Source organism: Phocaeicola plebeius DSM 17135, from assembly GCF_000187895.1.
Lineage (GTDB): Bacteria > Bacteroidota > Bacteroidia > Bacteroidales > Bacteroidaceae > Phocaeicola > Phocaeicola plebeius.
Window position 1 is genome coordinate 57,672 of record NZ_DS990119.1, and the last position, 57,450, is coordinate 115,121.

53 protein-coding genes and 4 tRNA genes are annotated in these 57,450 nt (G+C 46.0%); 31 read left to right on the forward strand and 26 right to left on the reverse strand.

Features of this window, described 5'->3' with window-relative positions; all coding sequences use genetic code 11:
- Positions 1 to 63 precede the first annotated feature (63 nt).
- Genes BACPLE_RS01435 through lon form a run of 3 tightly spaced genes read right to left on the reverse strand, consistent with a single transcriptional unit; the run spans position 64 to position 4,871 of the window.
- Positions 64 to 1,239, reverse strand: a complete 1,176-nt coding sequence (locus BACPLE_RS01435) for an LptF/LptG family permease (RefSeq protein ID WP_007558217.1) — start codon at positions 1,237 to 1,239, stop codon at positions 64 to 66.
- 21 nt (positions 1,240 to 1,260) lie between these two features.
- On the reverse strand, positions 1,261 to 2,391 hold the full coding sequence (gene tgt, locus BACPLE_RS01440; RefSeq protein WP_007558220.1) for a tRNA guanosine(34) transglycosylase Tgt: 1,131 nt from the start codon (positions 2,389 to 2,391) through the stop codon (positions 1,261 to 1,263).
- Positions 2,388 to 4,871, reverse strand: coding sequence for an endopeptidase La (gene lon, locus BACPLE_RS01445; RefSeq protein WP_007558222.1), 2,484 nt, complete (start codon positions 4,869 to 4,871; stop codon positions 2,388 to 2,390). The genes tgt and lon overlap by 4 nt, the downstream gene beginning before the upstream one ends.
- A gap of 186 nt (positions 4,872 to 5,057) precedes the next feature.
- Between lon and BACPLE_RS01450 the strand changes: the two genes are divergently transcribed.
- Entirely contained in the window at positions 5,058 to 5,774 is a 717-nt protein-coding gene (locus BACPLE_RS01450; protein ID WP_007558226.1) for a tRNA1(Val) (adenine(37)-N6)-methyltransferase, read from the forward strand.
- 10 nt (positions 5,775 to 5,784) lie between these two features.
- Here BACPLE_RS01450 and BACPLE_RS01455 read toward each other — a convergent pair whose 3' ends face one another.
- The gene (locus BACPLE_RS01455; RefSeq protein ID WP_007558227.1) at positions 5,785 to 6,819 is read right to left on the reverse strand and encodes a diacylglycerol/lipid kinase family protein; all 1,035 of its coding nucleotides are present in this window, start codon (positions 6,817 to 6,819) and stop codon (positions 5,785 to 5,787) included.
- A 225-nt stretch (positions 6,820 to 7,044) separates the two neighbouring features.
- Here BACPLE_RS01455 and spt point away from each other — a divergent pair, with 225 nt between their 5' ends.
- Positions 7,045 to 8,232 (forward strand): serine palmitoyltransferase, encoded by a 1,188-nt coding sequence (spt, locus tag BACPLE_RS01460; RefSeq protein ID WP_007558228.1) that lies wholly within the window; start codon positions 7,045 to 7,047, stop codon positions 8,230 to 8,232.
- 274 nt (positions 8,233 to 8,506) lie between these two features.
- Entirely contained in the window at positions 8,507 to 9,040 is a 534-nt protein-coding gene (locus tag BACPLE_RS01465; RefSeq protein ID WP_007558229.1) for a ferredoxin domain-containing protein, read from the forward strand.
- Here the strand turns inward: BACPLE_RS01465 and BACPLE_RS01470 are convergent.
- The gene (locus BACPLE_RS01470; protein ID WP_007558230.1) at positions 9,027 to 9,836 is read right to left on the reverse strand and encodes a Cof-type HAD-IIB family hydrolase; all 810 of its coding nucleotides are present in this window, start codon (positions 9,834 to 9,836) and stop codon (positions 9,027 to 9,029) included. The genes BACPLE_RS01465 and BACPLE_RS01470 overlap by 14 nt on opposite strands.
- A 413-nt stretch (positions 9,837 to 10,249) precedes the next feature.
- On the opposite strand from BACPLE_RS01470, the gene BACPLE_RS01475 reads away from it, so the two are divergent.
- Positions 10,250 to 12,058 (forward strand): fasciclin domain-containing protein, encoded by a 1,809-nt coding sequence (locus tag BACPLE_RS01475; protein ID WP_040312322.1) that lies wholly within the window; start codon positions 10,250 to 10,252, stop codon positions 12,056 to 12,058.
- 220 nt (positions 12,059 to 12,278) lie between these two features.
- On the forward strand, positions 12,279 to 12,950 hold the full coding sequence (locus BACPLE_RS01480) for an MgtC/SapB family protein (protein ID WP_007558233.1): 672 nt from the start codon (positions 12,279 to 12,281) through the stop codon (positions 12,948 to 12,950).
- Between the two features lie 48 nt (positions 12,951 to 12,998).
- On the opposite strand, the gene BACPLE_RS01485 is transcribed toward BACPLE_RS01480, so the two are convergent.
- Positions 12,999 to 13,217 (reverse strand): winged helix-turn-helix domain-containing protein, encoded by a 219-nt coding sequence (locus BACPLE_RS01485; RefSeq protein WP_040312359.1) that lies wholly within the window; start codon positions 13,215 to 13,217, stop codon positions 12,999 to 13,001.
- Between the two features lie 254 nt (positions 13,218 to 13,471).
- Between BACPLE_RS01485 and map the strand changes: the two genes are divergently transcribed.
- The 21 genes from map to BACPLE_RS01585 all read left to right on the forward strand — a co-directional run bounded on the left by map (position 13,472) and on the right by BACPLE_RS01585 (position 31,510).
- Positions 13,472 to 14,326: a type I methionyl aminopeptidase gene (gene map, locus BACPLE_RS01490; protein WP_007558235.1), complete on the forward strand. Its 855-nt coding sequence runs from the start codon at positions 13,472 to 13,474 to the stop codon at positions 14,324 to 14,326.
- Between the two features lie 15 nt (positions 14,327 to 14,341).
- Positions 14,342 to 15,364: a tRNA (adenosine(37)-N6)-threonylcarbamoyltransferase complex transferase subunit TsaD gene (gene tsaD, locus BACPLE_RS01495; protein ID WP_007558236.1), complete on the forward strand. Its 1,023-nt coding sequence runs from the start codon at positions 14,342 to 14,344 to the stop codon at positions 15,362 to 15,364.
- 20 nt (positions 15,365 to 15,384) lie between these two features.
- The gene (locus BACPLE_RS01500; RefSeq protein WP_007558237.1) at positions 15,385 to 15,885 is read left to right on the forward strand and encodes a CinA family protein; all 501 of its coding nucleotides are present in this window, start codon (positions 15,385 to 15,387) and stop codon (positions 15,883 to 15,885) included.
- Positions 15,886 to 15,989: 104 nt separating this feature from the next.
- On the forward strand, positions 15,990 to 16,250 hold the full coding sequence (rpmB, locus tag BACPLE_RS01505; protein WP_007558239.1) for a 50S ribosomal protein L28: 261 nt from the start codon (positions 15,990 to 15,992) through the stop codon (positions 16,248 to 16,250).
- A 19-nt stretch (positions 16,251 to 16,269) separates the two neighbouring features.
- Positions 16,270 to 16,458, forward strand: coding sequence for a 50S ribosomal protein L33 (gene rpmG, locus BACPLE_RS01510; protein WP_005841291.1), 189 nt, complete (start codon positions 16,270 to 16,272; stop codon positions 16,456 to 16,458).
- 9 nt (positions 16,459 to 16,467) lie between these two features.
- Positions 16,468 to 16,623 carry a DUF4295 domain-containing protein gene (locus tag BACPLE_RS18695; RefSeq protein ID WP_007558249.1) on the forward strand — a complete coding sequence of 52 codons (156 nt, stop codon included), beginning with the start codon at positions 16,468 to 16,470 and terminating at the stop codon, positions 16,621 to 16,623.
- Positions 16,624 to 16,747: 124 nt separating this feature from the next.
- Positions 16,748 to 17,713: a signal recognition particle-docking protein FtsY gene (gene ftsY, locus BACPLE_RS01515; protein ID WP_007558250.1), complete on the forward strand. Its 966-nt coding sequence runs from the start codon at positions 16,748 to 16,750 to the stop codon at positions 17,711 to 17,713.
- Positions 17,710 to 19,011, forward strand: coding sequence for a 30S ribosomal protein S12 methylthiotransferase RimO (gene rimO, locus BACPLE_RS01520; protein WP_007558251.1), 1,302 nt, complete (start codon positions 17,710 to 17,712; stop codon positions 19,009 to 19,011). Before ftsY ends, rimO begins: the two co-directional genes overlap by 4 nt.
- Position 19,012: 1 nt before the next feature.
- The gene (locus BACPLE_RS01525) at positions 19,013 to 19,303 is read left to right on the forward strand and encodes an HU family DNA-binding protein (protein ID WP_007558252.1); all 291 of its coding nucleotides are present in this window, start codon (positions 19,013 to 19,015) and stop codon (positions 19,301 to 19,303) included.
- Complete coding sequence (locus BACPLE_RS18520; RefSeq protein WP_007558253.1) at positions 19,296 to 20,441, forward strand: HU family DNA-binding protein; 1,146 nt, start codon at positions 19,296 to 19,298, stop codon at positions 20,439 to 20,441. Before BACPLE_RS01525 ends, BACPLE_RS18520 begins: the two co-directional genes overlap by 8 nt.
- Before the next feature lie 206 nt (positions 20,442 to 20,647).
- Positions 20,648 to 21,643 (forward strand): AAA family ATPase, encoded by a 996-nt coding sequence (locus BACPLE_RS01535; protein ID WP_007558254.1) that lies wholly within the window; start codon positions 20,648 to 20,650, stop codon positions 21,641 to 21,643.
- A 141-nt stretch (positions 21,644 to 21,784) separates the two neighbouring features.
- A complete protein-coding gene (locus tag BACPLE_RS01540; protein WP_007558255.1) occupies positions 21,785 to 22,654 on the forward strand; it encodes a DUF58 domain-containing protein in 870 nt (289 codons plus the stop codon).
- 38 nt (positions 22,655 to 22,692) lie between these two features.
- Positions 22,693 to 23,766 (forward strand): BatD family protein, encoded by a 1,074-nt coding sequence (locus BACPLE_RS01545; RefSeq protein ID WP_007558257.1) that lies wholly within the window; start codon positions 22,693 to 22,695, stop codon positions 23,764 to 23,766.
- 20 nt (positions 23,767 to 23,786) lie between these two features.
- Entirely contained in the window at positions 23,787 to 24,785 is a 999-nt protein-coding gene (locus BACPLE_RS01550; protein ID WP_007558259.1) for a vWA domain-containing protein, read from the forward strand.
- Positions 24,786 to 24,796: 11 nt separating this feature from the next.
- Positions 24,797 to 25,816, forward strand: a complete 1,020-nt coding sequence (locus tag BACPLE_RS01555; RefSeq protein WP_007558271.1) for a vWA domain-containing protein — start codon at positions 24,797 to 24,799, stop codon at positions 25,814 to 25,816.
- An 8-nt stretch (positions 25,817 to 25,824) separates the two neighbouring features.
- The gene (locus BACPLE_RS01560) at positions 25,825 to 26,526 is read left to right on the forward strand and encodes a tetratricopeptide repeat protein (protein WP_040312361.1); all 702 of its coding nucleotides are present in this window, start codon (positions 25,825 to 25,827) and stop codon (positions 26,524 to 26,526) included.
- A gap of 47 nt (positions 26,527 to 26,573) precedes the next feature.
- A complete protein-coding gene (locus BACPLE_RS01565) occupies positions 26,574 to 28,403 on the forward strand; it encodes a BatD family protein (RefSeq protein ID WP_007558279.1) in 1,830 nt (609 codons plus the stop codon).
- A gap of 24 nt (positions 28,404 to 28,427) precedes the next feature.
- Entirely contained in the window at positions 28,428 to 29,180 is a 753-nt protein-coding gene (locus BACPLE_RS01570; RefSeq protein WP_007558281.1) for a tetratricopeptide repeat protein, read from the forward strand.
- A 15-nt stretch (positions 29,181 to 29,195) separates the two neighbouring features.
- On the forward strand, positions 29,196 to 29,906 hold the full coding sequence (locus tag BACPLE_RS01575; protein ID WP_007558283.1) for a phosphatase PAP2 family protein: 711 nt from the start codon (positions 29,196 to 29,198) through the stop codon (positions 29,904 to 29,906).
- A 118-nt stretch (positions 29,907 to 30,024) separates the two neighbouring features.
- Entirely contained in the window at positions 30,025 to 30,282 is a 258-nt protein-coding gene (locus BACPLE_RS01580) for a hypothetical protein (protein ID WP_022052836.1), read from the forward strand.
- A gap of 103 nt (positions 30,283 to 30,385) precedes the next feature.
- Positions 30,386 to 31,510 (forward strand): universal stress protein, encoded by a 1,125-nt coding sequence (locus BACPLE_RS01585; protein ID WP_007558287.1) that lies wholly within the window; start codon positions 30,386 to 30,388, stop codon positions 31,508 to 31,510.
- A gap of 1,207 nt (positions 31,511 to 32,717) precedes the next feature.
- On the opposite strand, the gene BACPLE_RS01595 is transcribed toward BACPLE_RS01585, so the two are convergent.
- The 9 genes from BACPLE_RS01595 to BACPLE_RS01635 all read right to left on the reverse strand — a co-directional run bounded on the left by BACPLE_RS01595 (position 32,718) and on the right by BACPLE_RS01635 (position 41,448).
- Complete coding sequence (locus tag BACPLE_RS01595; protein ID WP_007558289.1) at positions 32,718 to 33,752, reverse strand: hypothetical protein; 1,035 nt, start codon at positions 33,750 to 33,752, stop codon at positions 32,718 to 32,720.
- 66 nt (positions 33,753 to 33,818) lie between these two features.
- Complete coding sequence (locus BACPLE_RS01600) at positions 33,819 to 34,304, reverse strand: hypothetical protein (protein WP_050792047.1); 486 nt, start codon at positions 34,302 to 34,304, stop codon at positions 33,819 to 33,821.
- Positions 34,305 to 34,313: 9 nt separating this feature from the next.
- On the reverse strand, positions 34,314 to 36,116 hold the full coding sequence (locus BACPLE_RS01605) for a major capsid protein (RefSeq protein ID WP_167535711.1): 1,803 nt from the start codon (positions 36,114 to 36,116) through the stop codon (positions 34,314 to 34,316).
- 22 nt (positions 36,117 to 36,138) lie between these two features.
- A complete protein-coding gene (locus tag BACPLE_RS01610; protein WP_007558295.1) occupies positions 36,139 to 37,776 on the reverse strand; it encodes a rolling circle replication-associated protein in 1,638 nt (545 codons plus the stop codon).
- Between the two features lie 902 nt (positions 37,777 to 38,678).
- A tRNA-Arg gene (locus tag BACPLE_RS01615) sits at positions 38,679 to 38,752 on the reverse strand.
- Positions 38,753 to 38,778: 26 nt separating this feature from the next.
- Positions 38,779 to 38,852, reverse strand: a tRNA-Arg gene (locus BACPLE_RS01620).
- 27 nt (positions 38,853 to 38,879) lie between these two features.
- Positions 38,880 to 38,956, reverse strand: a tRNA-Arg gene (locus tag BACPLE_RS01625).
- Between the two features lie 29 nt (positions 38,957 to 38,985).
- Positions 38,986 to 39,059 (reverse strand) — tRNA-Arg (locus tag BACPLE_RS01630).
- Positions 39,060 to 39,141: 82 nt separating this feature from the next.
- Entirely contained in the window at positions 39,142 to 41,448 is a 2,307-nt protein-coding gene (locus BACPLE_RS01635) for a patatin-like phospholipase family protein (RefSeq protein ID WP_007558300.1), read from the reverse strand.
- Positions 41,449 to 41,607: 159 nt separating this feature from the next.
- Here BACPLE_RS01635 and BACPLE_RS01640 point away from each other — a divergent pair, with 159 nt between their 5' ends.
- Both BACPLE_RS01640 and BACPLE_RS01645 read left to right on the forward strand, forming a co-directional pair.
- Positions 41,608 to 42,477, forward strand: a complete 870-nt coding sequence (locus BACPLE_RS01640) for a PepSY-like domain-containing protein (RefSeq protein WP_007558303.1) — start codon at positions 41,608 to 41,610, stop codon at positions 42,475 to 42,477.
- A 178-nt stretch (positions 42,478 to 42,655) separates the two neighbouring features.
- Positions 42,656 to 43,159 (forward strand): thioredoxin family protein, encoded by a 504-nt coding sequence (locus BACPLE_RS01645; RefSeq protein ID WP_007558305.1) that lies wholly within the window; start codon positions 42,656 to 42,658, stop codon positions 43,157 to 43,159.
- Between the two features lie 128 nt (positions 43,160 to 43,287).
- Here BACPLE_RS01645 and dapA read toward each other — a convergent pair whose 3' ends face one another.
- Together dapA and ligA are read right to left on the reverse strand one after the other, a co-directional pair.
- Entirely contained in the window at positions 43,288 to 44,181 is an 894-nt protein-coding gene (gene dapA, locus BACPLE_RS01650) for a 4-hydroxy-tetrahydrodipicolinate synthase (RefSeq protein WP_007558307.1), read from the reverse strand.
- Positions 44,182 to 44,294: 113 nt separating this feature from the next.
- Positions 44,295 to 46,295 (reverse strand): NAD-dependent DNA ligase LigA, encoded by a 2,001-nt coding sequence (gene ligA / locus BACPLE_RS01655; RefSeq protein WP_007558308.1) that lies wholly within the window; start codon positions 46,293 to 46,295, stop codon positions 44,295 to 44,297.
- Positions 46,296 to 46,368: 73 nt separating this feature from the next.
- On the opposite strand from ligA, the gene trmD reads away from it, so the two are divergent.
- Positions 46,369 to 47,049, forward strand: a complete 681-nt coding sequence (gene trmD / locus BACPLE_RS01660) for a tRNA (guanosine(37)-N1)-methyltransferase TrmD (protein ID WP_022053273.1) — start codon at positions 46,369 to 46,371, stop codon at positions 47,047 to 47,049.
- 27 nt (positions 47,050 to 47,076) lie between these two features.
- The gene (locus BACPLE_RS01665; RefSeq protein ID WP_007558311.1) at positions 47,077 to 47,838 is read left to right on the forward strand and encodes a 4Fe-4S binding protein; all 762 of its coding nucleotides are present in this window, start codon (positions 47,077 to 47,079) and stop codon (positions 47,836 to 47,838) included.
- Positions 47,839 to 48,003: 165 nt separating this feature from the next.
- Here BACPLE_RS01665 and BACPLE_RS01670 read toward each other — a convergent pair whose 3' ends face one another.
- From BACPLE_RS01670 to BACPLE_RS01690, 5 genes are all read right to left on the reverse strand, one after another.
- Positions 48,004 to 48,915 (reverse strand): dihydroorotate dehydrogenase, encoded by a 912-nt coding sequence (locus tag BACPLE_RS01670; protein WP_007558315.1) that lies wholly within the window; start codon positions 48,913 to 48,915, stop codon positions 48,004 to 48,006.
- The gene (locus BACPLE_RS01675) at positions 48,903 to 49,679 is read right to left on the reverse strand and encodes a dihydroorotate dehydrogenase electron transfer subunit (RefSeq protein WP_007558316.1); all 777 of its coding nucleotides are present in this window, start codon (positions 49,677 to 49,679) and stop codon (positions 48,903 to 48,905) included. Before BACPLE_RS01675 ends, BACPLE_RS01670 begins: the two co-directional genes overlap by 13 nt.
- A 93-nt stretch (positions 49,680 to 49,772) precedes the next feature.
- On the reverse strand, positions 49,773 to 50,222 hold the full coding sequence (locus BACPLE_RS01680) for a helix-turn-helix domain-containing protein (RefSeq protein WP_007558318.1): 450 nt from the start codon (positions 50,220 to 50,222) through the stop codon (positions 49,773 to 49,775).
- Between the two features lie 710 nt (positions 50,223 to 50,932).
- Complete coding sequence (gene holA, locus BACPLE_RS01685; protein ID WP_007558322.1) at positions 50,933 to 51,949, reverse strand: DNA polymerase III subunit delta; 1,017 nt, start codon at positions 51,947 to 51,949, stop codon at positions 50,933 to 50,935.
- Between the two features lie 10 nt (positions 51,950 to 51,959).
- Positions 51,960 to 52,736 carry an AMP nucleosidase gene (locus BACPLE_RS01690; RefSeq protein WP_007558324.1) on the reverse strand — a complete coding sequence of 259 codons (777 nt, stop codon included), beginning with the start codon at positions 52,734 to 52,736 and terminating at the stop codon, positions 51,960 to 51,962.
- A gap of 207 nt (positions 52,737 to 52,943) precedes the next feature.
- Here BACPLE_RS01690 and BACPLE_RS01700 point away from each other — a divergent pair, with 207 nt between their 5' ends.
- Complete coding sequence (locus tag BACPLE_RS01700) at positions 52,944 to 53,393, forward strand: type I restriction enzyme HsdR N-terminal domain-containing protein (protein ID WP_007558329.1); 450 nt, start codon at positions 52,944 to 52,946, stop codon at positions 53,391 to 53,393.
- A gap of 67 nt (positions 53,394 to 53,460) precedes the next feature.
- Here BACPLE_RS01700 and BACPLE_RS01705 read toward each other — a convergent pair whose 3' ends face one another.
- The 4 genes from BACPLE_RS01705 to BACPLE_RS01720 form a co-directional block, all read right to left on the reverse strand.
- On the reverse strand, positions 53,461 to 54,252 hold the full coding sequence (locus BACPLE_RS01705; protein WP_007558331.1) for a zinc ribbon domain-containing protein: 792 nt from the start codon (positions 54,250 to 54,252) through the stop codon (positions 53,461 to 53,463).
- A 6-nt stretch (positions 54,253 to 54,258) separates the two neighbouring features.
- A complete protein-coding gene (locus BACPLE_RS01710) occupies positions 54,259 to 55,353 on the reverse strand; it encodes a Nif3-like dinuclear metal center hexameric protein (protein ID WP_007558334.1) in 1,095 nt (364 codons plus the stop codon).
- Positions 55,354 to 55,536: 183 nt separating this feature from the next.
- Positions 55,537 to 56,205, reverse strand: coding sequence for a bifunctional 4-hydroxy-2-oxoglutarate aldolase/2-dehydro-3-deoxy-phosphogluconate aldolase (locus BACPLE_RS01715; protein WP_007558337.1), 669 nt, complete (start codon positions 56,203 to 56,205; stop codon positions 55,537 to 55,539).
- 39 nt (positions 56,206 to 56,244) lie between these two features.
- Positions 56,245 to 57,267 carry a sugar kinase gene (locus BACPLE_RS01720; RefSeq protein ID WP_007558339.1) on the reverse strand — a complete coding sequence of 341 codons (1,023 nt, stop codon included), beginning with the start codon at positions 57,265 to 57,267 and terminating at the stop codon, positions 56,245 to 56,247.
- Positions 57,268 to 57,450 lie beyond the last annotated feature (183 nt).

The following is a 57,450-nucleotide window of genomic DNA, read 5'->3' on the forward strand; positions in this document are numbered from 1 at the left end:
ATAATACAGAATCTCCTCACAAACCCATGCATCGTGGTGATTTGTGAGGAGATTTTTTTGTATTTATTTCGGTGCCTTGCGGTAGAGATAAATCGCAATGAACAGATACAGAATGTTTGGAATCCACACGGCCAGGTTCGGATGCGCATTTCCGTTGATGGCGAAGGTGGACGAGATGGTCTGGAACAGGATGTAGGAGAAACTCAGTCCGATACCGATTCCCAAGTGAAGTCCCATACCTCCTTTTCGTTTTTGTGACGAAAGCGAGAGCCCGATGACCGTCAGGATGAAGGCTGCAAACGAGGTGGCAATGCGCCGGTAGTATTCCACTTCGAACACCTTGATGTTGGCGAAGCCTCGTTGCTTCTGCTTGTCGATGTACTCCCGTAGCTGGGGACTGGTCATCGTTTCCTGCTGGCCGCGCGTGATGAGGAAGTCCTGCGGCTCCATGTTGATGATGGAGTCCATACGCCCTCCTCGGGTAATAGTCTCACGCATGCCCTTCATCTCACGAATCATGTAGTCCTTGATAATCCAGCGGTGCACGGTGGTAGTGTCGTACGTAATGCGGCGGGCCGTTAGGTGTGATACTAGCTTGTGGTCTTCAAACTTGTCGAGCGAGAAGCGGTAAGCCGTCTTGTTGTAGTCCTCGTAGCGCTCCATGTAGGCAATGACACCCGTATCTACCTCCAGCTGGATGTTGCGCACGTAGTCTGCCCGCTTCTTGTTCTTGTACACCTGCTCAAACTTCAGTCGGGTGACGCTACCGGTAGGAATCACCTCGGTACTCAGCACGTAGGTGACCAGTGCGATGATGGCGGCCGAAATCATGTAGGGCACCATCAGGCGCTTGAAGCTCATTCCGGTGGAGAACATGGCGATAATCTCGGAGTTCTCTGCCAGCTTCGACGTGAAGAAAATCACGGCAATGAATACGAACAACGGACTGAAGAGGTTCGTGTAATAAGGAATGAAGTTCAGGTAATAGTCGAAGATGATGGCACTGATAGGCGCCTTGTTGTTGATGAAGTCGTCAATGTTTTCATTGATGTCGAACACCACGGCGATGGAGATAATCAGGGCGATGGCAAAAAAGTAGGTGCCCAGGAACTTCACGATGATGTACCTGTCCAGCCGTTTCAACCATTTCTTCTTGAACGGGTTTCCTTTTAAATTTTTCAGTTGTTCCTTTCCGGCTTGCAGGTAGGAACGGAACAACTGGAACACATTGTGTTTCATATTTATCGTCGTAAACTACAATTACAATCGGGTAGATAAACGTTTCACCATGGCCGGTTTCCAGGTAGAGAAGTCGCCGGCGATGATGTGCTTGCGGGCTTCACCTACGAGCCAGAGGTAGAAGGCCAGGTTGTGGATGGAGGCAATCTGCATGGCCAGCAGCTCCTGTGCGTGGAACAGGTGGCGCAGGTAGGCACGGCTGTACATCGTGTCTACGTAAGATGCTCCGTCGGCTTCAATGGGCGAGTAGTCGTTCTCCCATTTCTTGTTGCGCATGTTCATGATACCGTCTTTGGTAAAGAGCATGCCGTTTCGTCCGTTACGGGTCGGCATCACGCAATCGAACATATCCACACCGCGTTCGATGCCTTCCAGGATGTTGACCGGAGTACCTACACCCATCAGGTAGCGGGGTTTGTCTTTAGGCAGAATCTCGTTGACCACCTCAATCATTTCGTACATCTTCTCGGTGGGCTCACCCACGGCCAATCCTCCGATGGCGTTACCGTCGGCATTCTTCGAGGCGATATATTCGGCTGACTGGCGGCGCAAGTCGGGATATACGCATCCCTGCACGATGGGGAAGAGCGACTGGTTGTAGCCGTACTTGGGCTCCGTTTCGTTGAAGCGGGCACAACATCTGTCCAACCAGCGGTGAGTCAGCTCCATGGACTTCTTGGCATAGCTGTAGTCGGAAGTACCGGGGGCGCACTCGTCGAAGGCCATCATGATGTCGGCACCGATGGTACGCTCGATGTCCATCACCCGTTCGGGAGTGAACAGGTGCTTCGAGCCGTCGATGTGCGAGCGGAATTCCACGCCCTCTTCGCGTAACTTGCGGATGCCGGAAAGAGAGAATACCTGGAAGCCGCCGCTATCGGTCAGCATCGGACGGTCGAATCCGTTGAACTTATGGAGTCCACCAGCCCCCTCGATGATGTCCAGTCCGGGGCGCAGGTAGAGGTGGTACGTGTTTCCCAGGATAATCTGAGCCTTGATGTCGTTCTTCAGTTCGTGAAGATGCACGCCTTTCACCGTACCCAGTGTGCCTACCGGCATGAAGATAGGGGTCTCAATCTGCCCGTGGTCTGTTGTAATCAGACCGGCACGGGCATTCGATTTGGGGTCCGTATATTGTAATTCAAATTTCATTGTGCAGGGTTTTCTTTGTTTTTATCTTCTTTGATGGTAAAGTCGATGGCATCGGCCACTTTCTCATCGGTCAGCGCCAGGCGGAGCACCTCCTTGATGTCCTTCACGTAGTGGAAAGTCATTCCGGTGAGGTACATCGGCTGGATTTCATTGATGTCCTTGCGGTTTTCCTCGCACAGGATGATGTCCTTGATACCGGCACGTTTGGCCGCCAAGATTTTCTCCCGGATACCGCCTACGGGAAGTACCTTTCCACGAAGGGTGATTTCGCCCGTCATGGCCAGGTTGGCTTTCACCTTGCGCTGGGTAAGCGCAGAAGCCAATGAAGTAACCATTGTGATACCGGCAGAAGGTCCGTCTTTCGGAATAGCTCCTTCCGGCACGTGGATATGGATGTTCCAGTTGTCGAAGATACCTTCGGGCAAATCCAGCAGGTGGCTATGCGCTTTCAGGTACTCCAATGCCAGCATGGCCGATTCCTTCATTACCGAGCCCAGGTTACCGGTCAGGGTCAGTTGTCCCTTACCACGGCTCAGGCTGGTTTCTACGAACAGAATCTCACCGCCTACGGCCGTCCAGGCCAGTCCCGTCACTACGCCGGCATATTCGTTGCCCTGGTATTTGTCGCGGGAATATTCTTGTGCGCCGAGGAACTTTTCAATATCTTTCGGCTTCAGCTCATGTGTGCCGGTAAACTCATCGCTGGCAATTTCCAATGCGATTTTACGCATCACCTTGCTGATTTTCTTTTCCAGCTCACGCACACCGCTTTCACGGGTATAGTTCTCGATGATGTATTCAATGGCCGCCTTGCTGAATTTCACGTGTTCCTTCTTCAGTCCGTTCTTCTCCATCTCTTTCGGGATGAGGTGACGGCGGGCGATTTCAATCTTCTCTTCGGTGATGTAACCGCTCACTTCAATCAACTCCATACGGTCGAGCAACGGAGATGGGATGGTGCCCAGGTTGTTGGCCGTAGCGATGAACATGATGTTCGACAAGTCGTAGTCAATGTCAACGTAATTGTCGTGGAACGTGTTGTTCTGTTCCGGGTCGAGCACTTCCAGCATGGCCGAGCTTGGGTCGCCATGGCTATCGCTACTCAACTTATCAATCTCATCCAGAATGATGACCGGATTCGAGGTTTCCGCTTTGATCAGGCTCTTGATGATACGTCCCGGCATGGCACCGATGTACGTCTTGCGGTGACCACGGATTTCGGCTTCATCGTGCACGCCACCCAGTGACATACGTACGTATTTACGTTTCAATGCTGTGGCGATGGAGCGTCCCAGAGAAGTCTTTCCTACTCCCGGAGGACCGTAGAGGCAGATAATCGGCGACTTCAGGTCACCTTTCAGCTTCAGCACGGCCAGATGTTCCAGAATACGTTCTTTCACCTTCTCCAGTCCGTAGTGCTCCTTGTCGAGTATCTTTTTGGCATTCGGTATGTCGATGACATCCTGTGTATACACACCCCACGGAAGTGAGAGCAATGTCTGAAGATAAGTCAGTTGCACGTTATAGTCGGGCGATTGCGGGTTGATACGTTCCAATTTGGACAATTCACGCTCGAAAGTCTCTTTTACTTCCGGTTTCCAGCGTTTCTTTTCTCCCTTCTTGCGCAGTTCGTCAATCTCGTCATCCTGTCCGTTGCCCAACTCATCCTGAATGTTCTTGATTTGTTGCTGGAGGAAGTACTCACGTTGCTGGCGGTCGAGTTCCTCGCGCGTACGCATCTGAATGCTCTGTTTCAGGGTGGCCAGCTGGATGTATTTGTTCAGCAACTGGATAAGGCGGTACAACCGGTCTTTCAGGTTGTTCGTTTGAAGCAATTCGTACTTCTCGTTGATAGGGAAGGGGAAATTGCCGGAAATAAAGTTGACCAGCACCTCGTTGTTATCCAGGTTCTTCAAGGCGAAAGAAGTATCGGGCGAAATTTCATCTGACAGTTCAATTACCTTGGCACTCAACTCCTTGCAAGTGTCAATCAGTGTCTTGAACTCATCGGATTTCTCGTCCTTCATATCCTCTTCAATCACTGAAACCTTACCCTTCAGGAAGGGACGGGTAGAAGTGATTTCCTCCAGTTGCACCTTCGGACCCGTAGCCTGAAGGATGGCCGTAATGGTTCCTCCCGGCATCTCAAACACCCGGAGCACCTTACCGATTACCGCAATGGGGAACAAATCCTTCTGCTTGGGCGAGTCTACCTCACTCACCTTCTGCGTGGTAATGATGATAGGCTCTTTGCTCTGAAGTGCCTGGTTGACTAATTTCAATGTGGGTTGCCGGCCTACACTGACGGGCATGACAATAGAGGGAAATATCATAAGGTTGCGCAGGGGCATGACGGGCAGTTCTCCCGTGAGGTCATCCGTTGCATTGTCCACCGGAAGCGTTTCAATTTCTGCCATCATCGGAATGTCATTACCTTCTGCACTTACCAGAATCTCGTTGTTTTTTGTCTTTTTTACCATACTTGTTTTCTCTTCTGAATTAAGAAGCTTTTTTATTACTCAAAAACGGCACAAAGTTAATCATTCCGCATGTAATTTGGAAACTATTTGTGTCAAATACCTCTTTTATTATGTAAAATAATGGCAGGCTGAAGCGTTTTCTATGGGGATTTCACTAATTTTGGCGTAAATTTTTAGATATAAGTTATGCCAAATCCATATTTTCAATTCAAGCAATTTGTAGTTTTTCATGATAAGTGTGCCATGAAAGTAGGCACTGACGGGGTGCTGGTCGGCGCATGGGCGCAAGTGGACGGGGCAGGGAGGATGCTTGACATTGGTACCGGAAGCGGACTGATTGCTCTGATGCTGGCCCAGCGGAATCCGGATGCCTTTGTAACCGCCGTCGATATTGACGAAGCGGTCGTGGAGCAGGCTCGTGAAAACGTGGCCCGTACGCCCTGGTCTGACCGGATGGAGGTGGAACGGCTTGATATCCGGAAGGCACCGGAAGAATGGAACGGATGTTTTGACGCCATCGTGTCGAATCCTCCGTACTTTGTGGAGTCCGTGAAATGCCCTCAGGCGCAGAGGAACATGGCACGGCATACCGATGAACTGGACTTTGATGCCTTGCTATCGAAAGTATCGGTTTTGTTGTCCGAAAAAGGTAGCTTTTCGGTGGTGCTTCCAGCTACGGCTTCGGCCGATTTTGTGGCCTTAGCCTTCGGAAAAGGCTTGCATCTTTCACGCCAGACCTGGGTACACCCCCGTCAGGAATTGCCCGCCAAGCGTGTGCTGATGGCGTTCGTGAAATATCCTTGTGAGCAGACGGAAATCACGCACCTTTCCATCGAGACGGAGCGTCATGTCTATACACCGGAGTTTAGTGAACTGGCCAGAGATTTCTATCTGGCCTTGTAAGATGAAATGATTATTTCTTCGACAAGCGTCTCAGGATGTGATGGTTCAGCATCAGGAGCTGCTTGTGCTTCTGGGCAATGGCCGAAGTGATGGGACGTCGGCCGATAAAGTCGGTAAAGTGCTGGAGAATGTTCAGCGGGGGAGAAGGCATTTGCTTGGGACGTATCGGTGCGATGACGTGCAGCCCCTGGTGAATGATTTCCACCTTCAGGTCTTTTCCGCCCATCATCGGGTCTCCGTCAAAATGGAACACTCCCTCCTGCGCACGGTGTATGATGATGCTCTTGTCCTTCATCGTTTTGATACGGCTGTTCTGGTCGAGTGTCCGGTTGAACAACTGGAAAGAAAGAGAAGGCACATCCAGCACAGTAAACGGCTCCAGTACCGTGATATCCATCATGCCGTCGGTCAGCGAGGCTTGCGGGGCGATGTAGGCATTGTTGCCATATTGCGATGCATTGGCACAGGCTATCAGGAATGCTTTGTAGCGGACGGTACCCGTAGAGTTCTCTATTTCGTATGTCTCCGGTTCATACGTCAGACTTTCGTGCAGTGTATTTTCCAGATAGGTTAGCAGACCTCTTTTCCCGGAATCGGCAAATTTCAGGCTCACGAAGGCATCGAATCCCACTCCGCATGTACAGAAGAAGGGGTGATTGTCAATGATACCGTAATCTATTGTTTTGATATTTCCGGCATTGAGTACGTTGATGGCTCCCTTCGGCTCCATAGGAATATGAAGATGGCGTGCCAGTCCGTTGCCCGAACCGCATGGAATAATCCCCATTGCGGTATTAGTATGGATAAGCGCCCGTCCTATCTCATTGATGGTACCGTCTCCGCCGATGGCTACTACAATGTCTGTATGGTCGGCGGCGGCTTGTGCGGCTATCTCGGAAGCATGACCTGCATATTCCGTTTTCCGGATAGAATAGTCATATATAGAATGGTCCAGTTCTTTTTCAATAAGTCGTAGGATGAATTCCTTTCCGTGAGTGCCGGATATGGGGTTTACCACAAAGGTGATTCGCTTTTTTGTCTCCATAAACCTGTTTCCTTAAAATTTGGGAGTACAAAAATAATATTATCTTTCATAGTTTAGGGCAAATTGCCCCTATAATTGATACTCTTGTTATTTTTTTTCAGGGATTCGTATCGGAATTTTGAGTTTTTTGTATCTTTGCACGTTCTTAATGAAAATGATGTAACGAAACGGTTGCACAAGTAATGAAGTTTAATGTAAGCTGGGATGCTTACCAGATATTAGAATATGGGATTATTACAAGAAAAATTAAGTAAATTCAGAGTACCTCAGATGTACATGGAAAGAGGTGTCTATCCGTACTTTCGTGAAATAGACAGTGCCCAGGATACAGAGGTAATGATGGACGGAAAGAAAGTATTGATGTTCGGCTCAAATTCCTATATGGGTCTGACTCATGATCAGAGAATCATCGACGCGGCTATTGCTGCTACTCGTAAATATGGTACAGGATGCGCGGGTTCTCGTCTGTTGAATGGAACGCTGGATATTCATGTAGAACTTGAAAAAGAACTTGCAGAATTCGTCGGTAAAGATGAAGCACTGTGTTTCTCTACCGGATTTACGGTTAATGAAGGTGTGATTCCTCAGTTGGCCGGACGTGGCGATTACATCATTTGTGATGACCGTGACCATGCTTCTATCGTGGACGGACGTCGTCTTTCTTTTGCTACCCAGCTGAAGTATAAACACAACGACATGGATGCCCTGGAAAAAGAGCTCCAGAAGTGTGAACCGGATGCTATCAAACTGATTGTGGTGGATAGCGTGTTCTCTATGGAAGGTGATTTGGCCAACTTGCCGGAAATCGTCCGCCTGAAGAAGAAATACAATGCCAGCATCTACGTGGATGAAGCACATGGTCTGGGTGTATTCGGAAGACAGGGACGAGGCGTGTGCGACCATTTTGGCGTAACGGAAGACATCGACCTGATTATGGGTACATTCAGTAAATCACTGGCTTCTATCGGTGGTTTCGTGGCAGGTGACAAGGACGTAATCAACTGGTTGCGCCACAATGCCCGCTCTTATATATTCCAGGCAAGTAACACGCCAGCTGCTACGGCTGCGGCTAGAGAAGCCATCCACATTTTCAAGACAGAACCGGAACGTCAGCAGCGTTTGTGGGAAATCACGAACTACTCTCTGAAGCGTTTCCGTGAATCAGGCTTTGAAATCGGTGAAACAGAAAGTCCGATTATCCCTCTGTACGTACGCGATACGGACAAGACTTTCGAAGTAACCAAGCTGGCCTTCGACGAAGGAGTGTTCATCAATCCGGTAATTCCTCCAGCTTGTGCTCCTCAGGATACACTGGTGCGTTTTGCATTGATGGCTACTCACACCAAAGAACAGGTGGACTTCGCTATTGAAAAATTGATTAAGTGTTTCAAACAATTGGATATACTTAAATAATCACATTTTTACATTGACCTTTTTAAGGAATTGAAAGGAGGTATTTACTATGGGAGCTGCCGGTAATAAAAAACCGAAGGGTATGCATAAAAAACATGCTCCGGCTTATCAAGTAGAAGAGGCCATTCATGAAAATGACCTGAAAAAAGGAAAAAAGAAATAAATCCGTAGCGGATTTATCGAGAAAGGGTTATATTTAGAGCATCTGACGCCTTATGGCAAAAGCTCGGATATAACCCTTTTTGTGTATGTATGTTTTTAACTTTAATGGAATATGATACTGAATGAAAGAGACAGCCGTCACGAACAGGTGTTGCAGGTGGCGCAACAAATGATGACGGCGGCACGTACAGCTCCCAAAGGAAAGGGGGTAGACATTATTGAAGTGGCCATGGTGACGGAAAGCAACATCCGTATCCTTTCTGATACGATGAAGCAGATGTACGAAGACAATGGTTTTAAGTTTTTCCTGCGCGATGCGGATAACATTCTCCAGGCAGAGTGTGTGGTGCTGATAGGTACGCGCTCGCTTCCGCAGGGGCTGGATTGCGGGCATTGCGGATATGAGCATTGCGGAGACCGCAAAAAGGGAGTGCCCTGTGCCATCAATAGTGTGGATGTAGGAATTGCCATCGGTTCGGCTTGTTCGGTAGCAGCCGACCATCGGGTAGATACGCGTGTGATGTTTTCGGCCGGTCTGGCGGCCCAGCAGCTGGATTGGTTGGATGGATGCACCCAGGTGTACGCCATACCCGTGAGTGCATCATCCAAGAATCCGTTCTTCGACCGGAAGCCTAAGACAGAATAAATTTCTCAGCTGCGTAGGCCACGCCGTCTTCTTCATTGGACAAAGTGATGAAGTCGGCGTTTTCTTTTACCACCTCCTGTGCATTGGCCATGGCGATGCCCAGTCCGGCGTATTGAATCATGGACAGGTCGTTGAATCCGTCACCGATGGCGATCATTTCCTCACGGGTAAGTCCGATTTCCTTCAGGAGTACGGCCAGCGACTGGGCCTTGTCGATACCTTTAGGAACCAGTTCCAGGAAGTAAGGCTCTGAGCGGAAAACCCCCATGCGGTCTTTCAGATGTTCGTACATCTCTTTCTCCAGCTCGGCCAGTCGGGTCGGTTCGCCCACAATCAGGCATTTGGCAATCGGATGTTGCACGGCATCCAGGAAATTGTCTACCTTCTTTATTTTCATGACATTGAGCAAGGCCTCTTTGAGTACATACTCATCGTCCGGTTTCTCGGTCAGCACATATTCCCCGTCGTAAGTCACAATGGCAAAATCGTTCTTCTTGGCACATTCGTAAAGATAGGGAAGCACATCATGGTCGAGCAGGTTCTTGTACATCAGCTCCTTGGTTTTCCAGTCGATGATTTCTCCGCCGTTGTAAGCCAGAATGTAGCCTTCATACTTTTGCAGTTCCAGTTGCTCGGCCAGTGGGGCAATGCCGTACGTGGGTCTTCCCGAGGCCAGTACAATTTTCACTCCTTGCTCTTGAATCTTGAGCAGTGTTTCCTTGGTGTGAGGGGTAATCTTTTTCTGCTTGTTGGTAAGCGTTCCGTCGAGGTCTAATACTAATAATTTATATTTCATAAAGTTATGCTGTAAAATCGAGCGTAAAATTACGGAAAAAAACGAAACTACGGAAATGTAGGAGCGGAAAGATAAAGCATGTAAAGGATACCGTTCTCGTGAAGACGCAGGTGAGGTATGAGAGAAATGTCTTTCGGCTTTCTATGTTTCCCAAGGCCGAAACTTATGTTCTCCCAAGGGAAGATATAGGTTTTCGCTCCGGAAAACATACGTTTTCGGTTGGAGAAACATACAATAGTCAAGCACGTGCGCTTGTTGATACGCTTGAGTTTCGGCTTCTTGTGCTCTGAAGACAGAATTCTTCCGCTTTTAATATACGTTAATGCTTGAATAAGTGATGAACTGGAGGATATTTTTATTTATTTTTGCAAAATCTATTACGTTTAATATTAATGTTTTATCTAGTTAAAACTATGAGAAAATTTTATTTTTATCTGATTGGCATGCTCCTTACATTTGCGGCATGTTCGGAAGAAACAGAGATTACTCCACCTTCAAAAGGGGAAGAAGAGGTGAAGGAAATTGTATCAGCCTTGGAAGAAAACGATGAAATCAGTGATTTTGTGGAAGTCCTGAAAACCGTAAATGTGGCCGACTTGGAAGAAGATGAATTGACCGTGTTTGCCGTACGTAATTCGTCGGCCGCCATGTCAAGAAGTGCTGCTCTTGATTCTACTTCAGTAAAGAGACATATTGCCAAAGGACGTTACGGGAAAGTGGACCTGACGGACGGAAAAGTGCTGGAAAGCATTAGCGGTGAGAGCTTGTATGTGACCAGAACGGGCGAAGATATCTATATTAATGGAGTAGTGATAGAAGGTGAAGCCATCCAGGCAGGCAACAGCTATGTGTACGTAGTACCTGAAGTGATGGAACAGCAGTCTGAGCCTGTAAATGTGTATGTAACGACGATTAACGTGTATGCAATTAATCAGGGAAATAGTTCTGAGAGTCCGTTGAAAGACGTGGCGGTAGTAGTGAATAAGGTCGGAAAAGATTCATTGGGAATTTATACGAAAGGTGATTCTTTGGGCGTATGGAAAACCGATGAGCAAGGTCAGGTCGTAATCAAGCATACAGAGAATCAAATCGTGTTCAATGTATATAAGGCCGACTATAGTGATAAATATGACAATTACCTGCTGGCTGGCGTAGATAATGGAGGAAAGTTTATGTATGTGGACTTGAACGCTGACGGAATGCACACCAAAGAGGATAAGGTGGATTTTGAATTGCCTTATTACGTAGGCTACGAAGATGATGTAAAATCATCTACAAAGACCGTGTATATGACTACAGATATTGCGGAACCCGAAGTGCCGGAAGAACTTCCGGATGCCGATTCAGTGCGCGTGGCGTGGAAAGACGTGCTGACAGATTATATGCGGTATAATGTGGAAGCGGAGAGCAAATTGGTACAAGGTTATGCGAATTTTGACTACTCTCAGGTAGGGAGCCTTTCAGATAGCTTGTGGAGTAAAGCTTATAACCTAGTGAATAAGGGTAATCAATTTGTCGATATGTTGTCGAATAGTACTGAGGAACAATATTTTGAGCTGAAACAAAACATATTGATGGATTTGTCGCTGGTGTATACCCAGTTGTATGGATATTACGGACAAATGGTTGATCGCGGCTCTGTAATTCCGGAAGATCAGTTGATTGAACAGATGGAAAGCTTGTCAATGTATGTAAATGGAAACCGACGTTATGCATTGTCTGTTATGCTGGCTAAGGTTCATCTGCTAAGACAGGACTGGCAGGGAGCGGCTTATTCTTGTGAAGAAGTGATTGCTTCGGGCGCTTACAGACTTGAGTCTCAGTTGGATCATACTATGGTGTCATCCAGTGAAAGTAAAGAAGTGATTTATGGTGATTTCTATGCGGACGGAAAATACATACATCCCTTGTTGTATAAAGAAGTGCTGATTATGGCAGCTTATGCAAACTTTAAAATGGGTACGATAAATAAAGCCTTACAGTTTGTAAATGAACTGCTTGCTTCATATGGATATGCTCCTGTAAGTATAGATGAAGTAGAAAGTACATTGCAAGAATTCGTTGCGAAATTGTATGGCACAGGACAATCTTATCCGTATGCCAGAATTCTTTCTATGAAGTTTGGAGTGAACGGTTTCGAAACTCCAAAGAACTGGTTCCTGCCTGTGCCTGAATCGGCTTTATTGTCTTGTCCTAATTTGCAGCAGAATCCCGGATATTGATTCCTGAAAAACTTTAATAGTAGTCTTTAGAGGCTCTTCGACCAGCCTTGTGCTTTATTCGTTTGTGAATTGAAAGCATAAGGCTGGTTTTTTATTTGCAGAAAAAGGGAAGAATGTCATCGTCTTTGAATTTTACATTGAAGCCGGACATTTGTCGGCCATTGTTGGAGGAATATTATTTTTTTCGTATCTTTCGGAAAGAACTTTTAGCTGAAAGTATATGAATATTTACGTAGATTTTTCTTTAAGGTTGTTTGTGGCCGGCCTGATGGGAGTGCTTATCGGGCTTGAGCGGGAATACCGGGCGAAAGAGGCGGGTTATCGCACGCATTTCCTGGTGGCACTGGGCAGTGCGTTGCTGATGATTGTGTCGCAATACGGCTTTATGGATGTGCTGGAGAAGGATTTGGTTCGTCTTGATCCGAGCCGTCTGGCTGCCCAGGTGGTCAGTGGTATCGGTTTTATTGGGGCAGGTACTATCATCCTGTTGCAGAAGCAGGTGGTGCGCGGACTGACTACGGCGGCTGGTGTGTGGACTACGGCCGGAATCGGACTGGCGGTAGGGTCGGGGATGTACATGATAGGTATTCTGGCCACTTTCCTGGTGTTAGCTGGACTGGAGGTTCTCAGCTATTGTTTTAAAAGTATAGGAATGCGAAGCATGATTATCGAGCTTACGGCAGAGAATTCCGAGGCCTTGAAAGCCCTTTCCGGTAAGTTCAGTTCCGAGAATTTTCAGATTACCTCCTACGAGATGAATAAGGTGTATGAGAACAACCATGAAGCTTATCGCATCACAATGGTAATCAGAGCGAAAAGGGTGAATGAAGAAGGATTGCTCTTGATGATGCTTCATGAGTTTCCCGATGTGACGGTGAACCGCATTGTCTGACATAAAACCCAAATACCACCAGAGCCTTTTCTCTGATGGTATTTTGTGTTAACCGATGTAGACATTGACATGTAAAAACAAGCGGTCATGCTGCTCGTCAATGTCAAAATCTATTTTGTCTTCTCGGGCCAGCCATCCGATAGCCGCATTCAGGTCTCTGTCTGACAGGCCGGATGCGTGTTTAAGCTTGTCGTACTCCCAGTGGGCATTGTCGGAAAGGAGTTTCCATACGATACCCGCATTTGTTCCGATTTGGTTTTTGTTCATCATAATTCCAAAAATAATGTAGTTATTGTAATGTAGTAGCTGAGCGAAGATATAAAAATTTGTTTTTGTAACAAATCTTCTGCTAACAAAATAATATCGGAATAGTGTATTTTTCTTTTCTATTAATTGTTTTGATGATAATATTACAGAAATGTGACAATGCGTCTGCAAATTGCCAGCGTTTTTTATATCGCTTCCCGTACGCTATTCCATTTTTTTCTTATACCTTTGCACATAAGTAAAAAAAGACGATTATGAAGAGACATAAGATAAACTGGAGGGTACCCAAAGGGGCAGAGCTGACGGAATTGGACAAGAAAGTGCTGTTTTATCAGGATAAAGGGCATTTGGTTCCTACTCGCCAGTTGATTAAGACTCCGGAACAGATTGAAGGAATTCGTCGTAGCGGCGTTATCAATACGGGAGTGCTCGACCTGGTGGAAAAGGAAATCCATGCAGGAATGAGTACGGCTGAGATTGACAAGTTGGTATATGAGTATACCCGCGATCACGGAGCTATTCCGGCAACCTTGGGGTATGAGGGATTCCCGAAAAGCTGTTGTACTTCCATTAATGAGGTGGTTTGCCATGGAATTCCGAGCGAAGAGGAAATTCTGGAAGAAGGCGACATTATTAATGTAGACTGTACGACGATTCTGGACGGTTATTATGCCGACGCTTCACGTATGTTCATTATCGGAAAAACCACTCCGCAGAAAGAAAAACTGGTGCGTGTGGCAAAAGAATGTCTGGAAGTCGGTATGGAAGCGGCCCGTCCTTTCGGCTTTGTGGGAGATATCGGCCATGCCGTAGAGAAACACGCGAAGAAGAACGGATTCTCGGTGGTGCGTGATTTGTGCGGCCACGGAGTGGGAGTGGAATTCCACGAAGAACCGGATGTGGAACACTTTGGCAAGAAGGGTACAGGTATGTTGCTTGTGCCGGGCATGGTGTTTACCATCGAACCGATGATTAATATGGGAACCTGGGAAGTCTTCATTGACGAAGAAGACGGATGGACCGTAGTGACGGAGGATGAGCTTCCTTCCGCACAATGGGAGCATACCTTTGTGATGACGGAACAGGGACTTGAAATATTGACCTATTAATAATAGAAGAACGTTATGAGTACAATAATATTAGGAATAGAATCTTCTTGTGATGATACTTCGGCGGCGGTGATAAAAGATGGCGTGTTGTTGTCGAGCGTGATTGCCAGCCAGGCAGTGCACGAAGCCTACGGAGGAGTGGTTCCGGAACTGGCCTCGCGTGCACACCAGCAGAATATTGTTCCGGTGGTGCACGAAGCATTGAAGCGTGCCGGAGTGGCAAAGGAAGATTTGAGTGCCATTGCCTTTACTCGCGGACCGGGTCTGATGGGTTCTTTGCTGGTAGGGGTGTCTTTTGCCAAAGGACTTGCCCGCTCGCTGGACATTCCGATGGTAGAGGTGAACCATTTGCAGGGCCATGTGCTGGCGCACTTTATTCAGGAGCCCGACGGTGAAAACCTACAACCCAAATATCCTTTTATCTGTCTGCTGGTTTCGGGAGGAAACTCTCAGATTATCCGTGTGAATGCATATAATGATATGGAAGTACTGGGGCAGACCATCGACGATGCGGCAGGAGAGGCCATAGATAAGTGCTCCAAGGTGATGGGGCTGGGCTATCCGGGCGGTCCGATTATCGACAAGCTGGCGCGTCAGGGTAATCCGGAAGCCTTTAAATTCAGCAAACCGCATATCCCGGGCTATGACTATAGCTTTAGCGGACTGAAAACCTCTTTCCTGTACTCACTCAGAGACTGGATGAAAGAAGATCCCGATTTCGTAGAGCATCATAAGACGGATTTGGCTGCTTCGTTAGAAAAAACGATTGTAGACATTCTGATGGATAAATTACGTAAGGTGGTAAAGGATACAGGCATCAAGGAAGTGGCTGTGGCCGGAGGTGTATCGGCAAATAACGGTCTGCGAAACGCTTTCCGTGAGCATGCGAAAAAATATGGCTGGAACATTTTCATACCGAAGTTCGGGTATACTACAGATAATGCGGCCATGATTGCCATTACGGGATATTATAAGTTTTTGGACAAGGATTTTTGCACTATAGACAAACCCGCTTATTCACGGGTAACCATTAAGTAACAATTTAGAGAAAACAGATTATGTCAGTAGAAACCAAAACACTAAGTAAGGAGATAAGTGAAATTTTCTGGAGAGAAGGCTATACATTGGCTACTGCAGAAAGTTGTACGGCTGGTAACGTGGCAGCCATCATAACTGCTATCCCAGGTAGTTCTCGTTTCTATAAAGGTGGAATTATAGCCTACTCAGATGAGGTAAAGAAAACGCATTTATATGTAAATGCCGAAACACTGGAACAACATGGGGCAGTAAGTGAAGAAACCGTTGTGGAAATGGTAAAGGGTGCCATCAAGGCGTTGGATGTGGATTATGCAATGGCTACATCCGGAATTGCCGGTCCTGGCGGAGGAAGCCCGGAAAAGCCGGTCGGTACGATTTGGGTAGCAGCCGGAACAAAAGATGCGGTACTTACGGCTAAATTGACCGAAGATGAAGGTCGTGAGAAAAATATTCAGGCTGCAACGGCAAAAACCCTCCAATTATTGTTGGAATTATGCCAAAATCAAGGAAAAGAGGAGTAAAAGTTCAATTTGTTGAAAAAAGATTTGTTTATATAAAATAAAATCACTTACTTTGCACTCCGTTTGAGAGAACCATGGAATAAAACTATAAAAACTAGATAGAAATGTCGAAAATTTGTCAAATTACCGGAAAGAAAGCCTTGATAGGCAACAACGTTTCACACTCTAAGAGAAGAACAAAAAGAACTTTTGATGTGAACTTGTTTACAAAGAAATTCTACTATGTAGAACAGGATTGCTGGATTAGCCTGAACATCTGCGCTAACGGCTTGCGAGTTATTAACAAAAAAGGCCTGGATGCAGCGCTGAACGAAGCGGTAGCAAAAGGTTATTGTGATTGGAAAACTATCAAAATTATTGGTTAATTAAAAGGAGAGAAAGACTATGGCTAAGAAAGCTAAAGGAAACAGAGTACAGGTAATCCTTGAATGCACAGAAATGAAGGATAGTGGTATGCCGGGAACTTCTCGTTATATTACAACTAAGAATAGAAAAAATACCACTGAAAGATTGGAATTGAAGAAATACAATCCGATTTTGAAAAGAGTAACAGTTCATAAAGAAATTAAATAATAACAGACCATGGCAAAGAAAACAGTCGCAACCCTTCAGACAGGTAAAGAAGGACGTTCTTATACTAAGGTTATCAAAATGGTTAAGTCTCCGAAAACTGGTGCTTACGTTTTTGACGAACAAATGGTTCCTAACGAAAAAGTACAGGACTTCTTCAAGAAATAATTTATCTTTTGAGATATAAAATGCTAAATAAAAGTTCCTTTCATTTAAATATGGAAGGAACTTTTTTTGTGTGAAAGCGAGAATAGTTATATCTTTGTGTCAGAAACTGATAAAAGTAAGTTGTATGGGATTTTTTAGTTTTTTCTCAAAGGAAAAAAAAGAAACATTAGACAAAGGATTGTCTAAGACCAAAGAAAGTGTATTTGGAAAAATAGCACGTGCGGTGGCCGGAAAATCAAAGGTGGATGACGAGGTGCTGGACAATCTGGAAGAAGTGCTTATTACGTCTGATGTGGGAGTAGAAACTACGCTGAACATTATCAAGCGCATTGAAACCAGAGTGGCAAAGGATAAGTATGTGAATACACAGGAACTGAACAATATCCTTCGTGAGGAGATTGCGGCGTTGCTGATGGAAAACAATACGGTGGATGCTGCGGATTTTGATGTGCCTCAGGATAAGACTCCTTATGTGATTATGGTGGTAGGCGTGAACGGAGTAGGAAAAACGACGACTATCGGTAAGCTGGCTTATCAGTTTAAAAAAGCCGGGAAAAAGGTCTATCTGGGTGCTGCAGATACTTTCCGTGCCGCAGCTGTAGAGCAGTTGGACATTTGGGGAGAACGTGTAGGTGTGCCGGTGATAAAACAGAAAATGGGAGCTGATCCGGCTTCAGTTGCTTTTGATACGCTGAGCTCTGCCAAAGCCAATAATGCCGATGTAGTAATCATTGATACGGCAGGACGTTTGCACAATAAGATTGGCTTGATGAACGAGCTGACAAAAATCAAGAATGTAATGAAGAAGGTAGTACCCGATGCACCTCATGAAGTGTTGCTGGTACTGGACGGCTCTACCGGACAGAATGCATTCGAACAGGCCAAACAGTTTACTTTGGCTACAGAAGTAACCGCCATGGCTATCACCAAACTTGACGGAACGGCCAAGGGTGGAGTAGTGATTGGAATTTCCGACCAGTTTAAGATTCCGGTGAAATATATCGGTCTGGGAGAAGGTATGGAAGATTTGCAGATATTCCGCCGCCGTGAGTTTGTAGATTCATTGTTTGGCTCAACCACTGAAAAATGAGAAAGAATACAATCGATATAATTACTTTAGGATGCTCGAAAAATCTGGTAGATTCCGAAAAGCTGATGAAACAGCTGGAAGCTAACGGCTACAAGGTGACACATGACAGCGACCATCCGCAGGGAGAAATTGCCGTTATCAATACGTGTGGCTTTATTGGTGATGCCAAAGAGGAATCTATCAACATGATTCTGGAGTTCTGTCAGGCAAAGGAAGAAGGACGCTTGAAGAAACTTTATGTAATGGGCTGTCTGTCGGAACGTTACTTGAAGGACTTACAGATGGAGATTCCGCAGGTCGACAAATTCTATGGGAAGTTCAACTGGGATGAACTTTTGGCCGATTTAGGAAAGGCCTATCATTCTGAATTTGCCATTGAGCGTCATCTGACGACTCCGAAGCATTATGCATACCTGAAAATATCAGAAGGTTGCGACCGCAAGTGTTCTTATTGCGCCATTCCTATCATTACGGGTAAACATGTGTCTCGTCCTATGGAAGAAATTCTGGACGAAGTGCGCTTGCTGGTTTCCGAAGGGGTGAAAGAATTTCAGGTCATCGCACAGGAACTGACTTATTACGGAGTGGATTTGTATAAAAAACAGATGTTGCCGGAACTGATAGAACAGATGGCACATATCCCGGGTGTGGAATGGATTCGTCTGCATTATGCTTATCCCGCTCATTTTCCGGAAGATTTGTTCCGCGTGATGCGTGAAAACGATAATGTATGTAAGTACATGGACATTGCCTTGCAGCATATCAGCGATAACATGCTGCAAAAGATGCGTCGCCATGTGACGAAGGCAGAAACCTATCAGCTGATAGAGAAGTTCCGTAAGGAAGTGCCTGGCATTCATTTGCGTACTACATTGATGGTAGGCCATCCGGGTGAAACGGAGCAGGATTTTGAGGAACTGATGGAATTTGTCCGTACGGCACGTTTCGACCGTATGGGTGCATTTGCTTATTCGGAAGAAGAAGGCACCTATTCTGCCAAGCATTATAAAGATGAGATTCCGCAGGAAGTCAAGCAGCAGCGTCTGGATAAACTGATGGAATTGCAGCAGGAAATCTCTGCCGACTTGTCTCATCGCAAGATTGGACAGGAATTCAAGGTAATCATTGACCGTAAGGAAGGTGATTATTATATCGGTCGTACACAGTTTGATTCACCGGAAGTCGATCCGGAGGTATTGATAAAGGTGGAAAATCACCGTCTGAGAATCGGCAGTTTCCATCGGGTAAAGGTGTACGATGCAGATGATTTTGATTTGTATGCTACAATCGTAAAATAAAATGACCAACAAGGAATTCATAGAAGAACTTTCCCGTCGTTTGGAGAAAACCGAAAAGGAAACAGCGTCTTTGCTGGCTTCCTTCACGGAGTGTGTGTCGCAGTCTTTACAGGAGAATAAGACGGTGGTGCTACAGGATTTCGGCTCGTTTGAGGTGGAGAAAAAGATGGAGTATATTTCTGTGAATCCCGTCACCAAACAGCGCTTTCTGGTACCTCCCGAACTGGCTGTCAGTTTTAAGTCGGCTACTTCGTTAAAAGGAAGGGTTAAAAACGTCTTGTCGGATGAATGATAAAATAACTTTACATGAACTTGTGGATTTATTTGCTCGCAAAAGCCAGTTGAGTCAGGCTGATGCGGCACTTTTTGCCAAGGAATTTCTGTCATTGATAGAAGAAGCTTTGGCAAGGGACAAGTATGTAAAGGTAAAAGGTTTGGGTACGTTTAAGCTGATTACGGTAGACGCAACGGAAGAAACGGCTTCCAACGGACCGGAAACTACGGATAGCCAATCACATACGCGTGTTTCGTTTATTCCGGAAACCGGATTGAAGGATTTGGTGAATAAGCCTTTTGCGCATTTCCAGCCGGTACTGCTGAAAGATGAAGTGCATTTTACCGACCTGCCTGAGGGCGAAACCGAGGCGGAATCTCAAGAGAAAGTAACCAAGGAGGAGAAGACCGGAGAAACTGATGCTGTAATCGAATCCCCAACAGAACCGGTTACAGAAGAAACTGATGAAGTTTTGCCACAAACGGAAGCTGCTTCTCCGATAGAAGAGGAACCTGTTCAGGCGCCAATAACGGAAAAGGTGATTTCTGAAGAAGAGGAGGTGAAAGAAAAGCAGGAAGATACGTTGCCTGAAAAGGAAGAAAGGATTCCCGCTGCTGATCTGACTCCATCAGGGAAAGAAGCCAATGTGCCCTGGTGCATGATTGCCTCCATCTTGCTGGCGGGTATTTTCATAGGAGGAATCGTGACATGGATATTGACCTCGGGCCGACGGTATATTCCGGAACAGGTGGTAGAGAAGTTGATGAACGAAACACAGAAAACGCCTGCACCTGTTGTGGTTTCGGACTCCTTGCAGTTGGCTGATACTTTAGTCGTAAAAACGGATTCTTCCTTGGTGCAGAAGAAGGATACCTTGAAAACCGCCGCGAAGAAAGAAGAAAAAACCCCCGCAGCTTCTACGCCTGTACCGAAAAGGGAAACCTTAGCCGATACGGTTGAATACCAGATAACTGGAAATCAGGGCTCATATACCCTTAAACCGGGGGAGAGCCTGGTACGTGTGGCCCTGAAATTTTATGGAAATAAAAAACTATGGCCTTATCTGGTGAAGCACAATAAGGCTATTATCAAAAATCCGGATAACGTGCCGGTGGGTACCACAATTCAGATTCCGCAACTTACTCCTAAAAAATAACGAGAGGCCTTGTTTCAATTCAAACAAGGCCTTTTTAATTTTCTTTAGTTCAATAAGCCTTAAAAGGCGAAAACCGTCTATATTTTTTTATCAAAATTTATTGTGCCTGTTAAGGGAATACCTTAATTTTGGGGTGTCTTTTTAGATATATGTTCTGAAAGGACATTTTTTAATGAAAAAAAAGAGAACTAAAATAGAAGAAAATTATGGCTGAAGCTATTGACATTCGTGAATTGAATGAACGAATCGAACGCCAGAGCGCGTTTGTGACAAACCTGATGGAGGGAATGAATCAGGTAATCGTAGGTCAAAAACATCTTATCGAATCTTTATTGATTGGGTTGCTTTCCGACGGACATATTCTGCTGGAAGGTGTTCCGGGATTGGCAAAGACCTTGGCAATCAAAACCCTTGCTTCATTGATCGATTCAAAATACAGTCGTGTGCAGTTTACTCCTGACTTGCTGCCGGCCGATATTATCGGTACGATGATTTACAGTCAGAAGGATGAGCAGTTCGTGGCCAACAAAGGACCGGTTTTTGCCAACTTTGTACTGGCCGATGAAATTAACCGTGCGCCGGCTAAAGTACAGAGTGCCTTGCTCGAGGCCATGCAGGAACGTCAGGTGACACTGGGTAAGCAGACTTTTGCACTTCCGAAGCCTTTCCTGGTAATGGCTACGCAGAATCCGATTGAGCAGGAAGGTACTTATCCGTTGCCTGAAGCACAGGTAGACCGTTTCATGCTGAAGGTGATTATTGATTATCCGAAGCTGGAAGAAGAAAAGAAGATTATCCGTCAGAACATCAACGGAGAGCGTACGGAAGTTCGTCCTATTTTGAAGGCTGAAGACATTATTGCTGCCCGTGAAGTGGTTCGTCAGGTATACCTGGATGAAAAGATTGAACAGTACATTGCAGATATCGTATTTGCTACCCGTTATCCGGAAAAATACGACTTGAAAGAACTGAAGGGCTTGATTGGATTTGGAGGTTCTCCTCGTGCATCTATCAACCTGGCACTGGCTGCACGTAGTTACGCTTTCATCAAACGTCGTGGATACGTGATTCCGGAAGATGTGAGAGCCGTAGCTCATGACGTGCTTCGTCACCGTATCGGTCTGACTTATGAAGCAGAAGCTACCAACGTGACTTCTGATGAAATCGTCAGCAAGATTCTGAACAAGGTTGAAGTGCCCTGATTCATTGATACCTGTAACGGTTGCGGACGGGGAAGAGAGTTCCCGTCGGCTTTTATTCGCAGTCGGAAGGCTGCATGATTATAAATGACTAAGCTGTGTTCTTTTGGTTGCCCCAGGGGAACACGGTCAAATATTAAAGGAATGGAGACAAGTGAACTTTTAAAGCGTGTCCGTCAGATTGAAATCAAGACCCGGGGACTTTCGAGCAATATTTTTGCCGGTCAGTATCATTCGGCCTTCAAAGGGCGTGGTATGGCCTTTTCAGAGGTCCGCGAGTATCAGTATGGGGATGACGTGCGCGATATTGACTGGAATGTGACCGCTCGCTTCGACAAACCATTCGTGAAAGTCTTTGAGGAAGAACGTGAACTTACGGTCATGTTGCTGGTGGACGTGTCCAACAGTTTGGACTTCGGTACCATTCAGCAGCTGAAGAAAGAAATGGTGACGGAGATTGCGGCTACAATCGCCTTTTCCGCCATTCAGAACAATGATAAAATCGGCGTGATTTTCTTTTCCGACCGTATCGAGAAATTTATCCCTCCCAAGAAGGGCCGCAAGCATATTCTGTATATCATTCGTGAACTGCTTGATTTCAAGCCGGAAAGTCAGCGCACCAATTTGCAGTGTGTCATTGAGTACCTGACGAATGTACTGAAGAAACGCTGTACGGCCTTTATGCTGAGCGACTTTATTGACGAACGTGATTTCCAGAATGCGTTGACGATTGCCAACCGGAAACATGATGTGGTGGCTGTGCAGGTGTACGACCGTCGTATGGAAGAACTTCCGGACGTGGGACTGATGCACGTGCGTGATGCGGAAACCGGTCATGAGCAGTGGATTGATACTTCGTCGAAGGCATTGCGCAATGCACATCATGCCTGGTGGAAGGAAAAACAGCAGAAGCTGAATGACACATTTACTCACAGCAATGTGGATTCTGTATCTGTACGTACAGATCAGGATTATGTGAAGGCATTGCTGAATTTATTTGCAAAACGAAACTGACAGTTGACATGAGACATCTCTTATTATACTACTCAAAAATGATAAAGGCATGTTGCTGTGCTGTGTTGATTTTATGCTGTGCAACGGGCTTGAAAGCCCAGCAGGTGACGGTGGAAGCTACTATCGACTCCTTGCAATTGCTCATTGGCGAGCAGGCGAAAATCAAATTGCAGGTCAGCATGGATGCCAACCAGAAATTGCGTCTGCCGTTGCTGCGTGATACGCTGGTCAGGGGAGTGGAGATTCTGGATGTGGCCAAGCCCGACACGCAGCTGCTGAACGACAACAAGCGCTGGCTGGTGTCACAGGAATATACAGTGACTTCTTTTGATTCGGCTCTGTATTATCTTCCGCCGTTTGAAGTGCTGGTCAATGACAAGGCTTACCGTTCAAAGGCTTTGGCATTGAAAGTGTACTCCATTCCGGTGGATACCTTGCATCCCGACCAGTTCTTTGGTCCGAAGTCCATTCAGGAAGTATCTCTTACCTGGGAAGACCTGGCACCGATGGTATATTCTATCCTGTTGCTGATTGCATTGGGAGTGGTGACGGCCTTCTTTATCATTCGCTATCGTGACAATAAGCCTATCATCAAGATTATCAAGGTAGAACCTAAACTTCCGCCTCATTTGGCTGCCATGAAGAAGATTGAAACCATCAAGGCAGACAAGGTGGCCAAGCGTGAAGATCCGAAAGCTTATTATACGGAGCTGACCGATGTCATCCGTATATATATAAAGGAGCGTTTCGGATTCAATGCCATGGAAATGACGTCTGCGGAAATTATCGAGCGTCTGTTGGAAGAGAAGGACAAGGAATCTATCCATGACCTGAAGGTAATGTTTGAAACAGCCGACCTGGTGAAGTTTGCGAAATATGCGCCGCTGATGAATGAAAACGACATGAACTTGGTGAATGCGGTAGATTTCATTAACCAGACTAAGATAGAGGAAGATCCGAACGCCAAGAAGGAGCCGACGGAAATCAAAGTGGAGGAGAAGCGTTCCAAACAGGGACGAATTGCCTTGCTGTGCAGCATTGCCATTACGGGTGTGGCCGCACTGATTGCTTTGTATTTGTCTGTGCGCCATATCATCGACCTCTTTTTCTAATTTAATAATGAATTGAGACTATGATTTTTGCGAATATAGAATATCTGTTTCTGCTTTTGCTGCTGATTCCGTATATCGTGTGGTACGTGATGCGCCGCAAAAAGGCGGAACCGACCATGCAGGTATCTACCACACGGATGTACATGAAGGCTCCGCGCAGTTGGAAGATTTATTTGCTGCATGCGCCGTTTGTGCTTCGTATTCTGACGTTTGTGATGATTGTGCTGGTACTGGCACGCCCGCAAACTACCGATAACTGGCAGAACACGGAGATTGAAGGTATTGACATCATGCTGGCGGTCGACGTGTCGACCAGTATGCTGGCCGAAGATTTGAAGCCGAACCGTATTGAAGCGGCCAAGCAGGTAGCGGCAGAGTTTATCAACGGACGTCCGAATGATAATATCGGTCTGACTATTTTTGCGGGAGAAGCATTTACACAGTGTCCGCTGACAGTAGACCACGGAGTACTGTTGAATTTGTTCCAGAGTGTGAGCTGCGACATGGTACAGCGCGGAATGATTGAAGACGGTACGGCACTGGGTATGGGACTGGCCAACGCGGTGAGTCGTCTGAAAGACAGCAAGGCCAAGTCAAAGGTTGTTATCCTGCTGACGGATGGTGTGAACAACCGGGGAGACATTTCTCCGCTTACTGCGGCCGAAATAGCCAAGCAGTTTGGTATCCGTGTGTACACCATCGGTGTAGGAACTAACGGTACGGCACCTTATCCGATGCAGACGTACGCCGGTGTGCAGTATGTACAGATGCCGGTGGAAATCGACGAACAGACCATGAGCCAGATTGCCGGAACAACTAATGGAAACTATTTCCGTGCTACCAGCAATACGAAGCTGAAGGAAGTGTACCGTGAAATTGACAAACTCGAAAAAACAAAACTGAACGTGAAGGAATTCAGCAAACGTGAAGAAGCCTATGCGGTGTTTGCACTGATTGCATTCCTGAGCATCTTGCTTGAAATTCTTTTGCGGAATACAGTTTTGAAGAAAATACCTTAAAATAAGAAGTCATGTTTCGATTTGGAGAACCTCAATATTTGTATTTACTGATCGTGTTGCCCTTGCTGGCTGTGTTCTATTTTTATTCGAACTATCGCCGTCGCAAGAAGTTGCGCGAATATGGTAGTCCGGAGTTGCTGGCACATCTCATGCCGGATGTGTCGAAATATCGTCCGGACGTAAAATTCTGGCTGACGCTTTCTGCGCTGGCCATGGTTATTTTCATGCTGGCTCGTCCGCAGTTCGGTTCAAAGATGGAAACGGTGAAGCGTCAGGGTGTGGAAACGGTGGTGGCACTGGATATTTCAAACTCCATGCTGGCACAGGATGTCACTCCCAGCCGTCTGGAAAAATCGAAGAAGCTGATTTCCCGTCTGGTGGAGACCTTCAATAACGATAAAGTGGCCATGATTGTGTTTGCAGGTGAAGCTTTCACACAGCTCCCGATTACGAGCGACTATGTATCGGCCAAGATGTTTCTGGAAACGATTTCTCCTTCCTTGATTACCACACAGGGTACGGACATTCGCGGGGCCATCGACCTGGCTATGAAGAGTTTCACTCCGAATGAAGGGGTAGGACGTGCCATCGTGCTGATTACCGATGGTGAGAACCACGAAGGAGGAGCCATCGAGGCTGCTCAGGAGGCTGCCAAGAAGGGTATGCGTGTATTCGTTTTAGGAGTAGGTTCACCCGATGGTTCACCTATTCCGGTGGAAGGTACCAATGAATTCCGTCGCGACAAGGACGGTAATGTGGTCGTGACCCGTCTGAACGAACAGATGTGTCAGGAGATTGCTAAAGCCGGAAATGGTATTTACGTGCGTGTGGACAATACCAACAATGCCGAAAAGGCACTGAATGCGGAAATAAACAAACTGGCGAAGGCGGATGTGGAGACACAGGTTTTTACGGAGTTCGACGAGCAGTTCCAGGTGCTGGCCTGGCTGGCTATTCTTTTACTGGCTGCCGACCTGATGATTCTGAACCGCAAGAATCCGCTTTTCAAGAATGTGAAACTCTTTAAATGAAACTGGAGATGAAAGTGAAAGGATATATTCTGTGTATGTGTCTGGCCCTGACTGCCGTGGCCGGATATGGACAGAAAACAGACCGTGATTATCTGCGAAGCGGCAACAAGCTTTACAAGGATAGCTTGTTTGTCAAGGCGGAAGTAGACTACCGGAAGGCGCTGGAGCTGAATCCCAAGTCGGCCGATGCCATGTACAATCTGGGGAATGCGCTGATGATGCAGGAAAAGGCCAAAGAGGCTATGGAGCAGTTTGATGCAGCGTCTCGTCTGGAGAAGGACAAGAAGAAGCTGGCACAGATTTACCACAACATGGGAGTCATTCTGCAGTCATCCAAACAGTTGCCGCAATGTATCGAAGCCTATAAGCAGTCCTTGCGCAACAATCCGAAGGATAATGAAACCCGCTACAACCTGGCACTGGCGCAGAAGCAATTGAAAGATCAGCAGCAGAACCAGCAGAATCAGGACCAGCAGCAAAACAAGCAGGACCAGAAGCAGGATGACAAGCAGCAGAACAAGGACCAGCAAGACCAGAACGAGAAAGAACAGCAGCAGAATCCGCAGCAACAGCAGCAAAACCAGAACCAGATGTCGAAGGAAAATGCCCAGCAGTTGCTCAACGCCGTGATGCAGGACGAAAAGAACGTGCAGGATAAGGTGAAGAAGCAGATTCAGGTGCAGGGACGCAAGCTGGAAAAAGACTGGTAAGGCTGGAAGCAATGAAGAACAAATGAATAATCATAAATAACAGAATAATGCGAAAGATAATATTCTTACTTTTTACGATACTTGCGGCGTGGCAGGTGAAAGCTGCCGACAAGGTACGCTTCGTGGCAGAAGCTGCCGACGTGGTGGTAAGCGGTGACCAGGTACGACTGGTATTCACGGTCAATTCGCAAGACATCAAGGATTTCCGTGCTCCTTCCATCAAGGGCTTTGACGTGCTGATGGGACCGAGCCGCTCTCAGCAGAGCAGTATTCAGATTATCAACGGAAAGCGTACATCGAACAGCTCTACGGCGTTCACTTATATCCTCTTGGCGGGAAGTCCTGGTACGTATACCATTCCGGCAGCCAGTGTAGAGGTAAATGGAGAGAAAGTCTTTTCCAATGCCATTTCCATCAAGGTGCTTCCGCAGGACCAGACCTCGGGGAATAGTGGCAACAACGGGGGAGGCAGTGCTTCTTCTTCACGCAGCCAGGCAGCAGGCAGCCGTATCTCTGCCAACGATTTGTTTATCACGGCTACAGCCAGCAAAACCACCGTACACGAGCAGGAAGCCATTCTGCTGACTTATAAGGTATATACCGTGGTGAATCTGCGTCAGTTGTATGGCAAGATGCCCGATTTGAAGGGTTTCCATACGCAGGAGGTAGAATTGCCGCAGCAGAAGACTTTTACGCTGGAACATTATAAAGGACGGAACTACAATACGACTGTATGGAGCCAGTATGTGTTGTTCCCGCAGCAGACGGGTAAACTGGAAATCCCTTCTATTACATTTGATGGGGTGGTTGCCCAGCAGACCGTTTCGGACGACCCGTTTGATGCTTTCTTCAATGGCGGAGGATACGTGGAAGTGAAGAAGAAAATTACGACTCCGAAAGTAGTGATTAACGTGCAGCCGCTTCCTGCCAAACCGGCCGGATTCTCTGGAGCAGTGGGTGAGTTCAAACTGGCATCGTCTATCAATGCGACTGACGTAAAGACCAACGATGCTGTGACCATCAAACTGACACTGAGCGGTACAGGAAACATGAAGCTTATCGGTACGCCGGAAGTAAAATTCCCGCAGGATTTCGAAATCTATGACCCGAAAGTGACCGATGATTATAAGCTGACCAACAGTGGACTGACGGGTACGAAGACATTCGAATACCTGGCAATTCCGCGTCATGCCGGCAACTTTACAATTCCGGCAGTAGAATTTACCTACTTCGACCTGAAGAGCAACAGCTACAAGACTCTGAAAACAGAGGCTTATAACCTGAAGGTGGCCAAAGGACAGGGAAATGCCGATCAGGTAATTTCAGACTTCACTAACAAGGAGAGCGTGAAGATGCTGGGTAAGGATATCCGCTTTATCAAGTTGGGCGATTCTTCACTTCGTCCGAAGGGAGATTTCTTCTTCGGTACCGTAGGATATTACCTGTGCTACCTGATTCCGTTGCTGCTGTTCGTTGTCTTTGCAGTGATTTATCGTCAGAAAGCCCTCGAAAATGCCAACGTGGCGAAGGTGAAGACCAAAAAAGCCAACAAGGTGGCTACACGCCGTATGAAACTGGCTGGTAAGTTGCTGGCAGAAAACAAGAAGAATGAGTTCTATGACGAAGTACTGAAAGCTTTGTGGGGATACATCAGCGACAAGCTCAGTATTCCGGTATCTCAGTTGTCGAAAGACAACATTGAAGCCGAACTGACCAACTACGGTGTGCAGGAAGCCTTGATTGCCGAGTTTATCGGTGTGCTCAATGAATGTGAATACGCACGTTATGCTCCGGGCAACGAAAACGAGGCGATGGACAAGGTATATTCCGCTTCTGTGGAAGTCATCAGTAAAATGGAAAACAGTATCAAACATTAAAACGGATAGGAGAGCAGACTAGATATGAAGAAATTATCTTTATTATTGATAGGCCTGATTGGGTATATTCAGTTTGCCGTGGCAGCTCCCACAAAGGCGGAAGCTGACGAAGCATACCAGAAGGAAAAGTTCAGCGAGGCAGCGTCCTTGTATGAAGAAATCCTGCAGACGCAGGGAGAATCGGCCGACATCTATTATAATCTTGGAAACGCGTACTTCAAGCTGAAGAATACGGCCAAGGCAGTGCTCAACTACGAACGTGCACTTCTCCTGAATCCGGGAGACGCGGATATCCGTTTTAATCTGGACATGGCACGCAGCAAGACGGTGGACAAGATTACGCCTACTGCCGAGGTGTTCATCGTGACGTGGTACAAATCGCTGGTCAACATGATGAGCGAACAGAGCTGGGGCTATGTGGGAATTTTCTCGTTCATTCTTTTGCTGATAGGAGTATCTTTTTATATCTTCGGCAACCGCCTTTGGATAAAGAAAGCCGGATTCATCGGAGCGGTGGTATTCCTGATTGTGACGGTGTGCAGCAATATTTTTGCCAGTGAGCAGAAAGCGGAGCTGGTAGACCGTACGGGAGCCATTGTGATGGAGCCGACAATCAATGTCAAGAGTACGCCGAACGAAAGCGGAACCGACTTGTTCGTGCTGCATGAAGGTACGAAAGTCTTCATCGAGGACAATTCGATGAAAGGCTGGAAGGAAATCCGCCTGGAAGACGGCAACAAAGGCTGGGTGAAGACGGAAGCAATTGAAATCATTTAATTCAAATAAGCATAAATGGCAGACATACAGCAACTCATAGAGGCCGACAAGGCTTTGCTACTTTCTCTTAACGGAAGCGACTCCTTGTTCTGGGATGGATTCATGTGGACAGTGACAGACACCAAGACATGGATTCCGGCCATACTGGTGTTGCTGTATGTCGTGTTTAAGAATAACCGTGTGCCGCAAGGAATAGTCATCACGCTGATGTTCGCTTTGTGCGTTACGCTGGCCGACCAGTTTGCGTCGGGACTCTGCAAGCCTTATTTTGCCCGTTTTCGTCCCACTCAGGACCCTGAACTGATGTATCTGGTGCAGACGGTGAACGATTATAGGGGAGGCTTGTATGGATTTATCTCCAGCCATGCCGCCAATACCTTTGCTGTAGCGATGTTTGCCTCGTTGCTAGTGCGCTATCTGCCTTTCACCTGCATGATGTTTCTGTGGGCCATGATTCCCTCGTACTCACGCATGTACTTAGGTGTGCATTATCCTGGTGACATTCTGTGTGGGGCAGTGGCCGGATCGGTTGTCGGTGTGCTTGTGTACCTGCTGTACGCACGTCTGCGCAAGAAATTCTTCGATTGTCCGCAGTATATTTCCACCCAATACACCAAGGGCGGATATACCAAAGATGATATTTCCATTCTGCATGCCACACTGCTGCTGACTTATCTCTATGCGATAATCGGAGGAATGATAGTAGCAAAAGGTCTGCATTTCTGACCAGAAAGTAAGATATTTTCGAAAAAAACGGTTGGAAAGTTTGTGCTGTCACAATCTTTTGCTATATTTAAATCGATATTAAAAACAACATTTTGTCTAACACTTAATTATGACTACTATGAACAGAACAATAACCTTTAACGAACTTCGTAAAATCAAAGATTCTTTGCCCACGGGAAGCATGCATCGCATTGCGGATGAGTTGAACCTCAGCGTGGAAACGGTGCGTAATTTCTTTGGCGGACATAACTTCAAGGACGGAAAAAGCGTAGGTATCCATCTCGAACCGGGTCCTGACGGCGGACTGGTGATGCTTGACGATACTACGGTACTCGATAAGGCAATAGCCATTCTGAAGGAAGAACAACGCGCTTGATATAAGATAAGGGCTGTAACAAGAGAGTGGGAGAGTATCCGTTCCTGTTACGGCCCTTATTGTTTATCCGATAATATGATATTAACCTAAAAATGCAGAAGCCATGGAAGAAAAACTTGTAACACTGGCCATTCTTACTTATTCTAAAGCCCAGATTCTAAAGAATGTGCTTGAAAATGAAGGAATTGAGGCTTGCATCCATAATGTCAACCTGATTCAGCCTGTCATTTCTTCGGGCGTGAGAATACGCATCCGCGAAAGTGATCTGCCCAGGGCATTGAAAATCATTGAAAGTTCTGCGTGGTTGGCCGAAGACGTGGTCAATGAGGAAAAAACGGAAGAAAAGCATGGCAAGCAGGTGCTGATACCGGTGGACTTTTCTGATTATTCGATGGCTGCCTGTGAATTCGGTTTCAATTTTGCAGCCAAGATACAGGCAGAAGTCGTGCTGATGCACGTGTATTTCAGTCCGGTATACATGCCGAGTTTGCAGTATGCGACAGAAAACTACGGGTTGCCGATGGAGCATGAATTGGGCATCAAGAGCATGCTCGATAGTATTCATGAACAGCTTAACAATCTGATAAACAGTATTAAAGAACGCATTCAGAAAGGAGAACTTCCTGATGTGAAGTACACCTGCACTCTGAAAGAAGGTGTACCGGAAGAAGAAATCCTGCATTATGCACGCGAGGAAAAGCCGCTCATAATCATCATGGGAACGCGCGGAAAAGGTGAGAAGGAAATGGATCTTATCGGTAGTGTAACGGCCGAAATCATTGACCGTAGCCCGGTATTTGTCTATGCTATCCCGAAAAATGCGCAGAAGAAAAACTTCGATGAAATCCATAAGGTCGCATTCTTTACCAGCTTTGACCAGCGTGACTTGATTGCATTTGACTCACTGGTAACGACTTTCAAGGATTATCATTTTGAAGTATCGTTCATCCATCTGAGCGACAATGCGCAGAAGCGTACGTGGAATGAAATTAAGCTGGTAGGCATTCAGGAATATTTCAAGAAGCAATATCCGCAGCTTACAATTGATTACGACATGTTGGGTGGAGAAAGTCTGCTCAGCAATTTGGACGCATATGTCAAGGAAAAAGGCATCGACGTGCTGTGTCTGTCAAATTACAAGCGGAACGTCTTTGCACGCTTGTTTAATCCCAGCATTGCCCGTCGGATGATTTTCCATTCCAACACGCCGATTTTGGTGATTAAATAAAGTTTTGTCTTAGAAAAACGAATTCTCAGGGCCGTTTCCATTCGTCTGGATTCGGCCCTTGGTTTTTATTATTCGCAGAATCGGTAATCTCAAGCTCCAAGAGCGATAAAAATGGTTATTGAGATCATCTGCTTATTGATGTATAGAATCGTGCGAATAAGGCCTTAAAAAACGCAAGTACGTTCATCTCAAAACACCTTTGTGTTTTATTCCAAACGTCCTTACGTTTTAATTGGAACGCAAAGGCGTTTTAGATTAAACACAAGTACGTTTTCCTTTAAATACACTTGTGTTTTTTGATAAACGCATAATGAATATAATCCGTATAATGATTAACTTATTTTGTATCTACATAACTACATTTTTACACATTTTTTAAAACACTCCCCTACTCCATAGGGTAGGGCAGAAATCATCCGAAAGTGTCGGTGTCATTTGCGCAAGTGTTACCAAGATAGAGGGAAATCGCTGTGGAGTTAAGCGATTTTCCTTCGGACAAATGACTGGATTTCATGTTTTCAAACCCTTCTGTGTCCCCCCAGCCTTTGGGGGGAGTAAGTGAGTACATTAACATTTATTCAGACATCTACAGAGCAAAAAAATGATTTGCAAAATGGGGTAAACGCTCGTTTTGAAAGGCGTGCAAGACTCAGCCGTCTACCATCGGCAAAACCTTTTCGCCCGCCAAAGGTAGCATGATTAGAATGATCCGAAAAACCAAATAACGTTAACTCTGTGTTGCAAGCAACACGCCATTAACGTTATTTACTTTTAGTCTTGATCATTCTAACCATGCAGTTATAATAGGCGAGCGAAAAGGATATGCCGAAGGTAGACTAAGGGGCAGAGCAGACATGCACTTGAAATAGGAATTTTTTATTTTATATTTTGCCTCCGGCGGGAGCTCTTAGGATGTCCGAAGGTTTGATAACTGATGTACTCACAATGATGAGTCTGTGACCAATATACGCGAATAGTCAGAACGTATTCGCCATTTACAAACACGTCCTGACCATCAAACCAATCCAGATACTTTCCACAATTCAGAAGAAATTCGCAAAGTTCGTCTGTGTCGTGAAAAGGCATCGGAAAATTACTTACTTCAACCATTTGTTAGTAATAAATACCAATAGCCTTACAAAAGCAAATGCAAGAACTAAACCGATTAAAAACACAAATGAATAATCCATACACAAAGATACAAATACTAACGAAATGCACCGCGTATCTGGTCATAAAATCCCTGACCAACATTAAAGAGACCGAAGGCACCTTCAGGACCTGAATTATAAATAGCATGACGCAAATCTGCTTTAATTTGGTCGAGACGATCCTTATAGGAATCTGACTCAAAATCAAACTGCTGCTGTTCACGAGCACCTTTCATAAACTCAGTTACAGCCTTATTAATTTCAGTATTAATTTGTGCCTGAGTCAAGTTACCTTGCAGCTTCATATTATTAATGCGAACCATCTGCTCATTAATAGTCTGCTTTATCTGCTGAGGAAGTACTTTGTACCACTGATATGCAGACAGATTAGCAAGCATCTGGCCATGAGCACGAAGCTGAGTAAACATTGTATCAGTCTTTCGCTGGCGAATCTCTGAACTTAACATTTCAGGCCGGAAACGATTCATAATATCCTGACCTTTTGTCTGAGAACGAACAAATCCTGACTCTGTGCGAGTCTTTTCCAAATCAGCCAATAACTTGTCTGCCTTGTACTGATTTTCTATTTCCTGACCTTCATTTATAAGCTGCTGACCGCGTATATCTTCCTGAGCCTTAAGAGTAGCTATGAACTCTGATGCGATGCCACGCAAGCCGGACAAACCTGACATATCAGCTGGCTGCATGGTAGCACCTTGCATCTGAGGAACTACAGCAGGCTGGGCAGCTGGAGAAGTCATGGAAGAAGCAGAACCGGCAGATCCTCCGTCCATCATCATGTAAGGATTCAGACCAGCTTCTTCTAAACGCTTTCTCTGAGATGATGCGGAATTATACTCATTCTCCGCATTCCACATATCCCATTCCTGCTCTATCTGTCTTTCCAGCTGTTCACGATTATACTCGTTAGACATCTGGGCAATCTGGATATTTGCTTGATTTGTAGACTCAGCTATTTCCTTATTAGCTTTATTGGTATTATTGGTATTAACTATACTGGCAGTAGTCTGCATTCCAGCAGCAGCTACATCACCAGCAGCACCAATAGCAGCACCTGCAATTTTACCCATATTGTTCAATTTTTAAGATTATACAAGAAAGGTAGCCGTGATCACGCGACTACCTTTGTCCGATTATTAAGATTCAACAGCCGGAGTAGGAGCAGGATCAGGAGAAGGATCTGTATTGGAAGTCTGTTTCTTGACAGCTTCTACAGCTTCTTCTAACTTCTGAATCTCCTTAGAATACTCGATGTCCAGATAGGAAGCCCATGCACGCAACTCAGAAGGATGCTGAATATACCTGGACTTAACAAACTGATGCAACTGCTCGTCAGACATCTTTTCGCGCATCTGGGAAAGCTGAGAAGCAGAACGGTCATGATCCAAATAATCAGAGAACTGGGCAAGAGTCATAGAATCCAACCGTCTTTGATTAAGAATCATGTAAATATCGTTCCGATAAGTCACAGCAGGAGTAGAACCCAAAGGGGTTTGTACTTCTTCACGGTAAAAATCCTCTACCGGAGAGGGAACACGCAAGGAAGTCAGCGGAGCCATGAGAGAACAGCAACCACGGACGGGAGTTCCTTCGTGCGGTTTTTGTAATCTTCCTTTAAACATAACAACACATTAATAAGGTAAACCATTCGGATCCAAAGAACGAACTACATTAACATCAAAAAGCGTACTGCACAAGAACTGGTCGGTATTAAGGTCGGAATTGGCCTTAACTGCAAACAAATTATCAAGCACAGAAGGGGATACCTTGAAGAATCCGGCCTTGACAGAATCTGCTTCTACGTTCGGATTGTCAGGGAAATCGACACTATCAGCAGCCAACAAAGCTTCATCATCGAAAGGAATGATCCAAGTTTTAAGTGAACGCCTGAATTCACCCATAGACTTATCCAAAGTCGTTTTCCAGTTATAATACTGAGGAGCATAACCGAAATAAAGGTTAGGAGATACCTTGAAATCACCGTCTTTAGGCTTAACCGGATTCAGACCACGAATAACGGGAACCTGCTCCATACCAATCTTATCAAATTCAGGAATAGGGAAGTCAAGCACATTGGTAAGAGTAGTTCCGAAATGTGGAGCACTGGTAATGTAATCAAGCTGGGGCAGAACATGGAACACACACATAACAATACCGTATTGACCACCTACGTTAAAGTTAATAGATCCGTTACCGGACATTGTGCCTTTACCTGCAATATCGGCAGCATTTTCACCAGTAATATTGTTATTTACAACTTCATTAATAGACAAGTCAATATTAATTGATCCAAGCCACTGACACATATCAGAATAAGCCTTATTTACAGACTGACCCCAGTGGGCTTCAATCTGTGACGGATAATCTTCCTCTGATGCCAATGCAACTTCTTTCCACTTCTGGGCAGCTTCAGCACGGCGTAAGGCAAGAATAGAAACACCAAAACTAGAATCACCTTCAACAATCAAACCAGAATTAGTGTTATTAAAACGCAAAATACGAGATTCACCAACAGAAGTTTGAGCCTGAAGATAACCACTAGAGCCTTGAATAGTTACATTTCCGTTCAAAAATGCAACGCCATCCTGTCCAGTGGTAAACGCCGGAGGTGTAGGACCTTCCACAACTTGCATAGAACCTGAGACAGGAACAGCAGAAGCCTCACCATACTGGGCTTGAGGAATCGTACCATGAAGCAAATCACGCTGCCAGTTGGAATACCGCATATCAAACAGATTGAATGAATCCTTAAAACCTTCTACGGTAAAATCAAGCTGCAAAGAATCAGCAGATCCGGAAATATAGTCAATATTGAAAGTAGAAGGGTTAGAGCGTTCCCACTGGGTATAACGGTTAAAATCCGCATAAATCTTCTGGTATGCAAAAAGTGGGAAAGGAGAGAACTTCAAATTGTTCAACATTGGACGAGTGGCCCATGTAGCACCTTCACCGCCAGCTGCTTCAACGATATAGGGATAAAAATCACCATAGCCGAGATACTCGAGGATAATACATACAAGCCATGCACGATAATAACCAAACTGATTTTTAGAATCAGCAAGAGAGACGATGTAATCTGCTACCTGCTCAGCAGTAAAATAAGGGAGTTCATCGCTGAGAGGGACATTATCTGCAAGAACCGGACCGGATGCATGCAAAAGGTTAGTGCGCATCTGGGTAATTGCAGTAGGAAACTTATTCCACATCTGACGAAACGGCACAAAGTAGAAATCAAAATAACCTCTCATTCGGGCAAAGGCAGCTGTATTAAGGGGCTGAGTACGAACGAAAGACTTTACCGTAGCATTAAGATCATCAAAAGGCAGTACGGGAGTCCACCAAACCGGAATAAGTGAACCAGCTTTGGCAGTAAAGTTAATTTTCTGTGTAAGATCATAACCTGCACGAGTAGGCTTGTTCCTCACAGATTTCATAGACATAATATTAGCCATAGAATCAAATATTTGTTTCAAAAATCATATTCTTATCATTCTGCTCTTTATGTTTCATGCGCTGACGCGCCATGAACCTAACATTTGCACTATAAGCCTTGTAGGCAAACGTTCTCTTTTTAAATTGTTCAACATCATAAGGCACATTATTATAGAAATACTTTATATCACCGCTTAAACGCTCTTTTCCATCCAAAAAATCAGATTTTCGTGAGTAAGACTTATCAAAATAAATCTCCTGCTTACGATACCAGTCGACAAGATTCAGGTATTCATAATTCTTCCAAAAACGCTCTACCTTTCGCAAGAATAACTCATTACGGTCAAAATCACACCACATGAGAGAAAGCGAGCATAGATAAGACTTCCACAGCTTAGCATTATGCTCAAAAACAGACGAACACAATAGAATCGAGTAAACACACTGAAAAAGCTGGTTATTCAAATCATCATCATGACGGAATTTATCATAATCAAAACGATCAATACGTTTGTAATTCAAATTCTGTGATAACTCTGTATAAATCAGTAAAAAATCCTCTCTGACACGTTCAGGAACTCTAAGAATACCAGTATCCAACCACGAGTAAAAAGAAGTCACAAGAGACCTTGCTACATCTGCTTTTTTGTCGGAGTTGAAATAATACCGGAGTCTAGACCAAATTGTGTATACTCTAAAACGCTGCTCATGAGAGAGCAAAGCGAAACCTTTACACTGGGGATAGACGGAATGGAGCATTTCAGAGGGCGTCCTAAAATTGTCATATCGGCCACGACAAAAGAAGCTACGCTGAACAAATTCTGTAAACTTAAGCTTGAGTAACGGTATAAGTTCCGTTCCAAAAATCTTTCTACCCAGAAATCGAGAGTGCTGGGAGAAGCTTTTAACGGCATCCACTTTAAGGCAAGAGGGAAGAGGCACAGAGCTGTTAACATAGCCCGCAACATAGGAACTGCACGAACCTTGTTCGACAGATTGCGCGTCAATACCACCGAATGGCCAGCTTTCACGTATATAGTATTCCAGCTTCGATAATAATGTTCCTTTTCCGCAATGCGCTTTCTGATATTTCGACCAATAGGGATACGGATATTCTCCGAGCGTATGAACCGAGGGGAGGAATAAGGACGGATCGTCGACAAAGAGTAAGATATGGAAATGTGGGCGGAAGGATAGGGGCCCATATTCGCCAGTGGCAAAAAATCTAATCTTCTGACCTTCATATTTATCTAGATATTTACGCAGACGCTTCATAAACAGCTGCAATTCACGTTTACTGAGATACGGAAAGCGTCCTTTGTAATTGATACGATAATTAACACGTTTCTGATATTCATTCATCAGCTGAGGAGTCATCAACGTACGACCTAAGTATTCACCAGTATCTGCATCACGCATAATATATTCATCATCACCAACCTTGTAAAAACGAAACTGAGGTACAAACTTATCATCAAAAGTGAGAGTTAAAAATACCGTCTTTTTCGCTGTAAGTGACTCAAAATCACATAAATTAGAATATTTGAAATTGCGAAGCTGTTCACAAGCTACACAATGCTTGCAGGCAACAACCATTTCTTCACCAGTGTACTTGTTTTTTATACGCTGTGGCTCCAAACAACTGACAAACGGGTAGTTCATTACTCTTTCACGGTATCTGGAAGAATAAGAATAGTTCCACGACTGACTACAGTATCAGTCTCACACACAGTTACAGTTACATTACTTCCTGAGAAATCCCAAGATGAACCGCAAGATGCGGCCAAAAAGAGGGATCCAACGCAAAACAGACATACTAAAAATTTTTTCATTTGACTAAGAGTTTATGTAAATTAATGTATTCAAACAAAGAACAAATCCTGTCAGACAACACATAAGAAGAAAAGAAATCAGAAGTCTTTCTAAGACGATGCAAAGACCAAAGACGCTGCACATGATCAGACAACAAAAATCCATGTTGCTTAATCCAGTCGATAAGCTCAGATTTACTTCCAAAATCTATACGCTTACCACGAGTCCGATGTACTAGAGAATACCTCATAAATTTAACTATTTAAAAGTGGTCAATTCTTCAAATAATAATCTGAGACTGAGGGTATAAACCTTACAGCAAGACTAAGGAAAGTAAAATATTTGGATTATGCACATAATCCGTATTATGTTTAATTAGAAAAATAGCATTCTCTCCTCTTTGTTAGAAATGCGTTCAAAATTTTATAGGAGCAGGAAATTTCATTGTGGAAAGTAATTCTCGCTCTGTTTTAAAGATTATCGTATGGTGTTCTCTTTCTTCCTTAGTCTTTTGAGGGGATTTCTGTAAAAAATATTTTCAGGAAACGTTGTTCTACGTTTTTTTCTTACGGAAAATTAATAAAGAGTAAGCGATTATGTTGGCACATGGAAGAGTCTTTTTCTAGCAAATTTTACGTTGAATCGCAAATTCGCAGTTAAACTTGATAATCGGCCGAATCCCTTGGATTATGCTGTAGATAGCAAAGTTGCAGATACAAAAAAAGCACCTCTTTTAAAAAGGTGCTTCTTTGTGACCGCGACAGGATTCAAACCTGTAACCGGCTGATCCGTAGTCAGCTACTCTATTCAGTTGAGCTACGCGGCCAATCGTTCAAATTTTGATTAGAAAAGTGACCACGACAGGATTCAAACCTGTAACCGGCTGATCCGTAGTCAGCTACTCTATTCAGTTGAGCTACGTGGCCAATTATTTCTAAATCTTCAGTAGAAAATGGTGACCGCGACAGGATTCAAACCTGTAACCGGCTGATCCGTAGTCAGCTACTCTATTCAGTTGAGCTACGCGGCCAATCATTTCATTCAAACTAACAAGGAAGGTGACCGCGACAGGATTCAAACCTGTAACCGGCTGATCCGTAGTCAGCTACTCTATTCAGTTGAGCTACGCGGCCATGTCCTTTTTGTTTGACGGGTGCAAAGGTATGGAGTTTGTACGAAACTTCCAAATATTTCTGCGATTTTTTTCAATAAAAATTATTCCATAAACCGGCTTCCAAATATCTGCCAGCCTAGTGTGAGGCCTAAATTCCAGTTGTTACTCGGTGAACTATAGTGATTTAGGTAGGCACATATGGAGCCGAAAGGAAGTCTGACTACCAGATCCAGTTCGCCCATATATTCGAACTGTGAGAACACTTTTCCATAGCGTGCTTTACCACTTTCTTCCCGGATGGGGAAAATCGGTGCGAATCCATACATGCCTAGTCTTACCTGAAGCACGCTGTTGAACTGGTAGATTGGACATACACCTGCTCCTACAAACTGATTAGCCCGGAATGCTTCGTTGTAGGTGATTCTACTGTGAGCCGTAGGTGCAAATTCTCCAGCCTGCATCATGGTAGCCCGGTAATTGTGGCTAAAGTTACGCGAAGAATAATAGGCCTTCAGGTAGGTTCCTAGCGAGAAATGAGGGTTGAGTGTATGATACTTTTCCAGTTCATAGGCTATTTGCAGCCATGATTGGATGTATTTATAGTTTTCCGTATAGGCGGGATCTTCGTTTCCTGGATAGTACCGTTCCACCCCAGTATAAATGTGTGCAGCAAGTCTTTCACGCCGTCCGGAAGTGGCAAACTGCCGGCTGTTAAGTGTATTTCCGTCCAATGCAACCGAACCGCCAAATATGGTATATTTGCTGGCGTCGCGTACGTCTGAGCTAAAGTCAATGACGTTCGTCTGGAAGTATTGGTCTTCCAACTGGCCTACCCCGATACCGAATTCTGCTTTTTGCCTGCTCAGGAAAGGCATGGATACAAACAACTTGACAAACTCTTCTTTTTGTTTGTTGAAGATCGGAGTATTTCCTTTGCTCAACAGTTTTTCCTGCTTCAGGTAGTCGAAGGTAGATAAGGAAGCAACCAGACGATACGAAGTCGGCAACCGGGTTGGCAAGTCAATACGTCCGGATAGCTGCAAGTTGTTGTAGATTTGTCCCAGCTGTCCGTCCAATGAGAATTCCTTGGATAAATTGTTCAAGTTGTGGTAGGTGGCTCCTATATATACCTGATTGGCTCCGTTTGAGCCAACGTTTCCTCCTACTCTCAGAGAGAGGTCATCCTTCATACGTACTTTCAAATCCAAATTAAAATCGTTTTCGTAGGGATTATATACCGCATGAGGAATAATCTCAGAAATCATATTATCGGACGACATCAGGCGGAAATATCCTTTCCGAAGCTCTTCCAGAGAGAATGTGCCGTCTTCTTCACTGTGGAATTCCTTACGGATGTATTTTTTCTGCTGATCGTTTGCTCCATGAATGATGATATTGCGGAAGCGGAATTCAGGCATTTTCTTTTTGAATGCCATGCGCTCCTTCTCCAGCAAGCGATAGTCCATACGGCGTGATATCCGGTTCTTGATGGAGTCCATCAGTTCCATGGTACGCTTATAGCCGATGTCGTGGAGTTCGTCAAAACGGTTGAAGTCCATCAGGTTTACATCGTCGTATTTGAAGGTCATCAGGATGCCCGTAGAATCGGGAACGGAGTAATCTGTTTTCTGCATGATCATGCTTTCCAGCTGTCCGATGATGTCTCCCTCCTGCGGTTTCCCGGGATTGGAACTTACCACGCTACCGATAATGATGTCCGGATGAAAATCTTCTGTCATTACATTGACCGGAAAATTGTTGTATATTCCTCCGTCATACGCCAGTACGGAATCTATTTCAATGGGTTTGAACATGCCAGGGAAACTCATGGAAGCACGTACGGCATCTCCCAAATCACCTTCCTTAAAGATGATTGGACGTTTGTTATACACATCGGAAGCCACGCAGCGGAAAGGAATGAACAGATTGTCAAAGTTCCCCCGACAGAGCGCAGTAGCCTGTCCGAACAATTCTACGAATGCCAGGTTCATCTGCAACGGGTCGACCACGCTGGAAGGCAGAAACTGTGTTTTTACCTTGTGCAGCGGATTTTTCAATGATACACGGATATTGATGAACTCCGGTGTAGGCGGATTCCGCTTGAAATAGTAGATGTATTTTTCCTGTATCCCTCCGGAATACCATCGCTTGAAATCTTCCGATTTGATGAGCTTTTCCATGTCGTCCGGCGAATAGCCCATGGCATACAGCGAACCGACGATGGCGCCCATGGAAGTACCCGTGACATAGTCGATGGGAATGTTGTTTTCTTCCAGTGCACGAATAATGCCGATATGTGTCAGGCCTTTTGCTCCGCCCCCACTGAGTACCAGTCCCACTTTCTGAGCCGATACAGTGGAGAAAAACAGACAGAAAAAGATCACAAGAATGCGGTGTATATATATCATATATAAATAGGCTAAGTTGTTGTACCCCAAATATAGTGATAAAAATAGACTGGGCACGCGAAATCTCATTTTTTTTCCAACTTCGCAGATTATTTCAAAATCTTTTCAGAATTGTGTCAGACCTTTGTCACAAACAAAAGAAAAAAGGGACACTGAATTATGAAGAAGTTTGTATTTTGGGCAATGATGACACTAGGTGTAGTCGGCCTGCAGAGCTGTGATAAAGATGACGATAACCACGTACAAGTTTCGGCAAACCTGCAAGAAGCTTTTGATACCCGATACCCGAATGTATCGAGAGTGGACTGGGAACAAAAAGGTCAGTTCTATGAAGCTGAGTTTGCAGATAACGGGTATGAGAACAAAGCATGGTTTACTCCTGACGGTGTATGGGTGATGACGGAATATGACATTCCTTTTGCTCAATTACCGCAAGTTGTGCAAGATGCCTTTAAAACCGGTGCATACGCATCATGGAGAGTAGATGATGTGGACAAGATTGAGAAAACCGATGCCAGCGTGATTTACGTCATTGAAGTGGAATCGGGTGAGAAGGAATATGAACTTACCTATCTGGAAGATGGCACGCTGATTCGTGAAGAAGCAGAATGGGGAGAACATACTCCGGTAGCTCCCGGACAGACATCGGAGGTGAAGGAGCTGGTAAAGACAAAATATCCTCAGGCTGTGATTCTGGACATTGAAGAAGAAAAAGGGGGTATCGAAGTGGAAATCCGTGACGGCGGCCGTCAGAAAGAAGTGTACTACAAACTGGCTGATGGAGTTCTTTCCTGGATACATACTACATACGAGATAGAAGAGCGCGAATACAGTACCCTTCCCGAAGGCGTACGCCAAGCTTTGGCTGATTTGTCAGGAAGCGGAATGGAGGTCGACGATGTGGATTTCTTTGAAACAGAAACCGGGAATTACTACCGTATAGAAGTGGAAGACCGTGGGGCCGACAAGTACGTTTACGTAGCCGAAAATGGGGAGATGCTTCAGATGAAACTTAAAAATTATGCTTAAAAACATAAAATATTAGACTTTTCTGAACTTTTTAGGGAAATAAACCGTATATTTGCAACGGATTTCCCAGATTCACGTGGCCGGGCAGTCCTGCTGTTCCGGCCACAGAAGTAATGTTCCGGGCAGGAAATCACTGTAAGGACACAGTACCGGATAGTATTAACTAAAATCAAATTACATGCTCAAAAATGTAAAGTGGTTTTTTGTTGTATTAGTATTCAGTTCCTTCATTTCTCTGTCATTTGACAAGAGAAAGACTCCCACCGAGAAACTTCCGCTTGGGGCGCAGGCTCCGGAGTTAGTGCTCGGAAAAGAAAAGCAGCCGCTCAGCCTGCAAGCCGCAAAAGGCAATTACATCCTGCTGAGCTTTTGGGCCAGTTACGACGCCGCATCGCGTACACGCAATGCCAGACTGCACAATGTGGTTTCGGACGACGCCCGTGTTGAGATGATTTCCATTTCATTCGACCGCTACCAGTCGGTATTCAACGCGGCGGTTCGCCAGGACGGTATCAGCGATAACGTCTATCAGGAAATGGAAGGTGAAAATTCGGAGATATTCAAGTCGTACGACCTGAAGCACGGATTCATCAATTACCTGGTGAACGACCGTGGAGCCATTGTGGCAAAGAATGTAACTTCCTCCGAACTGGCATCGCTTCTGCATCAGGCAGAAAATTGATGCCCGCCCTTTGAAGAAGATGACTTTGGATACAACAAAAAGCAAAGAGATTTCAAATCAGACAGGTTCTGTACAGATTTGAAATCTCTTTTTTTATACGGTCACGGCAGGACTCTGCCGTGATTTCTTTAGCATTTTATTTTCAGCTCATCCAGTATGCGGCGCATCTGCTCGTAAGTAGTGATGCGGGTAGGAACTAGCGGCAGGCGCAGACGGTTTTCAATCATTCCCATCATGCTCAGCATGGCTTTCACTCCGGCAGGGTTACCGTCGACGAACAGCAGCTTGAACAGCTCCGTAAACTGGTGATGGATGGTCAGCGCATTGTTGTAGTCGCCGGCCAGTGCCAGACGTGTCATGCGGCTGAATTCACGCGGAAAGGCATTTCCGATAACGGAGATAACGCCCACGGCTCCCAAGGTAATCAGCGGGAAGGTAATACCGTCGTCGCCCGAGATTACGTCGAAATTCTCCGGTTTGTTCTTGATGATATCGTCCATCTGTGTAATGTTGCCCGATGCTTCCTTGATAGCCACGATGTTCTTGAAGTCGCGTGCCAGACGCAAGGTTGTTTCGGCCGTCATGTTCACACCGGTACGTCCCGGCACATTGTAGAGCACTACCGGAAGATCAGTAGCTTCGGCAATAGCTTTATAGTGCTGGTAAATGCCTTCCTGTGAAGGTTTATTATAATAAGGAACGGCCACCAGTACAGCGTCCACTCCTGTGAAGTCCTCATTTTTCAGCGTGTTGAGCACCGTCTGCGTGCAGTTGCTGCTGATGCCCAGCAAAATTGGCACACGACCGTTGACGCGTTCTATCACCACTTTCTTGATTTGTCTTTTTTCTTCCTCAGTCAGTGTCGGTGTTTCCGCAGTGGTACCCAGTACACAGAGAAAATCCACCCCATTTTGTACCTGATATTCAACGAGTCGTACCAGCGCGTTATAATCCACGCTACCGTCGCTCTTGAAGGGAGTAATCAGAGCTACCCCCATTCCTTTCAGTCTTCTTACTATCATAAATGAAATATAATCACTTTAACAAGTGTACAAAAGTACGAATATTTTCAATTTAACCTATAGATTTAATCGTTTTTTTGCCTTTTATAAATAATTTGTAAAGGACTGGCACTTTATTCGCCGATCATTCCGAGAAACTCCTCTTCATTTACGATGCGGATGCCCAGTTTTTCTGCTTTTTCCAGTTTGCTGGGGCCCATATTCTCTCCGGCCAGGATGAAGCTTGTTTTCTTGGAGATGCTGCCCACGTTCTTTCCGCCATGCTTTTCGATAAGTGCCTTGTATTCGTCGCGTGAGTGGTGGGCAAATACGCCGCTGATGACGATGGACTGGCCTTGCAGCTTGTCGGTCTGCCCGGCTGTCTCTTCCTCGCTGATGGCCATCTGTACTCCGGCTTCACGCAGGCGTTCGATGAGCTGGAGATTCTTCTCGCTGTGGAAATAACGCAGGATACTCTGTGCAATCTTTTCGCCGATTTCGTCCACGTGAATCAGGTCGTCCAGCGTAGCCGATTTCAGGTCGTCGATGGAGCGGAACGCACGTGCCACTTTCTTGGCCACGGTTTCGCCCACAAAGCGGATGCCCAGTGCAAAGATGACACGCTCGTAGGGAACGGTCTTCGATTTCTCTACTCCCTGTATGATGTTCTCGGCCGATTTTTCTCCCATGCGGTTCAGACGGCAGATGTCTGCTGCTTGCAGCGTGTAGAGGTCGGCCACGTCGTGAATCAGTCCCTCCTGATAGAACTGGTCGACGGTTTCCGGTCCCAGCCCTTCGATGTTCATGGCACGGCGGCTGATGAAATGCTCGATGCGGCCCTTTATCTGTGTAGGGCAACCGTCTTCGTTCGTGCAGTAATGTGCAGCTTCGTCCTCGTAGCGTACCAGTCGGCTGCCGCATTCCGGACAGTGTGTGATGAAAGTTACCTTCTCGCTTCCTTCCGGACGTGCGTCCTTATCCACTCCCGTAATCTTCGGAATGATTTCGCCGCCCTTTTCCACGTACACCATATCGCCCAAATGCAGGTCGAGCGACTCGATGATGTCGGCATTGTGGAGAGAAGCACGTTTCACCACCGTACCCGAAAGCTGAACCGGTTCCAGATTGGCTACGGGGGTTACCGCTCCCGTACGTCCCACCTGATACGTTACCTTCAGCAGTTTGGTGCAAGCCTGTTCCGCCTGAAATTTATAAGCGATGGCCCAGCGCGGCGACTTGGCCGTGAAGCCCAGGTTGCGCTGCTGGCGCTGTGAGTTTACCTTCAGCACAATGCCGTCGGTAGCCACCGGCAGATTCTTGCGCTCCAAGTCCCAGTAGTTGATAAAGTCGAATACCTCTTCCAGCGTACGGGCCTTGCGCATGTGCGACGACACTTTGAAGCCCCAGCGTGCCGCTTCCTGCAAATTCTCATAATGCCCGTCGTGCGGCAGTTCCTCGCCCAACAGATAATATAGGTAGGCATCCAGCTTGCGCGAAGCCACTACTGCCGAGTTCTGCGACTTGAGCGTACCCGAAGCCGCATTGCGCGGATTGGCAAAAAGCGGTTCCTCACGCTGCTCACGTTCGCGGTTCAGTTCCTCGAACACCGTCCACGGCATCAGAATCTCACCCCGGATTTCAAACCGGCGGGGATAGCCTTCGCCCGACAGGCGCAGCGGAATGGAACGGATGGTCTTCACGTTGTCCGTCACGTCATCGCCCCGTACACCGTCACCACGCGTCACCGCCTGCACCAGTCGTCCGTCTTCGTAGGTCAGCGAGATAGACGTACCGTCGAACTTCAGCTCACAGCAGATTTCGAAGTCCTCGTTCAGTGCCTTCCGCACACGTTCGTAGAACTCCCGCACCTCTGTCTCGGAATACGTGTTGCCCAATGAGAGCATAGGATACTTGTGTTCTACCTGGCGGAACTCCTTGTTCAGGTCGCTGCCCACGCGCACGCTCGGCGAGTTCTCGTCGTAGTGTTCGGGGTGTTTCGCTTCCAAATCCTGCAGTTCACGCATGAGCCGGTCGAATTCCTGGTCGCTGATGGTTGGTGCATTGAGAATGTAGTAGTTATGATTATGCGTGTGTAACTCTTCACGCAGCTGGTCGATTCTTTCTATTTCTGTCATGACATTAAAGCGTAATGTTTCATGCAAAAGTAGCAAAAATATTCGTACTTTTGCAAAAAACAATCGCAGACAAATGAGAATAGACATTATAACCGTATTGCCGGAAATGATTGAAGGATTCTTCAATTACTCCATCATGAGCCGTGCTCAGAAGAAAGGAATTGCCGAGATTCACATCCATAACCTGCGCGATTACGCGTACGACCGTTACCGTAAGGTGGACGATTATCCGTTCGGGGGATGTGCCGGCATGGTGATGAAGATTGAGCCGATTGACCGGTGTATCTCTGCACTGAAGGCGGAACGTCATTACGACGAGGTGATTTTCACGACGCCCGACGGCGAGCAGTTCAACCAGAAGATGGCCAACACGCTGTCGCTGTCGCAGAACCTGATTATTCTGTGCGGACACTTTAAGGGCATCGACTACCGCATCCGCGAGCATTTCATCACGAAGGAAATCAGCATTGGCGACTATGTGCTGACGGGCGGCGAGCTGGCGGCAGCGGTGATTGCCGATTCGATTGTCCGCATCATTCCGGGAGTGATTTCCGATGAGCAGTCGGCTTTGTCCGATTCGTTCCAGGACAACCTGCTGGCTCCTCCGGTGTACACTCGTCCGGCAGAATACAACGGCTGGAAGGTGCCCGACATCTTGCTGTCCGGCCATGAAGCGAAGATTCGTGAATGGGAGTTCCAGCAGTCGCTTGAACGGACCCAGCGTTTGCGTCCGGATTTGCTGGAAGGGAAATAAAAGTAATAATAAAAGGAAAAACAAGGTATGAGCATTTATGAAATAAGCTTCAGCCCGACAGGCGGAACAAAGAAAGTTGCCGATTTCCTGGCAAATGAATTGAGTCGGGATATTACGAATGTCGACTTGTCAAACGGTAAGGAGGATTTTCATAGATTCTCATTGACAAAGGAGGATGTAGCTATAGTGGCTGTTCCATCGTATAGCGGACGTGTTCCTTCTACTGCCGCAGAACGCATTTCGAAGATTCAGGGCAATGGAGCAAAAGCCATCATCGTGTGTGTATATGGAAACCGCGCCTATGAGGATACTTTGGTGGAGCTTCAGGACCTTGTGCAACAGGCAGGATTTTCAGTCGTGTCTGCAGTGGCAGCCATTGCAGAACATTCAATTGCTCATCGATACGCCACGAACAGACCAGACGAAAAAGACTACGAACAACTGAAAGGGTTTGCAGACAAGATTGGTGATAAACTGAAGCGAAATGATTTTACTACTCCTGCAATACCTGGCAACAGACCATACAGGAAGGCTGGAGAGGCAGGTGTCGTTCCGAAGCCTACGAAGGCGTGTACCCGATGCGGTTTGTGTGTTGTCAGATGCCCTGTCGGAGCCATCGACCCAAGCAACCCGGCAAAAGTGAACAAAAAAGCCTGTATTTCATGCATGCGTTGCGTCTCCGTGTGTCCCCATCAGGCGAGAAAAGTGAACCGCTTGCTTCTTGCTGTCGTGAACATGATGCTGAAAAAGGCATGTACTGAACGAAAAGCATGTGAGCTGTATCTTTGATTTTAGATGTAAAGACTTACTTTCAAACGCAAGTCCGTTTCATTTAAAACGCCTTTACGTTTTAGGTAAAACGCACTTGCGTTTAAAAGAAAACGTCCTTGCGTTTTGTGACGAACGCAAGGACGTTTTTTTATGCCTGTTTTCGGGCCTTGAAAAGTGTTGTTTTCAGACTTCCAGTGCACCGATGATGTCGCGTACGGAACTGTATCCGTGACGGTCCAGATAATCGTTGATGCCTTCGGCCACTTTCACGGTGATGGCCGGATCAATGAAGTTGGCTGTACCAATCTGGATGGCAGTGGCACCTGCCAGCAGGAATTCTACGGCATCCTTCCAGTTCATGATACCACCCAGACCTATTACCGGAATGTTTACGGCTTTAGCTACCTGCCATACCATGCGCAGGGCGATGGGTTTCACGGCAGCACCACTCATACCTCCGGTCACGGTCGACAGGATGGGACGACGCTTTTCTGCATCGATGGCCATGCCCAGCAGGGTGTTGATGAGCGACACGCTGTCGGCTCCGGCACCTTCTACGGCACGGGCAATCTCGGTGATGTCTGTCACGTTGGGCGACAGTTTTACAATCAATGTCTTCTTGTAGACTTTACGTACGGCACTCACCACTTCGGCAGCTCCGTGAGCCGTTACACCGAAAGCCATACCTCCCTGCTTCACGTTCGGGCAGGAAATGTTCAGCTCGATGGCCGGGATGTTTTCCAGTTCGTTGATGATGGAAGCCGTCTCCGCATAGTCTTCCACCTGTGAGCCGGACACGTTTACAATCATGTTCGTACGGATGTCCTTAATCTGCGGATAGATGTGGTCCACGAAATAATGCACGCCTTTGTTCTGCAATCCCACGGCATTGAGCATACCCATGGGTGTTTCGGCCATACGCGGGTAAGGGTTTCCTTCACGGTGGTGAAGTGTGGTTCCCTTCACGATGATACCTCCGATTCTCTCCAGGTCCACGAAGTCCTGAAACTCCAGTCCATATCCGAATGTACCCGATGCGGTCATGACCGGGTTCGACAAGTTCAATTTACCGATGTTTACGCTTAAATCTGCCATAATAGTTTCTTTATATTAAATACCGGACCTTCTTTACATACGCACACATGTCCCTCGTCTGTCTTTTCCACGCAGCAGAGGCAGGCTCCGACGCCGCAGGCCATGGTGTTTTCCAGTGACACCTCGCATTCGATGCCTTCTGCCTTGGCATACTTGGCCACTGCCATCATCATGGGTTTCGGGCCGCAGGTGTAAATCATGTCAAACTTCTGTGCTTTCAGTACGCTGTGCATGGTGACGTATCCCTTTTCGCCCATGCTGCCGTCTTCGGTGGTAGTGTACACGTCGCCGAGGGCTTCAAACTGTTCCAGCTGGAGCAGGTCGTTCTTCGAGCGGGCACCCAGCAGGAAGGTGGGCTTGCATCCTTGTTTCAGGAGCGCTTCGCCCAGGTATAGCATGGGAGCCGTACCTACACCGCCGCCCACGAGCAGCACCTTGGTGTCGGCAGAAGCCGGCATGGTGAATCCGTTGCCCAGCGGGAGCACTACGTTTACTGTATCGCCTTTCTGTACGGTAGCCAGTTTACGGGTACCGTCGCCCACGAGCTGGACGAGGAACCATACTTCGTTTTTCTCTCTATCTACGTAGTTGATGGAAATGGGGCGACGCAGGAAGGTAGTCGGCGAACCGTCCACCCGGATTTCGGCAAACTGTCCCGGAAGCATTTCGGGCAAGGGAGCCTCTTGCGTCAGCTTGATGAGAACGTAGTTCGCGTGCAGGCGAGTGTTCTCGGTGACTGTCAAATCTAAGATGTATTTCTTCATATAAAAAAGGTAAATTCGTTTCTTTCACGCAAAGATACGAATTTACCTTTTATATGCCTAACACCTTGGCGGGTGCTTTTGTCGTTCGGCGACTTATTTTTCGGGTTTGAATACCTCGTAGGTGCCGTTGTCGAAGAAAATACGTATTTCGGTAATCTTCGGATGCGGCTTTTCGATGTACTTAACTTCCTCTCTGATAATCTCTTTTGGCGGATAAACCACGGTAGGAACCTCGTTCTCCTTGCGAAAATCGGAGTGAGCCGGCTCTTCGGTCGTGTTTTTCGGATTCTCGAGCGGTTGTGAGAACAAGTCCATGCCTGTTACGGCGGGAGCACTTTCTTCCATTTCGCCTTCACCGTAGAGCAGCCAGTTGATGTTGATGTACGGACATGCCTTATGGATGCGCATGACGACTTCCAGGCTGGGTTTGTTTCGCCCGCTGAAGATGTGCGACAGTGAAGAGGTGGAGATGCCTATCTTTTCGGCGAATTCGGCATTTGATAAACCCTCTTTTTGCATGACTTTTAGAATCCGGTCCTTCATATACAAATGGAAATGGCTTTGTTTGTTGATTACAAAAGTAATTCTTTAAATTTAGAAATGCAAATTTATAAATCTAAATTTACATTGTTACAAGTGTAAACTATATTATTCCAATTGTACATTTACGCTTCTATACAAGTGTAAATACATTTGTAATTAACTTTAGTTTAGTCGGTTATTTTGCTGGATATTAGTATATTATAATTGTATACATGTGTATATATTGGCAAAATAAGAGTTTATTCGCTCTTTCAGGTCGTTTTATTGAACAGATTTGTAGATATTATTTTAAAATATGCTGGTATTCAGTTTATTATACTTCTTAAAGTTGCATGTTATATTTATTCGTTTACATTTAGATAAGTAACACTTTATTCTTGTAAATTGCATTGTATCAGTGTAATATCTCCTCTACCCGTTTGCTAAAATTTACATTTGTAGCGGATAAATAGGTAAAATACAAATGTAAATCATCCAATTCTACACAAATAAGTGATTACATTTGTATTTTGTACCTTCCACTTCTATCTGTAATTTACCGTTTGTAGGGAAACTTCGTGAGAATTGAAAATTTGACGTCCATTTGTATTCTCCTCCTGATTTTTCAATTCTCGTGAAAAACGAAAAAAGCGGCATACATCCGGTCTTTTTTCAGATGTATGCCGCTTGTACAGCGTATTGCTTTCCTCTTTTCAGAGATTCAGTTTCGGTTAATGAAGAATGAAATAAATCAAGTCGCGCAGCAATTCTCCATCGGGCGCGGAAGGATTGCCTATTCCTTTCGACCGGGCGTCGCATTCGCGAATGGCATGGATGATTTGCATCACCTTTACGCCTGAATAGCGTCGCATGGCTGCCATGTATTCTTTCGCCTGCCACGGACTTTTCAAGCCTAACTGAGCCGCTATTCCCTGGTCTGATTTCTCAGGTGCGTAATAGGCCAGCATCAGGTTTGAGAAGAAGTTGAACAGAATGGCCAGTGTCATTTGTAGCGGATTGTTCTTGGGATTCTCCTCGAAGTATTTGATGATTTTGTTGGCCTTCAGCACGTCCTTTTCCACCAGCGCACTCCGCAGCTCAAAGTTATTGTAATCTTTGCTGATACCGATGTTCCGCTCAATCTGTTCCGGTGTGATGCGGCGTGCGCCTTCCGGCAGTGTCAGGATAAGTTTCTCCAGTTCGCCGGCCATACGGTTCAGGTCGGCTCCTACAAACTCGGCCATCATTTCCGATGCCTTGGGCTCGATTTCCACTTTCTTGCGTTTCAGGTATGAGGAGATGAAACCGGGAATCTGACTGTCCTTGAGCTTCCGCGATTCGAACAGCACCCCGTTTTTCTCGATTTCAGCGGCCAGTTTTTTCCGGCGATCAATGCTGCCGTGCTTGTAGCATACCACCAGTATGGTCGATTTCTGGGGCTTCTGCAAGTAGAAAGCCAGCTCCTCGATGCGTTTCAGGCTCTGTGCTTCCTTTACTACTACCACTTGGTATTCCGACATCATCGGGTAACGCTTGGCGGCGTTGATGACGTTGGCCACATCCGTATCGGCCCCGTATGTGACGGTCAGGTTGAATTCCTTTTCCGTTTCACTGAGCACGGTATCGATGATGTAGTCGGCAATCCGGTCGATGTAGTAATCCTCTTCGCCCATGAGGAAATATACGGGCGCATAGATGCGGTTCTTCAGGTTGCGTACAATCTCTTCGTAAGTGACTTCTTTTGCCATTTTCGTCGGTTTACCAGTCAAATTTCAGGTGTTTCACGGTCTTCTTTTCATCGATGATCATGCGCAGGGCATCGATACCGATTTCTACGTGTTCATGCACGAAATTCTTGGTCACCATGCTGTCACTCTGTTCCGTTTTCACGCCTTCCGGAATCATGGGCTGGTCGGACACGAGCAGCAGGGCACCTGTAGGAATGTGGTTGGCAAATCCGGTGGTGAACAAAGTCGCCGTTTCCATATCCACAGCCATGGCACGGGTCTTCAGCAGGTATTTCTTGAACTCCTCGTCGTGCTCCCAGATGCGGCGGTTGGTGGTGTACACCGTTCCGGTCCAGTAGTCGCGTGAGTGGTCACGGATAGCCGAAGATACGGCACGCTGGAGCATAAAGGCCGGGAGAGCCGGTACCTCAGGCGGATAATAATCGTTCGATGTTCCTTCGCCACGGATGGCCGCGATAGGCAGAATCAGGTCGCCTATCTGGTTCTTCTTGTCGATACCTCCGCACTTGCCCAGAAACAGGCAGGCTTTCGGATGTACGGCACTGAGCAGGTCCATGATGATGGCCGCATTGGGACTTCCCATGCCGAAGTTGATGATGGTCATGCCTTCTGCATGGGCCGAAATCATGTTGGCATCGCGTCCTAAAATGGGCACGTTGAACCGTTCGGCAAAGATTTCGACGTATTTATTGAAGTTTGTCAACAAGATGTACTCACCAAAGTCTTCCAGTTTCCGCTTGGTATAACGCGGGAGCCAGTTTGCTACGATTTCTTCTTTTGTTTTCATTAGCTCTCAGAATTTGTGTTGCCAAATAAAAGGTTATTGGGAAGATGATATTATCTTCCTTAAACGCAAATGTACAATAATAATGCAAACAGAAAAAAGAATTTGGGATTTTCTCTTACCGGAGACCTTCGGTTTTTGGAAAATAATTCAGCTTTTATGTACTTTTGAGAAAATGGAGTATCTTTGCTTCGTAATAGAAGAACGCTTATGTTTGCATTGAACCTGCCTGCTTTTGAGGCCAAGATTGCCCAGCGAGAGGGAAAGAACGTGATATTTGACGTGCTCCGTCGCCGGTATGTAGCGCTGACTCCGGAGGAGTGGGTACGCCAGCATTTTACGAATTTTCTGCTGAAGGAAAAGGGGTATCCGCAAGGACTGTTGGCCAATGAGATACAAATTAACCTGAACGGGACGAAGAAACGCTGTGATACGGTGCTCTACCGGCGCGACCTGACTCCGCAGATGATTGTGGAATACAAGGCTCCTTCGGTGGAGATTACGCAGGCTGTCTTTGACCAGATTACCCGTTACAACATGGTGCTGAAGGTGGATTACCTGGTGGTGAGCAACGGGCTTCGTCACTACTGCTGCCGCATCGACTATGCACGGAATACGTATTATTTTCTCCCGGACATTCCCCGTTATACTGATTTGTAGGGCATAAAAAAGAAGGAATCCCCTGAGCGGGAATCCCTTCTTCTGCTGCCAGACGGAAGTCTGACGCTTATTTCATTTTTGTTTCCAGATGCTTTTCTGTTTCTACACCAGCCAGTTCCGGGTCAATCATGATACGGCCACAGTATTCGCATACGATGATTTTCTTGCGCATACGGATGTCGAGCTGTTTCTGAGGCGGAATCTTGTTGAAGCAACCGCCACAAGCGTCACGCTGCACGTAAGTAATACCCAGACCGTTGCGTGAGTTCTTACGGATACGCTTGAAAGCCTGAAGCAGACGCGGTTCGATGGTAGCTTCTAGGTTCTTGGCTTTTTCTCTCAGTTTTTCTTCCTCCTGCTTGGTTTCTGAGATGATTTCGTCCAGTTCGTTCTTCTTTACTTCCAGATCTTTCTTTCTTTCTTCCAGCAACTGTTCGCTCTTTACGATTTCCTCTTCTTTCGACTTGATGCCGGCTGTATATTCACGGATACGCTTTTCGCAGAGTTCCACTTCCAGGCTCTGGAATTCGATTTCCTTAGTCAGTACGTCGTATTCACGGTTGTTACGTACGTTGTCCTGCTGACTCTTGTACTTTTCGATAGAAGCCTTGGCAGTTTCGATTTCGATTTTCTTGCTGGCTACGTTTGACTTCAGTTCTTCGATTTCAGCCTTGATTTTCTCGATACGTGTGCTCAGACCCGTTACTTCGTCTTCCAGGTCCTGCACTTCCAGCGGAAGCTCTCCTCTCAGTGTCTTGATTTTGTCAATCTCCGACAACATGGTTTGCAACTGGTAGAGTGCTTTCAGCTTTTCTTCCACACTCAATTCATTCGGATCTTTCTTTGCTTCTTTAGCCATAGTTTTCTACAAGTATTTTATGGGATTGGTATTGACACGCGTCAGCTGGGCGTCGAGTGTCGGAAACTTTTCCCGTATGAATGAATATAATAAATCTTTTGTATATTGTTCGCTTTCGTAGTGTCCTATCTCTGCAATGAGAATGTCGTTCTCGTAGCTGAAATAGTCGTGGTATTTCACTTCGCCTGTCAGGAACACGTCGGCATGGGCTCTTACGGCCTTGGGCAGCAGGAAGGCTCCTGCTCCTCCACAGAGGGCGACAGTCTGGATGAGGCGTCCTGTCATGCGCGAATGTTTTACACAGCCCACCTCGAACAGCTTCTTTATCCGGCGAAGGAAATCGGTTTCGGTTTCCGGTTCTTCCAGTTCACCTACGATGCCCGCTCCTGCCTGTGTCCATTCATTCTGCAAGGGATAGAAGTCGTAGGCCGGTTCCTCGTAAGGATGTGCTTCGACAAGGACTTTTTGCACCTTCCCTTTCAGGAATGCCGGCAGCACGGTTTCAATCCGTACCTCATGCTCTTCGTGCAACTGGCCGATTTCTCCGCAGAAAGGATGTGTGCCCGGCTGTGCGCGGAAAGTGCCCTTCCCTTCCAGATTATAGCTGCAGGAATCGTAGTTGCCAATGCACCCGCATCCGGCTTCAAACAAGGCATTACGTACCTCGTCGGCCTGTGCCTGCGGTACGAAGGTAACCAGTTTCAGCAGCTGGTTTTCTTTCGGTTCCAGGATTCTTACGTTCTTCAGTCCGATTTTCTCGGCAATCTTGAAGTTGACGCCCTGCGGTGCGTTGTCCAGGTTGGTGTGCATCGAGAAAATCACGATGTCGTTCTTGATAGCCTTCAGGATGCAGCGTTCCACGTAGTCACGTCCGGTAATCGACTTGTAGCCCTTGAAGATGAGCGGATGGTGAGATACAATCAGGTTATATCCCAATGCGATGGCTTCATCTACCACGGCTTCGGTTACGTCCAGACACAACAAAGCCCCTGTAGCTTCCGCGTCTGTCAATCCGATTTGCAGTCCGGTATTGTCGAATCCGTCCTGTAAAGGCAGAGGCGCGAATATCTCAAGGGCATTCACAATTTCCTTAATTTTCATATTTCGCGAAAAATTTCATGCAAAGATAGGATTTTTCGCGCACATATCCATGCAGGAAGTATTCGTTTTTGTATTTTTTCATGAATATTCCTTCACTTGCGGGCATGAGAAAGCCCCGCTATACCCTTCCGGACGTAGCGAGGCTTCTCACTTATACACCTTTAAACAAAATGAATTTCTGTATTATTTACGAGCTTCTGCAATGTAAGCCAATGCTTCCTTGCATTTTTCTGTGACGTAAGTCCAGTCTTCAGCAGCTACCTTGTCTTTCGGGAACAACTTAGAACCCATACCTACGCAGAATACTCCTGCCTTAATCCATGAAGTCAGGTTTTCCTGAGTCGGTTCTACTCCACCGGTTACCATCAGTTTAGACCATGGCATCGGAGCCAGCAAACCTTTTACCAGTTTCGGACCCAGTACGTCGCCCGGGAAAATCTTGCAGAGGTCGCAGCCCAGTTCCTGTGCGAAACCTACTTCTGATACGCTACCGCATCCCGGAGTGTAAGCCACCAGACGACGGTTGCAGACTTTTGCGATTTCAGGGTTGAACAACGGACCTACTACGAAGTTAGCACCCAGCTGGATGTACAGAGAAGCAGTAGCAGGATCTACGATAGAACCTACACCCATTGCCATTTCCGGACATTCTTTTGCTGCGAATTTCACTACTTCAGCAAATACTTCATGTGCAAAGTCACCACGGTTGGTGAATTCAAATGCACGTACACCACCGTCATAGCAAGCCTTTACCACTTTCTTTGCTACTTCTGCATCCTTGTGATAGAATACAGGAACCATACCTGTTGAACCAATCTTGTTCAACACTGCAATTTTATCGAATTTAGCCATTTTTTCTAACCTTAAATGAAATGTTGTTTGTTTGAGTGATTATCTCTGTACGCGACCGCTAGCGTCACCACCAGCCAGTGCTTCTACTTCTTCTACAGATACCAGGTTGAAGTCGCCGTTGATAGTGTGCTTCAATGCTGAGGCTGCTACTGCGAATTCCAATGCTTCGCCCTGAGTAGCTTTGGTCAGCAAGCCGTGGATAATACCACCTGAGAATGAGTCACCACCACCTACACGGTCAATAATCGGGTCGATGTCGTAACGCTTAGAAGTATAGAATTCTTCACCGTTGTAAATCATAGCCTTCCAGCCGTTATGAGTAGCAGAGAAAGATTCACGCAAAGTAGAAATTACATACTTGAATCCGAATTCCTTAGCCATGGCTGTGAAGATTCCCTTGTAGCCTTCTGCATCAGTCTTACCGCCTTCTACGTCAGCATCTGGTTTGAAGCCTAAGCAAAGTTCAGCATCTTCTTCGTTACCGATACAAACGTCTACATACTGCATCAACGGGCGCATGATAGACTGTGCTTTTTCTTTTGTCCACAGTTTTTTGCGGAAGTTCAAGTCAACAGAAACTGTTACTCCGTGACGTTTTGCAGCTTCACAAGCTAATTTAGTCAGTTCAGCAGCCTTGTCAGAGATAGCCGGAGTGATACCAGACCAGTGGAACCAGTCAGCACCTTCCATGATAGCATCAAAGTCGAAGTCGCAAGGATCAGCTTCAGCGATGGCAGAGTGAGCACGGTCGTAGATAACCTTGCTAGGACGCATAGAAGCACCTGTTTCCAGGTAGTAGATACCTACGCGGTCACCACCACGGGCGATGTAGTCAGTCTTCACACCGTATTTGCGCAATGCGTTTACAGCTGACTGTCCGATTTCGTGTTTCGGCAATTTGGTTACGAAGTATGCTTCATGACCATAGTTGGCACAGCTCACAGCTACGTTTGCTTCACCTCCACCGTAAACTACGTCAAAGCTGTCTGATTGAACAAAACGAGTATTGCCCGGTGTAGACAATCTCAACATGATTTCGCCTAAAGTAACAATTTTTCCCATTGCTAGATATTTTTATACTTATGTGATTAATAATGTAGTTCTTAACTCGTATCACAAAAACGATTCTTTCATCGGTTGCTTTTGAAATATCTATTTTGTGTACGCACACAAAGGTACGGTTTATTTTTTAAAAACCAAAATAAGTTATATATTTGTATCGAAAAAATTGATTTTTTACTGAAT

Bases quoted from the DNA above. Each gene is read 5' to 3' on its own strand.
- BACPLE_RS01435 (WP_007558217.1), bottom strand. From the start codon at position 1,239: ATGAAACACAATGTGTTCCAGTTGTTCCGTTCCTACCTGCAAGCCGGA.
- tgt (WP_007558220.1), bottom strand. From the start codon at position 2,391: ATGAAATTTGAATTACAATATACGGACCCCAAATCGAATGCCCGTGCC.
- lon (WP_007558222.1), bottom strand. From the start codon at position 4,871: ATGGTAAAAAAGACAAAAAACAACGAGATTCTGGTAAGTGCAGAAGGT.
- BACPLE_RS01450 (WP_007558226.1), top strand. From the start codon at position 5,058: ATGCCAAATCCATATTTTCAATTCAAGCAATTTGTAGTTTTTCATGAT.
- BACPLE_RS01455 (WP_007558227.1), bottom strand. From the start codon at position 6,819: ATGGAGACAAAAAAGCGAATCACCTTTGTGGTAAACCCCATATCCGGC.
- spt (WP_007558228.1), top strand. From the start codon at position 7,045: ATGGGATTATTACAAGAAAAATTAAGTAAATTCAGAGTACCTCAGATG.
- BACPLE_RS01465 (WP_007558229.1), top strand. From the start codon at position 8,507: ATGATACTGAATGAAAGAGACAGCCGTCACGAACAGGTGTTGCAGGTG.
- BACPLE_RS01470 (WP_007558230.1), bottom strand. From the start codon at position 9,836: ATGAAATATAAATTATTAGTATTAGACCTCGACGGAACGCTTACCAAC.
- BACPLE_RS01475 (WP_040312322.1), top strand. From the start codon at position 10,250: ATGAGAAAATTTTATTTTTATCTGATTGGCATGCTCCTTACATTTGCG.
- BACPLE_RS01480 (WP_007558233.1), top strand. From the start codon at position 12,279: ATGAATATTTACGTAGATTTTTCTTTAAGGTTGTTTGTGGCCGGCCTG.
- BACPLE_RS01485 (WP_040312359.1), bottom strand. From the start codon at position 13,217: ATGAACAAAAACCAAATCGGAACAAATGCGGGTATCGTATGGAAACTC.
- map (WP_007558235.1), top strand. From the start codon at position 13,472: ATGAAGAGACATAAGATAAACTGGAGGGTACCCAAAGGGGCAGAGCTG.
- tsaD (WP_007558236.1), top strand. From the start codon at position 14,342: ATGAGTACAATAATATTAGGAATAGAATCTTCTTGTGATGATACTTCG.
- BACPLE_RS01500 (WP_007558237.1), top strand. From the start codon at position 15,385: ATGTCAGTAGAAACCAAAACACTAAGTAAGGAGATAAGTGAAATTTTC.
- rpmB (WP_007558239.1), top strand. From the start codon at position 15,990: ATGTCGAAAATTTGTCAAATTACCGGAAAGAAAGCCTTGATAGGCAAC.
- rpmG (WP_005841291.1), top strand. From the start codon at position 16,270: ATGGCTAAGAAAGCTAAAGGAAACAGAGTACAGGTAATCCTTGAATGC.
- BACPLE_RS18695 (WP_007558249.1), top strand. From the start codon at position 16,468: ATGGCAAAGAAAACAGTCGCAACCCTTCAGACAGGTAAAGAAGGACGT.
- ftsY (WP_007558250.1), top strand. From the start codon at position 16,748: ATGGGATTTTTTAGTTTTTTCTCAAAGGAAAAAAAAGAAACATTAGAC.
- rimO (WP_007558251.1), top strand. From the start codon at position 17,710: ATGAGAAAGAATACAATCGATATAATTACTTTAGGATGCTCGAAAAAT.
- BACPLE_RS01525 (WP_007558252.1), top strand. From the start codon at position 19,013: ATGACCAACAAGGAATTCATAGAAGAACTTTCCCGTCGTTTGGAGAAA.
- BACPLE_RS18520 (WP_007558253.1), top strand. From the start codon at position 19,296: ATGAATGATAAAATAACTTTACATGAACTTGTGGATTTATTTGCTCGC.
- BACPLE_RS01535 (WP_007558254.1), top strand. From the start codon at position 20,648: ATGGCTGAAGCTATTGACATTCGTGAATTGAATGAACGAATCGAACGC.
- BACPLE_RS01540 (WP_007558255.1), top strand. From the start codon at position 21,785: ATGGAGACAAGTGAACTTTTAAAGCGTGTCCGTCAGATTGAAATCAAG.
- BACPLE_RS01545 (WP_007558257.1), top strand. From the start codon at position 22,693: ATGATAAAGGCATGTTGCTGTGCTGTGTTGATTTTATGCTGTGCAACG.
- BACPLE_RS01550 (WP_007558259.1), top strand. From the start codon at position 23,787: ATGATTTTTGCGAATATAGAATATCTGTTTCTGCTTTTGCTGCTGATT.
- BACPLE_RS01555 (WP_007558271.1), top strand. From the start codon at position 24,797: ATGTTTCGATTTGGAGAACCTCAATATTTGTATTTACTGATCGTGTTG.
- BACPLE_RS01560 (WP_040312361.1), top strand. From the start codon at position 25,825: ATGAAAGTGAAAGGATATATTCTGTGTATGTGTCTGGCCCTGACTGCC.
- BACPLE_RS01565 (WP_007558279.1), top strand. From the start codon at position 26,574: ATGCGAAAGATAATATTCTTACTTTTTACGATACTTGCGGCGTGGCAG.
- BACPLE_RS01570 (WP_007558281.1), top strand. From the start codon at position 28,428: ATGAAGAAATTATCTTTATTATTGATAGGCCTGATTGGGTATATTCAG.
- BACPLE_RS01575 (WP_007558283.1), top strand. From the start codon at position 29,196: ATGGCAGACATACAGCAACTCATAGAGGCCGACAAGGCTTTGCTACTT.
- BACPLE_RS01580 (WP_022052836.1), top strand. From the start codon at position 30,025: ATGAACAGAACAATAACCTTTAACGAACTTCGTAAAATCAAAGATTCT.
- BACPLE_RS01585 (WP_007558287.1), top strand. From the start codon at position 30,386: ATGGAAGAAAAACTTGTAACACTGGCCATTCTTACTTATTCTAAAGCC.
- BACPLE_RS01595 (WP_007558289.1), bottom strand. From the start codon at position 33,752: ATGGGTAAAATTGCAGGTGCTGCTATTGGTGCTGCTGGTGATGTAGCT.
- BACPLE_RS01600 (WP_050792047.1), bottom strand. From the start codon at position 34,304: ATGTTTAAAGGAAGATTACAAAAACCGCACGAAGGAACTCCCGTCCGT.
- BACPLE_RS01605 (WP_167535711.1), bottom strand. From the start codon at position 36,116: ATGAAATCTGTGAGGAACAAGCCTACTCGTGCAGGTTATGATCTTACA.
- BACPLE_RS01610 (WP_007558295.1), bottom strand. From the start codon at position 37,776: ATGAACTACCCGTTTGTCAGTTGTTTGGAGCCACAGCGTATAAAAAAC.
- BACPLE_RS01635 (WP_007558300.1), bottom strand. From the start codon at position 41,448: ATGATATATATACACCGCATTCTTGTGATCTTTTTCTGTCTGTTTTTC.
- BACPLE_RS01640 (WP_007558303.1), top strand. From the start codon at position 41,608: ATGAAGAAGTTTGTATTTTGGGCAATGATGACACTAGGTGTAGTCGGC.
- BACPLE_RS01645 (WP_007558305.1), top strand. From the start codon at position 42,656: ATGCTCAAAAATGTAAAGTGGTTTTTTGTTGTATTAGTATTCAGTTCC.
- dapA (WP_007558307.1), bottom strand. From the start codon at position 44,181: ATGATAGTAAGAAGACTGAAAGGAATGGGGGTAGCTCTGATTACTCCC.
- ligA (WP_007558308.1), bottom strand. From the start codon at position 46,295: ATGACAGAAATAGAAAGAATCGACCAGCTGCGTGAAGAGTTACACACG.
- trmD (WP_022053273.1), top strand. From the start codon at position 46,369: ATGAGAATAGACATTATAACCGTATTGCCGGAAATGATTGAAGGATTC.
- BACPLE_RS01665 (WP_007558311.1), top strand. From the start codon at position 47,077: ATGAGCATTTATGAAATAAGCTTCAGCCCGACAGGCGGAACAAAGAAA.
- BACPLE_RS01670 (WP_007558315.1), bottom strand. From the start codon at position 48,915: ATGGCAGATTTAAGCGTAAACATCGGTAAATTGAACTTGTCGAACCCG.
- BACPLE_RS01675 (WP_007558316.1), bottom strand. From the start codon at position 49,679: ATGAAGAAATACATCTTAGATTTGACAGTCACCGAGAACACTCGCCTG.
- BACPLE_RS01680 (WP_007558318.1), bottom strand. From the start codon at position 50,222: ATGAAGGACCGGATTCTAAAAGTCATGCAAAAAGAGGGTTTATCAAAT.
- holA (WP_007558322.1), bottom strand. From the start codon at position 51,949: ATGGCAAAAGAAGTCACTTACGAAGAGATTGTACGCAACCTGAAGAAC.
- BACPLE_RS01690 (WP_007558324.1), bottom strand. From the start codon at position 52,736: ATGAAAACAAAAGAAGAAATCGTAGCAAACTGGCTCCCGCGTTATACC.
- BACPLE_RS01700 (WP_007558329.1), top strand. From the start codon at position 52,944: ATGTTTGCATTGAACCTGCCTGCTTTTGAGGCCAAGATTGCCCAGCGA.
- BACPLE_RS01705 (WP_007558331.1), bottom strand. From the start codon at position 54,252: ATGGCTAAAGAAGCAAAGAAAGATCCGAATGAATTGAGTGTGGAAGAA.
- BACPLE_RS01710 (WP_007558334.1), bottom strand. From the start codon at position 55,353: ATGAAAATTAAGGAAATTGTGAATGCCCTTGAGATATTCGCGCCTCTG.
- BACPLE_RS01715 (WP_007558337.1), bottom strand. From the start codon at position 56,205: ATGGCTAAATTCGATAAAATTGCAGTGTTGAACAAGATTGGTTCAACA.
- BACPLE_RS01720 (WP_007558339.1), bottom strand. From the start codon at position 57,267: ATGGGAAAAATTGTTACTTTAGGCGAAATCATGTTGAGATTGTCTACA.